At 59.4% G+C, this 44,148-nt stretch carries 44 protein-coding genes and 1 pseudogene (1 of these 45 only partly in view); 24 read left to right on the forward strand and 21 right to left on the reverse strand.

What is annotated here, in order from left to right; translation table 11 throughout:
* The 7 genes in view from trbC to R1W01_RS16620 are tightly spaced (at most 11 nt apart) and all read left to right on the forward strand, a layout consistent with a single transcriptional unit that may run on beyond the window.
* On the forward strand, positions 1-516 hold the 3' portion of the coding sequence (gene trbC / locus R1W01_RS16590) for a type-F conjugative transfer system pilin assembly protein TrbC (protein ID WP_317275338.1). The gene continues 243 nt to the left of window position 1, outside the view; the window shows 516 of its 759 coding nt (coding positions 244-759); the start codon falls outside the window, past its left edge; its stop codon occupies positions 514-516.
* A gap of 1 nt (position 517) precedes the next feature.
* Complete coding sequence (locus tag R1W01_RS16595; protein ID WP_317275339.1) at positions 518-2,125, forward strand: hypothetical protein; 1,608 nt, start codon at positions 518-520, stop codon at positions 2,123-2,125.
* On the forward strand, positions 2,116-3,441 hold the full coding sequence (gene traN / locus R1W01_RS16600) for a conjugal transfer protein TraN (RefSeq protein WP_317275340.1): 1,326 nt from the start codon (positions 2,116-2,118) through the stop codon (positions 3,439-3,441). The genes R1W01_RS16595 and traN overlap by 10 nt, the downstream gene beginning before the upstream one ends.
* The gene (locus R1W01_RS16605) at positions 3,441-3,845 is read left to right on the forward strand and encodes a TlpA family protein disulfide reductase (protein WP_317275341.1); all 405 of its coding nucleotides are present in this window, start codon (positions 3,441-3,443) and stop codon (positions 3,843-3,845) included. The genes traN and R1W01_RS16605 overlap by 1 nt, the downstream gene beginning before the upstream one ends.
* On the forward strand, positions 3,842-4,639 hold the full coding sequence (locus tag R1W01_RS16610; protein WP_317275342.1) for a conjugal transfer protein TraF: 798 nt from the start codon (positions 3,842-3,844) through the stop codon (positions 4,637-4,639). The genes R1W01_RS16605 and R1W01_RS16610 overlap by 4 nt, the downstream gene beginning before the upstream one ends.
* Positions 4,640-4,650: 11 nt before the next feature.
* Positions 4,651-6,036 carry a conjugal transfer protein TraH gene (locus R1W01_RS16615; protein WP_317275343.1) on the forward strand — a complete coding sequence of 462 codons (1,386 nt, stop codon included), beginning with the start codon at positions 4,651-4,653 and terminating at the stop codon, positions 6,034-6,036.
* Entirely contained in the window at positions 6,036-9,266 is a 3,231-nt protein-coding gene (locus tag R1W01_RS16620; protein ID WP_317275344.1) for a conjugal transfer protein TraG N-terminal domain-containing protein, read from the forward strand. The genes R1W01_RS16615 and R1W01_RS16620 overlap by 1 nt, the downstream gene beginning before the upstream one ends.
* Positions 9,267-9,292: 26 nt before the next feature.
* On the opposite strand, the gene R1W01_RS16625 is transcribed toward R1W01_RS16620, so the two are convergent.
* Positions 9,293-9,817: a hypothetical protein gene (locus R1W01_RS16625; RefSeq protein ID WP_317275345.1), complete on the reverse strand. Its 525-nt coding sequence runs from the start codon at positions 9,815-9,817 to the stop codon at positions 9,293-9,295.
* Positions 9,818-10,033: 216 nt separating this feature from the next.
* On the opposite strand from R1W01_RS16625, the gene R1W01_RS16630 reads away from it, so the two are divergent.
* From R1W01_RS16630 to R1W01_RS16655, 6 genes are all read left to right on the forward strand, one after another.
* Positions 10,034-10,162, forward strand: a complete 129-nt coding sequence (locus R1W01_RS16630) for a hypothetical protein (RefSeq protein WP_317275346.1) — start codon at positions 10,034-10,036, stop codon at positions 10,160-10,162.
* A gap of 128 nt (positions 10,163-10,290) precedes the next feature.
* Positions 10,291-12,570 carry a type IV secretion system DNA-binding domain-containing protein gene (locus R1W01_RS16635; RefSeq protein WP_317275347.1) on the forward strand — a complete coding sequence of 760 codons (2,280 nt, stop codon included), beginning with the start codon at positions 10,291-10,293 and terminating at the stop codon, positions 12,568-12,570.
* On the forward strand, positions 12,567-15,551 hold the full coding sequence (gene mobF / locus R1W01_RS16640) for a MobF family relaxase (protein WP_317275348.1): 2,985 nt from the start codon (positions 12,567-12,569) through the stop codon (positions 15,549-15,551). The genes R1W01_RS16635 and mobF overlap by 4 nt, the downstream gene beginning before the upstream one ends.
* The gene (locus R1W01_RS16645; RefSeq protein ID WP_317275349.1) at positions 15,548-16,042 is read left to right on the forward strand and encodes a hypothetical protein; all 495 of its coding nucleotides are present in this window, start codon (positions 15,548-15,550) and stop codon (positions 16,040-16,042) included. The genes mobF and R1W01_RS16645 overlap by 4 nt, the downstream gene beginning before the upstream one ends.
* A 317-nt stretch (positions 16,043-16,359) precedes the next feature.
* On the forward strand, positions 16,360-17,199 hold the full coding sequence (locus R1W01_RS16650) for a hypothetical protein (RefSeq protein ID WP_317275350.1): 840 nt from the start codon (positions 16,360-16,362) through the stop codon (positions 17,197-17,199).
* Entirely contained in the window at positions 17,196-17,495 is a 300-nt protein-coding gene (locus R1W01_RS16655; RefSeq protein WP_317275351.1) for a hypothetical protein, read from the forward strand. Before R1W01_RS16650 ends, R1W01_RS16655 begins: the two co-directional genes overlap by 4 nt.
* Positions 17,496-18,019: 524 nt before the next feature.
* Here R1W01_RS16655 and R1W01_RS16660 read toward each other — a convergent pair.
* The 3 genes from R1W01_RS16660 to R1W01_RS16670 all read right to left on the reverse strand — a co-directional run bounded on the left by R1W01_RS16660 (position 18,020) and on the right by R1W01_RS16670 (position 20,206).
* The gene (locus R1W01_RS16660) at positions 18,020-18,232 is read right to left on the reverse strand and encodes a hypothetical protein (RefSeq protein WP_317275352.1); all 213 of its coding nucleotides are present in this window, start codon (positions 18,230-18,232) and stop codon (positions 18,020-18,022) included.
* The gene (locus R1W01_RS16665) at positions 18,229-19,113 is read right to left on the reverse strand and encodes an ArdC family protein (RefSeq protein WP_317275353.1); all 885 of its coding nucleotides are present in this window, start codon (positions 19,111-19,113) and stop codon (positions 18,229-18,231) included. The genes R1W01_RS16660 and R1W01_RS16665 overlap by 4 nt, the downstream gene beginning before the upstream one ends.
* A gap of 895 nt (positions 19,114-20,008) precedes the next feature.
* Positions 20,009-20,206 carry a hypothetical protein gene (locus tag R1W01_RS16670; RefSeq protein WP_317275354.1) on the reverse strand — a complete coding sequence of 66 codons (198 nt, stop codon included), beginning with the start codon at positions 20,204-20,206 and terminating at the stop codon, positions 20,009-20,011.
* A gap of 441 nt (positions 20,207-20,647) precedes the next feature.
* On the opposite strand from R1W01_RS16670, the gene R1W01_RS16675 reads away from it, so the two are divergent.
* Positions 20,648-21,025, forward strand: coding sequence for a thermonuclease family protein (locus tag R1W01_RS16675; RefSeq protein WP_317275355.1), 378 nt, complete (start codon positions 20,648-20,650; stop codon positions 21,023-21,025).
* Between the two features lie 105 nt (positions 21,026-21,130).
* Here R1W01_RS16675 and R1W01_RS16680 read toward each other — a convergent pair whose 3' ends face one another.
* From R1W01_RS16680 to R1W01_RS16700, 5 genes are all read right to left on the reverse strand, one after another.
* On the reverse strand, positions 21,131-21,427 hold the full coding sequence (locus R1W01_RS16680) for an addiction module antidote protein (RefSeq protein ID WP_317275356.1): 297 nt from the start codon (positions 21,425-21,427) through the stop codon (positions 21,131-21,133).
* Positions 21,428-21,430: 3 nt separating this feature from the next.
* Positions 21,431-21,727, reverse strand: a complete 297-nt coding sequence (locus R1W01_RS16685; RefSeq protein ID WP_317275357.1) for a type II toxin-antitoxin system RelE/ParE family toxin — start codon at positions 21,725-21,727, stop codon at positions 21,431-21,433.
* Between the two features lie 137 nt (positions 21,728-21,864).
* Positions 21,865-22,182, reverse strand: coding sequence for a hypothetical protein (locus tag R1W01_RS16690; protein WP_317275358.1), 318 nt, complete (start codon positions 22,180-22,182; stop codon positions 21,865-21,867).
* A gap of 153 nt (positions 22,183-22,335) precedes the next feature.
* Positions 22,336-24,150: a ParB/RepB/Spo0J family partition protein gene (locus R1W01_RS16695; protein ID WP_317275359.1), complete on the reverse strand. Its 1,815-nt coding sequence runs from the start codon at positions 24,148-24,150 to the stop codon at positions 22,336-22,338.
* 254 nt (positions 24,151-24,404) lie between these two features.
* Complete coding sequence (locus tag R1W01_RS16700; protein ID WP_243613843.1) at positions 24,405-24,803, reverse strand: DUF3768 domain-containing protein; 399 nt, start codon at positions 24,801-24,803, stop codon at positions 24,405-24,407.
* 614 nt (positions 24,804-25,417) lie between these two features.
* On the opposite strand from R1W01_RS16700, the gene R1W01_RS16705 reads away from it, so the two are divergent.
* From R1W01_RS16705 to R1W01_RS16715, 3 genes are all read left to right on the forward strand, one after another.
* Positions 25,418-25,663 carry a type II toxin-antitoxin system ParD family antitoxin gene (locus tag R1W01_RS16705; RefSeq protein ID WP_243613844.1) on the forward strand — a complete coding sequence of 82 codons (246 nt, stop codon included), beginning with the start codon at positions 25,418-25,420 and terminating at the stop codon, positions 25,661-25,663.
* The gene (locus R1W01_RS16710; protein ID WP_317275360.1) at positions 25,650-25,970 is read left to right on the forward strand and encodes a type II toxin-antitoxin system RelE/ParE family toxin; all 321 of its coding nucleotides are present in this window, start codon (positions 25,650-25,652) and stop codon (positions 25,968-25,970) included. Before R1W01_RS16705 ends, R1W01_RS16710 begins: the two co-directional genes overlap by 14 nt.
* A gap of 434 nt (positions 25,971-26,404) precedes the next feature.
* The gene (locus R1W01_RS16715; protein WP_317275361.1) at positions 26,405-27,004 is read left to right on the forward strand and encodes a hypothetical protein; all 600 of its coding nucleotides are present in this window, start codon (positions 26,405-26,407) and stop codon (positions 27,002-27,004) included.
* 112 nt (positions 27,005-27,116) lie between these two features.
* Here R1W01_RS16715 and R1W01_RS16720 read toward each other — a convergent pair whose 3' ends face one another.
* From R1W01_RS16720 to R1W01_RS16735, 4 genes are all read right to left on the reverse strand, one after another.
* Positions 27,117-28,616, reverse strand: a complete 1,500-nt coding sequence (locus R1W01_RS16720; protein WP_317275362.1) for an anti-phage dCTP deaminase — start codon at positions 28,614-28,616, stop codon at positions 27,117-27,119.
* A 352-nt stretch (positions 28,617-28,968) separates the two neighbouring features.
* Positions 28,969-29,757 (reverse strand): ImmA/IrrE family metallo-endopeptidase, encoded by a 789-nt coding sequence (locus tag R1W01_RS16725; RefSeq protein WP_317275363.1) that lies wholly within the window; start codon positions 29,755-29,757, stop codon positions 28,969-28,971.
* Positions 29,754-30,167: a hypothetical protein gene (locus R1W01_RS16730; protein WP_317275364.1), complete on the reverse strand. Its 414-nt coding sequence runs from the start codon at positions 30,165-30,167 to the stop codon at positions 29,754-29,756. The genes R1W01_RS16725 and R1W01_RS16730 overlap by 4 nt, the downstream gene beginning before the upstream one ends.
* Positions 30,157-30,744 carry a hypothetical protein gene (locus R1W01_RS16735; RefSeq protein WP_317275365.1) on the reverse strand — a complete coding sequence of 196 codons (588 nt, stop codon included), beginning with the start codon at positions 30,742-30,744 and terminating at the stop codon, positions 30,157-30,159. Before R1W01_RS16735 ends, R1W01_RS16730 begins: the two co-directional genes overlap by 11 nt.
* Before the next feature lie 162 nt (positions 30,745-30,906).
* Here R1W01_RS16735 and R1W01_RS16740 point away from each other — a divergent pair, with 162 nt between their 5' ends.
* From R1W01_RS16740 to R1W01_RS16755, 4 genes are all read left to right on the forward strand, one after another.
* Positions 30,907-31,446 carry a multiubiquitin domain-containing protein gene (locus R1W01_RS16740; protein ID WP_317275366.1) on the forward strand — a complete coding sequence of 180 codons (540 nt, stop codon included), beginning with the start codon at positions 30,907-30,909 and terminating at the stop codon, positions 31,444-31,446.
* Positions 31,443-31,823 (forward strand): E2/UBC family protein, encoded by a 381-nt coding sequence (locus R1W01_RS16745; protein WP_317275367.1) that lies wholly within the window; start codon positions 31,443-31,445, stop codon positions 31,821-31,823. The genes R1W01_RS16740 and R1W01_RS16745 overlap by 4 nt, the downstream gene beginning before the upstream one ends.
* A complete protein-coding gene (locus tag R1W01_RS16750; protein ID WP_317275368.1) occupies positions 31,820-33,229 on the forward strand; it encodes a ThiF family adenylyltransferase in 1,410 nt (469 codons plus the stop codon). The genes R1W01_RS16745 and R1W01_RS16750 overlap by 4 nt, the downstream gene beginning before the upstream one ends.
* Before the next feature lie 122 nt (positions 33,230-33,351).
* Entirely contained in the window at positions 33,352-33,645 is a 294-nt protein-coding gene (locus tag R1W01_RS16755; RefSeq protein WP_317275374.1) for a DUF6527 family protein, read from the forward strand.
* Between the two features lie 81 nt (positions 33,646-33,726).
* On the opposite strand, the gene R1W01_RS16760 is transcribed toward R1W01_RS16755, so the two are convergent.
* From R1W01_RS16760 to R1W01_RS16775, 4 genes are all read right to left on the reverse strand, one after another.
* Positions 33,727-34,842: a Fic family protein gene (locus R1W01_RS16760; RefSeq protein ID WP_317275369.1), complete on the reverse strand. Its 1,116-nt coding sequence runs from the start codon at positions 34,840-34,842 to the stop codon at positions 33,727-33,729.
* Between the two features lie 69 nt (positions 34,843-34,911).
* On the reverse strand, positions 34,912-35,175 hold the full coding sequence (locus R1W01_RS16765) for a WGR domain-containing protein (protein WP_317275370.1): 264 nt from the start codon (positions 35,173-35,175) through the stop codon (positions 34,912-34,914).
* 49 nt (positions 35,176-35,224) lie between these two features.
* Positions 35,225-35,842, reverse strand: a complete 618-nt coding sequence (scpB, locus tag R1W01_RS16770) for an SMC-Scp complex subunit ScpB (RefSeq protein ID WP_317275371.1) — start codon at positions 35,840-35,842, stop codon at positions 35,225-35,227.
* Positions 35,843-35,844: 2 nt separating this feature from the next.
* Positions 35,845-36,729, reverse strand: coding sequence for a DUF1403 family protein (locus R1W01_RS16775; RefSeq protein WP_317275372.1), 885 nt, complete (start codon positions 36,727-36,729; stop codon positions 35,845-35,847).
* Positions 36,730-36,842: 113 nt separating this feature from the next.
* On the opposite strand from R1W01_RS16775, the gene R1W01_RS16780 reads away from it, so the two are divergent.
* Positions 36,843-38,006 (forward strand): tyrosine-type recombinase/integrase, encoded by a 1,164-nt coding sequence (locus tag R1W01_RS16780; protein ID WP_243614235.1) that lies wholly within the window; start codon positions 36,843-36,845, stop codon positions 38,004-38,006.
* A 72-nt stretch (positions 38,007-38,078) separates the two neighbouring features.
* Here R1W01_RS16780 and R1W01_RS16785 read toward each other — a convergent pair whose 3' ends face one another.
* Together R1W01_RS16785 and R1W01_RS16790 are read right to left on the reverse strand one after the other, a co-directional pair.
* Complete coding sequence (locus R1W01_RS16785) at positions 38,079-39,212, reverse strand: ParB/RepB/Spo0J family partition protein (protein WP_243614234.1); 1,134 nt, start codon at positions 39,210-39,212, stop codon at positions 38,079-38,081.
* A 10-nt stretch (positions 39,213-39,222) separates the two neighbouring features.
* A complete protein-coding gene (locus R1W01_RS16790) occupies positions 39,223-40,518 on the reverse strand; it encodes an AAA family ATPase (RefSeq protein ID WP_243614233.1) in 1,296 nt (431 codons plus the stop codon).
* A 564-nt stretch (positions 40,519-41,082) separates the two neighbouring features.
* On the opposite strand from R1W01_RS16790, the gene R1W01_RS16795 reads away from it, so the two are divergent.
* A complete protein-coding gene (locus R1W01_RS16795; RefSeq protein WP_243614232.1) occupies positions 41,083-41,769 on the forward strand; it encodes a DnaA N-terminal domain-containing protein in 687 nt (228 codons plus the stop codon).
* A gap of 431 nt (positions 41,770-42,200) precedes the next feature.
* Positions 42,201-42,614: a nucleotidyl transferase AbiEii/AbiGii toxin family protein gene (locus R1W01_RS16805; RefSeq protein ID WP_243614231.1), complete on the forward strand. Its 414-nt coding sequence runs from the start codon at positions 42,201-42,203 to the stop codon at positions 42,612-42,614.
* A gap of 67 nt (positions 42,615-42,681) precedes the next feature.
* On the opposite strand, the gene R1W01_RS16810 is transcribed toward R1W01_RS16805, so the two are convergent.
* Positions 42,682-43,278: a DUF6088 family protein gene (locus tag R1W01_RS16810; RefSeq protein WP_243614230.1), complete on the reverse strand. Its 597-nt coding sequence runs from the start codon at positions 43,276-43,278 to the stop codon at positions 42,682-42,684.
* 567 nt (positions 43,279-43,845) lie between these two features.
* Positions 43,846-44,022: pseudogene (locus R1W01_RS16815) on the reverse strand (DDE-type integrase/transposase/recombinase); the annotation flags it as partial.
* Positions 44,023-44,148: the final 126 nt, after the last annotated feature.

The raw sequence follows: 44,148 nt of genomic DNA on the forward strand, positions 1-44,148 counted from the left end.
ACGCTCCGAGACCGTGCCCTCACAGATCCCCGCGTGCGCGACCTGATGGGGATCGATCCGTCGCTTGACCCGAATGCGCATGGGCAATCCGAAGCGCGCTATGACGGCTCGACGATCTTCCTGCTCGCCTCCTTCTCGATGCCCAAACCTTCGCTTCGTCAGATCATGGAAGAGGCCGACCGCTACGGTGTCCCGGTGGTGTTTCGCGGCTTCGTGAACAATTCGGTCTATGACACGGAAGAAGCGCTACGGGAGACCTTCGGCTCGCTCGACGCGGCGATCGGCTTCAGCATCGATCCGACACTCTTCACGCGCTTCAAGGTCGAAGCCGTGCCTGTTCTGGTGGCAACCGTCGATGAGATTGATGTCTGCGAAACCCCCGGCTGCGAAGAGGACCCTGTGCCGCCGCATGATCGTGTCGGAGGCAACGTGCCGCTCGAGTTCGCACTGAAGCTCATCGCCGATGCGGGCGATGTCGCGGCAGCAAAGGCCGCTCGTCTTCTGGAGGTCGAGTGAGATGGGGTTCGCGACGCAAAAACACCGTCCCCTGGCGACCTGCGCGACCCTCGCTATCTGTCTCCTGATTGCCGAAAAGCCCGCGCTCGCAGAGGACTACCGAAGCCGGGCGGAGCAATCGATCTCGCAAGACAATGCCACATCGACCTTCACCGACGAGACGGTTCAGGAGATCGTATCCCCTTTCGAGACGGACGCCCCCCCTGAGACAGGCTACAGCCATACAGAGTTCGAAGACAAAATCGCAGAGATCCGCAACGCAGAGACCAATCAGGGGCGCGTTTTGCGGGCGACGGAAGACAGTGCGCTCGTGCGCCCCGATGTGGACATCGACGGGCAAGGGCCACTCTTTGATGATGCGAACTGGGCGCATGAGAATGCCGAGGCCGTTGCGGGCCAGTATTTCTCAGATGAACTTGGAAATTGCGAAGAGCCCCATATTCCTGTCTCGCAGACCATCGACATGTTCTGTGAATCGATGCCAGCAAGAGCGCCGCGATCTTGTGACCTGACCCGGGAAATCTGGGTGGACCGGACGGACACTTGGCGCTGCGACAAGCGTGCCGCCCAATTCACCAAAATCTGCACGAAGAACATCCAGCTTGAATGCGCAAATCCCGATGGCCCCATCTCCTGCCTCGCCAACCAGATCGAGGTTGAGGGAGAAGGGGTGACGTCCAGTTGGGCCGGAAACACCCTGACAATCACCTTTGCAGCGCCCGAACATCCCGTTGGGCCTCCTGCGGCACCGGGATTTGGCGCGGGCCCGACCGATGGGTGGGCTGCTCTGGTAAAGCATGAATTCAAGATCAGAATCTCTGATCGCGTAAAGCCAAGCTCGGTTCTGCTTCAGGATGTGACAGCAAAAGGCGTCGCCCAACTTCTCGTCAAGGACGGGGCGGGCCGAGATGTGCTTGATACCTATGTTGATACCTTGGAGACCGACTATCGTGCGGCGACACCACAGAGGCTTGATCAGCCAAAGGCACAAGCCTGTTTCGGGGATCCCGATGAGGCGTTGATCGTACCGTCGAACTCGATTTCCGGCACCACACCTGTCCCGATGGTGCGCGCCGTCGAGTTTGAGCGCGTCATGGTCGATGGCCAAATGCGCTTCACGGGAGGCGGCGCGACACAAGGCGAGGTCCCCGCGAGCTGGTTCACCCCAGTGATCCCCGCAGCACCACGCATCCTCGATGGGCAATTCGATTTCGCGAACGGCTCCTTCGGTGATCTCGATCTGAGCTTCGTGAGCTACCACCCGACCGCCTCGGGTTGGCGACGGCGTTTCATGAATGTGACCGCGCGCATCCAGTACGATTCCGATTACTATCACGAGTATTACGAGTTCTTCTGGAATTGCGACGATCTCGCCACCCTCTCAGGCGGCAATCTCGACACCGTGAAGGACACGTTCCGGTTTCTCGATGTGGAACGCTTCGAGACCACGGTGCCGGATGCGCCTGCACGATGGATCGAGACCGAGTTTGAGCTGCGTGTCGTCTATCTGACCGGTAGCGCCGAGGGTGGCGCCGCCTCTGTCGCGATCGATTTCGAGGGCCCCTGCTGTGACACGTTCGAGAATGTTGGAGACGAGATATGCGACTGATCGGGCGCGTTCTAGTGTGTGTTTTTCTCACAAGCCCTGTGGTCGCTGCCGCAGAGATCAGCTGCGATACACCGGTCTATGATCTGTGCACTGAGCAAGGCACGGGCACCACTGAGACAGGCGGTCTGACGCTTGACCCTTACTGCGTGCAAGAAGTTGGAACGCAGGCCTGCGAGGACGATGCGCCGCTCAACGAATGCTCGGCGGTCGAGGTGAGCCTCAACTGCACCGAGATCTCTGAGGAATGCATCGAGTACAAGCACGGCGAATGCCGCCAGACCAGGAAACGCTATTCCTGCTTCAACGCCCCGGCAGACATGGCACCAGCGACGCTTTTGGAGCGCGTCTACTGCGAAGTGCAGGAAGAGATCGTCTCCACCTGCGACGGCCTCGAGGCCGATCCAAAATGTGAGCTTGCCAATACCGAGACGGTCGAAGGTGCAGAGACCCGCAAGATCAACGCGCGCGACTTCTTCCGCGACTGGTGGAAACGTGAGCGCACCTTCATGTGTATTGTGCCCGGCGAGGGCGACAACAATTGCGGCCCCCTCGAGAGCGATCCGAGCTGTGTCTTAAAGGGCGACACCTGCCTTGTGGAAGACGAGAACGGCGTCTGCTCCAATCGTGAGTATCACTATATTTGCGGCGGCGAGACCGCCGATCTGCAAACAAGCTGTGAACCGATCAATGTCTGCGTCGGAGATACCTGCCTCGATATCGAACAAGAGACGTCGGATGATTTTGGGAACTCGGCCGCGTGGTTGAACATTCTGGCCGAGATGCAGCGCGACTTCCGCGATCAGAATACCGAAGATCCCAATGAGGTGACCTTCTTCAACGGCAACTATCTGACCTGTTCGAAAGCGCCCGGCCGCAACTGCTGCTCGCTCAGCGGCGTCTTCGTCGGCTCCCTTGGCATGTGCCCTGATTCCGCCGTTGAGCTGGCCGACAGACGCAACGCAGGCGCAACGCATTTCCTGGGGTCAACCTGTCAGGAGAAAGTCTTCGGTGCCTGTGTGAAGCGGCGCTACCACTACTGCGCCTTCAACTCCAAGTTCGGCCGTGTCTTCATCGAGGAATTCCGTGACCAACAAGACATGGGGTGGGGCCAAGCCCCGAACGTTCCCGACTGTGACGGGGTCACGATCGAAGACATCGGGACCGTCGATGTCGATGAGATGGATTTCTCACCCGTCTTTGGCGACATCATGAACAGCATCACACTGCCCGTTGCCGAGGGCATCGAGGACTTCTTCGACGATCGCTTTCCCAATGTCGAAGAGGATGCGGAAACCGTCTATGAGGGAGAGAACTGATGCGGCGCAGATCCTTCATACTTGCCGCCATCGCGAGCCTCAGCCCCTGCCCGTCCTTCGCCGCCAACAATCCCTATGGAAGCGTTGGCGTCATTCTGATCGGAGCATCCTGGTGCCCAGTCTGTAAGTCCGCCGCGCCCGTTCTGGCCGCGCTTACGGAGCCTGCTGGCATTCCGGTGCTGGTCGCCTCGCATGACGGCCGCCCGATCGCGCCTTTCCCGACGATGGTCGATGCCGCAAACCACCCTCTTTCTGCCGGGGTCGATGCTTTGCCGACAACGCTGATCTATTCAAAGAAGCGCGACACGATCATTGCGCAGATCGTGGGCTACAAGAACGCGCGCCACTATGCGCAATCGGTCTCTGTCGCAATCAAGGCGGCCGCCTTGGAGGGTCGCTCATGAGACGCGCGATGGCTCTGGCAATAGCGTGTACGCTTCTCGCCTCCGAGACAGGGGCGCGCACGCTCGAATGTGGTGACGAGGCGGTAGAAGGCTGGCACTTCTACTGCGACCCGGAAGCGGTTGAGGAGCCCCTGCCCGCGCCTCAGCCCGAGCAGGCCCCTCAAGCCCCGCCGCCAACGGCAACAGAAGAGATCGAAGCCTATCGCAAACGGGCCGAAGAGCTGAAGAACCGAGCGATCCTCGATCCCACCCCGGAAAACCTCGAAGCCTATATGCAGGTGAACAAGGAAATGGCCCAGATGGCGAGCCGGTTTGCGGCGGTGTGGCAGCGCGTTCTATTCGCAACGCCGGACCTCGATGCAAACGTCAAGCGGCCGCGCACCCAGATGGGTATCAACATCTACCAGGACCAGAAGAACGAAGCCGAGCGCGCCGCCCTGAAACGCGCCGCAGCGGAGGCCGGGTTTCTATTCGTCTACGACAATCCCGTCGATTGCCGAATTTGCCTCGCACAAGCCCAGGTCCTCGAGGGTGTGCGTAAGAAATTTGGCATCAGCATTCTTGCCGTTTCGACAGACGGCAGCGCGATCGAAGGGTTCCCGGACGCCGTGGCCGATGACGGACAGTTGAGCGCGCTCGGCATCGCCGATCTGCCACGCCCCTTCATCGCAATTGTCGATACCCAAACCGGCGCAGTGGAACTGATCGGTGGCGGTCTGCTGACCGAAGATCAAATCCTCGATCGCGTCTACGTGGTCCGCGAGATCCCCATGGGAGAAAGGTTTTCAAATTGAAACTTGCAGCAATGAACCGTTTTATCCTGACCGTCATCTTCGCGGGCCTGTTCATTCAACCGCTTAAGGCGGATGTCGGCTCGGATCTACGCGACTTCTGGGAGCGCTCCGGCGGTGGGGTCAATGTCACCAAGCCAACGGCATATCAGGGCCAGCAAGCAGGCTATGCAACGCTTGGCTCTCTCTATCTGCGCACCCGTCCCCGAAACAGCCAACTCGCCTCGATCCAGCTCCCGTCTGTCCGTGCCGGTTGTGGCGGCATCGACATCTTCGGAGGCGCGTTCTCCTTTATCACCGAGGAAGAGCTGATCGCCCTGATGGAGGGCATCATGCAGAACGCGGCCGGGTTTGCCTTTGAACTGGCGCTGCAGAGCCTTTCGCCGAGCACTCAAGAACTGGTCGCGAAGCTTCGCGACCTGATTCAGCAGGTGAACTCGATGAACATCAACTCCTGCGAGACCGGCCAGCTCCTCGTCGGGGCGCTCTGGCCAAAGATGGATGGTGCCAGCCAGCATGTCTGCCAATCGATCGGCAGCTACACGGGCGGGTTTGCCGACAGGGTTGCGGCCAAACACGGCTGCGGCACAGGCGGCCAGAACAACTCCACGATGGCCGGAGCTGAAGGCGCACTCAAAGATCAGGTGCCCACGGACGTGAACTACGCCTGGAGAGCCATCAAGAAGAACAACTTCCTCTCCTCCAACCCGGTGATCGCAGAATTCTTCATGACCCTTTCGGGCACGATCATCACGCTTGCGCCGGAAGATGACGATGCCTCCATGACGCACCGCACCATTCCGCCGCGTGCGCTCTCGCCGGACTCCGCCAAAGCGCTTGTGGAAGGTGGCAGCTTCAAGAGCCTGCAATGCGACGAGTCGGGGGAGTGTCTGAACCCCACTCTGGAAGACCGGACAATCTCCGCCTCAGACGCGCTCTTTGCCGTGACCGCACAGGCCATCGAGGATCTCTCCGACGCGATCTCCGACGACACACCGCCGCCCGAGGAGGCGATCGCGCTGATCAACCTGACGTCGATCCCGATCTATGACCACCTGGTGACGGCGAAGGGCTACAAATACCGCTTCGTGCAGGATGACATCAACTCGATGGCCGAATTGGTCTCAGTGGATCTCGCCATGGCCTATATCGATGAGGCTGTCAGCGAGATCCTGAACTCCGCCGCCAATGTCGATATCTCCGGCGACATCAACCGGGAATTCCAGGAAACAGCCCGCCAGACCCGCGACACGCTTCAAACCTTCAGAGCCTCAGCGCAACGCAAATACGCCGAAGCCCTGCGCAACCTTGAGCGTCTCGCGATCGCCAAGGGCGCCCTCGCGGCCTCCTCCAACGCGATCTTTTCCAACATTGTCTCCAACTTCGGAGGTCAGCGCTGATGCCAGAATTGGAAATCCACACGACCGGGGGCGGCTACTACCTCTACGATATCTTCAACTACCTCGCCGCCTTCACCGGATCGGGCAACTTCGAGACGCTGATCTATACCGCGATCACTGCGGGCTTGATGATTGCCTCCCTTCAGATGGTGATCTTCGGCTCGGTGCGGCAGGCGTTCACGTATTTCATCGGGGCGCTGATCGTCGTCGCGATCGGCATCGGCCCAAAGGCCAAGGTGATCGTGATGGATTCAACCGAACCCACGGGCATCTACGGCATCGTGGACAATGTGCCCTGGTCAGTCGCCTTCGTCGGATCGCTCTCTTCGCGTGCAGGCTTCAGCATCACAAAGCAGATGGAAACCCTTCTCGCCGCTCCGGACGATCTCACCTACCAGCGCTCAGGCATGATGTTCGGCTCCACGATCATGAGCCAGGCGGCGCGCTGGCGCGCGGTGACGCCGATCATTCAGGAGAACCTCGTCAACTTCATGGAAAACTGCATGGTCGATGGCTCCAATATCGGGATCGTCGATACCAAAGGTATGGGCTACACGGGCGATCTTGAATCCTTCATCTCCTCCAACGTGCCCAACTCGCTCGCCTATTATGATCCAGTGCTCGAGGAGACCAAGACCTGTGTCGAAGGCTGGCCGCTGATCCAGGATCGGATGACGGCCGAGGTTCAAACCGTCCTGAATCAGAAAGCGGCCGCGCAGTTCGCAAATTCCGGCACGGCCACGCTCACCAATTCCGTCAACAAGATGACCGGCACACTCGGGGAGTTTCAGAACTTTGTCGGCATGGCCTCGTCCTCGGCAACGGAAACAATCCGTCAAACCATGCTCATCATCTCGATGGACGATGCGATCCAGCGGCTCATCGCCTCTTCTGGCAACAATGCAGCGATGACCGCCTATCAGGCGGCGCGCACCGAAGCGCAGACCTCGGCAAGCTATAGCGCCGTCGGGATTTCTGCCCTCAAATGGGTGCCCCTCCTGAAAATCGTCTTTGAATCGCTCTACTACGCCGCCTTCCCGCTCGCGATGCTGATGATGCTGACGCCGATGGTTTGGGGTGTGATGAAGGGCTACTTCGGGGGGTTTGTCTGGCTCGCCGCATGGGATCCGCTCTCGGCCATTCTCCATTCAATCGTCATGAAAGCCTCGAGCGGATATTACCGCGAGGCCATGGGGTCCTATTCGGACGGGGCCATGAGCTATAGCATGAGCTTCGCCAATCATCTCGGCGTGCGCGCCGTCGAGCAGGATGTCGGCACGATCGCGGGCTACCTCATGATGTCTGTGCCCTTCGTGGCAACAGTGATCCTCTTTGGGGCCGGCCGGGTCGCGGGCCTTGCCACGTCTATGCTGAACGTGAGCCAGGGTGCCGCCGTGGAATCCGGGCGTGAAGCAGCGACAGGCAATCTCTCGCTCGCAAACGCCAGCATGAACAACTTCACCGCCAACAAAACAAACACCTCTTCCCTGCGCGACATCGGGGCGGCGACGGAGCGCATGGTCAATGGCGCGATGCGCACGGTCAATGCCGATGGCTCGTCAACCTTCGCGACGGGTACGGCGCAAACCACCGGGGGCATGAGTGCGCGGGTCGGTCAGACCATTCGCGAGGAAATCTCAGACCGCAAGGATGCGGCCATTCGGACGGCCAAATCCTCGCGCGATGAATGGGCCAGTTCGGTCAGCGATGTCGCGTCGAACTATGCGAACTTCGGGCAAAGCCTCAGCTCCGGCACAAGCACGGCGATCGACAACTCCACCGCGGCCGGATCGCGCAAGGCTCAAGAGGCCCGTGCTGCGCATCAGAAGGTTGAGACCTTCGCGAAGGAGCATAACATTTCCACGGATGCGGCCTATGCTCTGGCGATTGCCGGCAAGGCTGAGTCCAGCAAAGGGATTGGCAAACTGTCACCGCTCAGTGCCAGTGCCGGTGCGGATATTGGTCTGAAGGGCGTGGATAGCGATCGCTTTGGCGAACTCGTCACTGCGGCGCGTGAATCGGGCCTGACGGAGACCGTATCGAGCTATGGCGAAGCGGTACGCTCCATCCGGTCATCATCGCAAACGAGCCAGGGCGCGTCGCAGGATTCCGGAGAGCGGTGGAGCACCGATGAGGTGCAGCGCAAGGCAGAGACCTATGCTGAGGCGGTTGAAGAGGCCGAGACCCTGTCCCAGGCAGAATCCAAGCTTTATTCTCAAGGTCTCAGCTATGACGGGCAGCTGACCGATGCGATTGTCAATGAATGGCGCGAAGCTGGATACGATGACTCACAGATCTCGGGCTTCCTGAACCCGAAAACAACGGCCGGAGTGCGCGCGCAGGAACGCGCCGTCGAAAGCGTCTTGCCGGCGCTGCTCTCGGAACTAGACCTCAATCGCCCGGCGCATGAGATGGCCGACGCTTACCAGCTTAAGAAGCCAGAGCAACCGATCATAGAACAACGCCTGCCCGATACCGGCGCGGATCACCAGAAGCGTCACGAGGTGTTCAGCCGCACCAGCGGCGAACAACACAAGGAGATGAAGGCGGAGACCAGCCAACGGCAAGGCGAGATCCGACAGGAGGCAGACAAGACACAGGCAGCGATCGGGTTGCGTCAGACTGCGGGTGTCGCAGGGAACATGGTAAGCAAACTCGTGCCCTTCGGGGATAATCTGGCAGATGCCGCCGCCGATATGATCGCTGGATGGACGACCTCCGGATCCGGATCGAGAGGGACTCAATCCAGCCAGACCCCAAGCGCACAGCCGCTGACGACCTATGACCGGGACATGATGATCCGGACCATCTATGGCGAGGCGGCGCGGGAGAGCGAGGCCGGTCAGGCTGCCGTGGCGCATGTGATCATGAACCGGGTTGCCGATCCGCGTTGGGGCGACAACCCGGCAGAGGTTAGCCTTCAGCTCAAGCAGTTCTCAGCTTGGAACTCCGGTGTTGGTCGCAATTCTCTTCCCACGGACCTCAAGGAGGGCAGCGCGGACTACAAGCGGATCGGCGCCATCGTGGATCAGGTGCATTCCGGGCAGATCACTGACCCGACAGGGGGCGCAACGCATTACTACTCCCCTGCCGGCATGGATGCGCATGTGGCCCGCGGTGAGCAAAGCCACAGCGTGCCGACATGGCTTGCAACCCAGTCCAATGCACGAGGTGGTGAGAATGTGCAGATCGGCGGACATATCTTCACCGGTCGTCGGAGAGACGAGTGATGCGGGGTGTCGATCAAAACGAGGCTTTAGTGGCTAGAGAACGGGTAATTCCGCTCATAAGTCGTGTAGCCATAGAAGGGATTACCGACCGGTCGCGTATCAGTCTCAATATCAGACAGGCTGGTGTCCCCCTGCCCCGCCACACCATATCGTGCGAAGTGCAGGATCGCTGCGGCGATCACGCTGGAAGTGATGGCTTCGCCAGCGAGGCCAATCAGCTCGAGATTGCCAGTATAGATCGCAGCCGCGCCCAGAGCGATCATGAAAACGGCAAGGATCGCAAAGAGTCCAAGGATCTTCAGCGCCAAAGCGCTCATCGAAGCCTCGAGACCGAAAGCCTCCTCATAGGTAGCACCGTTGCGAACGGCGCGGCGGGAGCGATTTCCGTCGCGCAACGCGCGAGCGAGGGCACCCAAGAACAGGATCACAAGCCAAAGCGCAAGCAAAGCCTTGGTCGGGAGATCGAACTCTCGCCCAAGCAAGCCCGCAGCGCTCCAAACGGCTGCGGCACTAGCAAGAAAGACAGCAAGAGTTTTCCAAAACAGGCGCATTGTCTGGATCCTTTCATGGGCGGCCATTTTATCACGGGTCGAATTCAATCACAAATTGAACGCGGGTGGTACATGAACAGAACATTCCTGCGCCGATTTCGCCAGATGACAGGAGCCGCACATGACCATTGAGCCGGCCCGTGACCTCTGGGCCATCGTCCTGACCATAGCCATGCGTGAGCGAGGGTCACGGCGAAGAACCGCTACGGCACATACATGCCCCCACGCAACGTGCTCTACACCATGCGCGTCTATGACCAAGCCGAAGGGTGGCGCCTCTCGCTCCTCAAGAACCCCGGCGATGGGGCCTATGACCAATACTGCATCAGCCAACCTCACGGGTGATCGACCCGCATAGACGAGAGGCGAGGCAGGCCCCCATCGATGCAACGCATGGGGTCTCGTCTGCAATCATTCCCTGCTCGTGAGAGGCCCCTTGCGGGGTTTCCACGATACCCCACGGAGAGCCGACCATGCGCAATAAAGGGCCCACACAGATCGTCAGAGGTGGGCAGACCACTCAACACTGGACCCGGATGGCCGCTCAGGTCATCAAATACTCGATCTCCGTCGCCGCCGGGGTCTTTGCGATCGTCTATATATGGCTCGTCGCCCAGTACTATGAACCTGACAAGGTCAAGCTGACCGGCACCTACTGGATCGCCGAATTCAACGTCATGCGGCGCGGTACAGAAGACCGACAGCTGACCTATGTCGACCCGGCCACCCAACGGCGCGTGACGCGCAGCGCTGGCGACATCTACGCCGATCCCGAGATCCGCGAGCTCTACGCGCTCTATTCCGCCAACGCCCGCCGCTTCATCTGGTATGCGGGCATTCCTGCTACAGGTGCTTTCGCGGTCGTCTTCTTGCTCTTTGTCCTGGTCGGGCGCTCCCTGAAGGATGAGGAACACATTCGCGGTGCGCGCCTGGTCACACCACGCGAGCTGCAGGCTTGGTCGCGTCGCAAATGGAAAGCCTATGAGAAGGCCGTCGGCAAAGGCGTGAAGAAGGGTCCGCGCTACACGCTCGCCGGAATCGAGTTCCCACCCAACGCCGTCGAGGCGCAGATCGGCATCACAGGCACGGTGGGCGTCGGCAAGACAAATGCCATGCAGGAACTGCTGAGCACCATCCGAGACGCCGACGGCCGCGCGGTGATCTATGATCGCATGGGCGGCCTGCTGCGCGATCACTTCGACCCTGATCACGACGTGATCCTGAACCCATTTGATCAACGCTCGGTCGGCTGGTCTCCCTTCAATGAGGTCAACTCGCCTGAGGGCTTCGCACAGATTGCCGAAGTCATGATCCCCGATCGTCCGAGCGGTGGGGACCAGTTCTGGACCCAATCCGCTCGTCTCGTCTTCCAGTATGCGGCGCGCGAACTTGCAAAATCTGGCAAGACCACGAATGCCGATCTGCGCAATGCCATCATGACGATCCCTGCAGAAGATCTGGCCCGGATCATCGAGGCCACGCCGGGGCGGCACTTCTTCGGGGAGGACGTGGCCCGCACCTCCGCCTCGATCCGCGCCAATATGATCACCGAGCTGCGCTTTCTGGAATACTTGCGCGACGATGCACCGGCCTTCTCGATCCGAGACTGGATCGTCAACGATCGGCCGGGCTTCGTGTTCCTGACCGGCAATGCGGAGCAATCGGCCGCCACCCGCAACGTCATCTCGACCTTGTTCGAGGTTGCGGCGAACGCGCTCATGACCACGGAAGAAAGCCGTGACCCAAAGGTCTGGTTCTTCCTCGATGAGGTGCCCACCCTCAACAAGATGCCCTTCTTGCCCAAGAGCCTCGCGGAGATCCGCCAGTTCGGCGGTGCTTTCGTCGTCGGCTACCAGGTCTTCTCACAGCTCGAAGACATCTATGGCGACAAGGCGGCGGAAACCATCTCGGGCGTGCTCAACAACCGGATCGTCTTCAACACGCCTGACTTCAACACCGCACAGCGCTCCTCTCGCTCCTTGGGCGAGGAAGACGTGGTCGAGGTTAATGAAAACCTCACCCTCGGCGCCCATGACACACGCGACGGCGTCGGCATCATGGGCCGACGCACTCAACGCCCGATCGTCACCCCTGCGGAGATCCAGTCTCTCCCCCAGTTCACCGCATTCTTCCGTCCGGCCTATGATGCGCCGACGGCCAAGGTCGAATTCAAACCAGTCAAGACAGAGCAAAAGACCAATAAGATGGTGCCCTACCACGGCGGTGGCTTCGATCATGGCGGGATGCGCCTCGATGCGCTGAAGACCGATCTCTCCGAGGGCGAAGCCCCCACCGAAGGCTTTGCGGCCGAAGATCCCGACGCGCAGCGGCGTGCCTTCATGCGATGGGTCAAGCGGGTGCGCCCTGACGCGCTGGAAGGCTTTGAGAGCGAGGGGAACCTCTGGGAACGTCTTTCCTACTGGAAGCACTATGCGTCCGAGCGTGTACGTGGTCTTTCCGACGATGAGATCTTCCAGCCCGACCCTTACGAGAGCATGATGCTCGCACGACCAGGACAGCGCAAGAAAGAGCGCGAGAGGATCGAACTGCCCTACCCTTCCGAGGACGCGATGGGGGTGGCTTCCATCGATTCCACCCCCGCATCTCCTCCCGGAGCAGCTCAGTCACCTGACAATGGTTGCCGCACAGGAGGCAAAGGTAGGGGCAGCGCATACACGCAGGCTGTTCCAGATTCCGCGAACCACAAGCTGTTGCGCCTACAAACTGGCCTCTCCGGAGGGCACAAACGATGATGTCGATCTCCAACGTCTCCGCCGGAGCGGCGGCGAGCGGTTATTACAAGGAAGAGGGGTACTACAAGTCCGACAGCCCCGAGGCCGAAGGCTCGACACAATGGTTTGGCAAGGCAGCAGAAGAGATCGGGCTGACGGGCCCGGTCGCAGATCAGCAGTTCGCCGCCTTCCTTGAGGGCCAGGCCCCCGATGGCAAGCTCATGGGTCGCTGGGTCGATGGCGAACGCCAGCACCGTCCGGGCCTCGATCTGACCTTCTCCGCCTCCAAATCCGCCTCGATCGCCGCCTTGGTGATCGGAGACGACCGGATCACCAAGGCCCATGATGAGGCCGTGAAGGCCACGATGACCGTGGTCGAGGAACGTTTTGCTAAGACGCGCTACCAGGTAGATGGCAAGATCGTCACCGGCGAGGCCAAGGGGCTGATTGCAGGCATATACCGCCACGACACGTCCCGCGCCCTCGATCCGAACCTGCACAGCCACGCTGTCATCGCCAACATGGTCAAGAATGACAATGGCACTTACACCGCCCTGACCAACGAGGCGATGTTCAAGAACCGGACACTCATCACGGAAATCTACCGCTCCGAGTTCGAATCCCGCCTCTCCGCGCTCGGGATCGCGACGGACCGGGGGCAGTATGGCGAGGTCAATGTGCGGGGCATCTCCCGCGAGGTCGTCGAGGCCTTCTCCAAGCGACGTCAGGAAATCGTCTCAGCGCTCGATCAAAAGGGGATGGAGCTCAGCCCCGAGAACGCCGCCAAGGCCACGCTGGCAACCCGCGCGGCCAAGCACAAGGACGTTGACCGCGCAGAGCTGCATGCCGACTGGCGCAAAGAAGCGCTTGCGGCCGGACTCGACAAGAACCTGTTGGAAACCCGCTCCCTTGGGCAACGCATCCCCGCCCCCGAAATCCCCAAGGATCAACAGCGGCCGCTCGAAACACCCCGCGCGGGGCTCCTCGACAAGGCCCGCGCCTTGATGGGGGGGACGACACTTCAGGAGCAGAAGCCCCAATCCCCCTCGCACAGCGACCCGGCCGTGCACGCCGTCTCACAGGCCGTTGCCCATGTCAGTGAGCGCAGCGCCGTCTATGAGAGGGCCGAGCTCACCACCCAGGCCTTGCGCCTTGGTCTCGGTGCCAGCTTTGCCGCCGTCGATCGGGAAATCGAACGCCGGATCGACAAGGGCCAACTCATCGCCGACAAGGAAGATCCCGACAGGTTGACCGACAAGGCCGCAGTGGCGCTCGATCGCAGCCTCATCACAACCCTGCGCGCCAGTGCGAAGACGGAGGGGATCACGCTTGCGTCGGACGACCGACGTTCCCCAGAGGGCACTCTCTCAAAGAAGCTGAACGATGCCAACTCTCTCACCGAAGGCCAAAAAGGCGCCGTCATGACCTCCCTGACGGGTCCGGGCCGCTATGTCGGGGTGCAAGGCTATGCCGGTACCGGCAAGACATTCATGATGGAGCGTGTGGCTCATTACGCCGCTCAGAGCGGCTATGAGATCAAGGGCTTCGCCCCCAGCCACCAAGCCGTGCAGGAGATGACAGCGGTGCTTGGCGCGGCCGAGACCGTTGCCAAGGTGGTCACCGCAGAGCGCAACCACCCGCAAGACGTCGATAACAGCAAGGCCATCCTTATGGTCGATGAGGCCGCCATGCTTGGCGCGAAAGATCTCAGGAGCTTCATGGATTATGCCGAACGCACCGGTGCGGCCCGCGTCGTCCTGGTCGGTGATACGCAACAGCTCGATGCCGTCAGAGCGGGCCAGCCCTTCGCTCAGTTACAGAAAGCCGGCATGCCCACCGCCATCATGGACGAGATCCGCAGACAGCGGGACACGGACCTGAAGCAGGCCGTGTTGCACACCATCAAGGGCGAGATCGGCGACGCCTTCTCTCGCCTCGAGGGTCACGTACAGCAAAGCGAAGAGCCAAACCGAGAGGCCGCCTCAGCTTTCCTCGCCCTCTCCCCCAGCGAGCGGAGCGAAACCCGCGTCCTGACCCTGACCAACGCGGCACGCGCAGAGATCAATGACGCCATTCGCCAGGGGCTGCGCAGCGAAGGGCAGATCGGTGCCGATGCGCTTTCCGTTTCCGGCCTGCGCAGCCGTCAGCTGAGCGAAGCCGAGCGCGTCGATGCGCGCAGCTTTCAACCCGGCGATGTGGTGCAATCTCTGGTCTCGAGCCGGTCGCAAGATCTGCAAAAGCAACAGACCTATCGCGTCCACGATGTGAGCGAGACCCGCAACAGCATCACTCTTCAATACGAAGGTGACGGCACGCTGCGGGAAGTGGCGCTTTCCGAGACCCACAACCGTAAGGAGATTGGCAAGGCTCTCATCGTTTACCAGACCGAGGACCGTCCTCTCGCTCTTGGCGATCAACTGCGATTCAGGATCGCCGATAAGGAGGTCGGAATCACCAATGGCATGCGCGCGCAGATCACCGCGCTCGGGACGGATCACGTCGAGGTCGAAACACGCGAAGGCACGCGGATCAGCTTTGCGGCCGACACACTCGCGGCCCGCGGTGCTGAGCACGACTACGCGGCCACCACCCATGCCGTACAGGGTGAGACAGTGGACCGCGTGATCGTCGCCATGTCCGCCACGGAACGGCTGGTCAACCAGAAGAGCTTCTATGTGGAGATCAGTCGCGCGCGCGATGAAGCCCGGCTCATCACCAACGACCCTTCGACCCTTGCCGATCGGGTCGAAAAGGAAACCGGCACCCGACCGGCCGCACTCGATCTCTGGACGGAAGGACGCCTTTCTCGTCTCGAACGACAGGACGAGAAGGCACAGGATACAGACAAGACCGAAGCCACCATGACCAAGCAAGAGATGCGGGAGAAACAGACGACGCTTGGCGACACCCGCCTCTCCGATCCTGAGCTTCAGCAACGCGCCGAGGAGCTCGAAAATCTCGCCAAAGACCTCTCCCGCAAGAACAAGGAACTCACACTATGACAGACACCCAATCAACCCTTCGAGTCCGCCTTGGACCCGTCGCCCGCACCCTGATCCAGGGCGCAGAGGCGAACCGTCAACAAGCGCTCGATGATGCTATCGCCGACCTCATCGACCAGCGCGACGAAGCCCGCGAGGAGATCCGGGCGGCGCCCGCCTCCGGGTCCGATGATCTCGCAACCGTCCTGACTTCACTCGAGGCGCAACGCGCCGCGTTCAAGGGTCTTCAGGAAATTGTCCTCTCCGAGATGCTGGCGACGCGCATGTTCATCCAATCCTTCATGTCGGACGCAGATGTTGGTGTCGGCATGCTGCGCGAAATGACGGACCTCATGCTCGAGACTTTGCAGAAGCGCACCTCGCATTTGAAAGAGCTCGACTTCGATCACCTGCGCGAGAAAGAGCGCGAGTTCGCCATGCTCCTTCAGGACCAAATGGGGCGAGAGCCAGAGGAACTCCTCTCGCGTGAAGGGGGGGATTTGGAACTGTGATCGGGCGCGGAATGCTGGACCAGAGCCGGGCCGCAGCTGGGCCAGAGGTGGACCGGAGCGGGCCCGCTGCCGGGCCACAGCTGGGCGAGACCAATAAAATCAAGGACTTACAAGTCTCCGACACTGAAATTCCGTGCCACGGGCATTTCGGCCTTAAAAACAAGGGCTTTGCCCGCGTTTGCAGCTTGCTGCGTTATGTGTGGAGAAAATATGAGGCTGGCACAGCCGAATGGGCGCTTGTGGCCCGCTCCCCCCAAAGGAGCGGTCACAAGAAGCCCGCAAACCTGGTGGCGCAGTGCGCCTCAACCCCTCTCAAAGTGAAAACACACAAGGCACTTCTCGCCCTCGTGCTCGCTGCTTTGAGCCTGCCCTGCCCCGCCGCCTCGGAGGGCTGGGCAACCTCCGGCAGCTTCGATGCCGGGGAAGCTGACGAGATGCGCAAGGCGCACGCCGAGTGCGCTCCTCGCAAGGGCTGGTCGATCACCACCGACAGCTCGGCCCGCCTCTCAGACTGGGTTGCCCTTGATGCCTTCGAACGTTCCCTGCCCGGCAAGGCCCGCCCGAGGGAACACGCGTTCCGCCTGCCCTCGGGACCTGCGAGAGACAAGCTCCTCGCGCTCATTGCCTTCGCCGAGTCTCCCGGTGCGGGCTACGATGCGGTCCATCACGCGGCAAAGATCGAGCCACCCAAAGCGCCCTCCGATCTCTCCCTTGAGGAGATCGTCGACTGGATCGCCGCCACCCCCGGTCAGCACCACGCCATTGGTCGCTACCAGGTCATCCCCTCCACCCTCGCCCGGCTTCAGGACCGCCTCTCCCTGCCGGGCTCCACGCGTTTCACAGCCACGACCCAGGACCGCATGGCCGACGTGCTTCTGACCGACGCTGGTTATGGGGCGTTCCGGGCCGGGCGCATCACTCAAGCCGCCTTCATGGATCGCCTTGCCAAGGTCTGGGCCGGGCTTCCTCTCGCCTCCGGCCTCTCCGCCTATCACGATCATGCCGGAAACCGCGCCACGATCTCGCGCGCCTTCTTCGAAGCTCAAATGGCTCGCATCTTTGCGAACACCGCGGCCTCTGCCTCTCGCACGGACTTCGCTTCGCACCCCCTGCCCCGCACCCGGACATTCAGCGCCCGATCTGGAGGTTTCGAATGACCGCCCGTTTCGTTCAACTCTTCTGCGGCCTTCTCAAGAACCGCGATGGATCGAAGAAAGACAAAGCGCGGCTGTTTCTCCCCAGGGAGGGGCGCCTCTCTGTTCCCAATACGAACTCTTTGCACGGACGCCCAATGATCTGCGTTCTGGATCATGAAAGCGCAACCATGCTCGAAATCTCTGTCTGGAGTGAGGGTATCGGTTTCCGGATGCATGAGGATACCGAGACCTTCCTGCGGTTCGAAGAGCTCGAACAAATTCTTAGCGTGATGACTCGACCTGAACGGTCAGTGTGACAAGCCTATAAGCGAGCGAGATCATCATGAGCATGTGGCCAGCCTCGAGCGCGGACCAGAATAGGGGATTCAGCACCGCCAAACCCTCTGCCTCAAAATAAGCGATGCCGTAGCCGGTCAAGACAAAGCAGAACAGAAGAAAGCAGGTTTTTATCATGGGAGTGGCACCGAAAACGAATGAACCTTTGGGAACTGGCAGCGAGGGCCAGGAAGAAGAACGCTTGATCTAAGGCTTCGCACGCTCCGTCAGTAGACCTCCAATTCAGCGCTAAAACGCATCGGTGTCGAGAGGGCTGCTCCGAATTCTGGACTAGGGGCTATACACGCAAAGACCCCACCTTTTGCTTCACGGACCAAGGTGGGGCTTTCTCGATCTAGGTCGTCCGGAGGGACATACACTCTTCAGTGCTGAGAAAAGGTAATTTGGGCGCAAGAGAGCTCCGGCGGTCCGTCGCGGGATTCCAGTTGGCGGTGTGGCGCGCGCGACCGGCCTTCAGAAGGGCCGACGCGCACGCCGCTGTTTCCTATCTCCCCTTCTTCTCCTCGAGATAGGTGCGATACCCCTTCTGGTCGATGCTCCCGAAACAGATTTCTTGTTGGTCGGCCAAGTGGCGCAGATCGCAAAGCGCATACTCCATCAGATCAGCCACATGGCCGGCGGCGTCAGGATAGAGCGTATTGAGTGCCTCAAGGATGCGCTCGGCCTGAATGGCGGGGGAGTGTGCCGCCGCGCTCATGCTGCGGCCGCCTTGGTGCCGTCGCCTGCGGCCTCCAACAAGAAATCCGCCGCCCTTTGGGCATGGGAAGCCGCGCGGAAGATTGCTTTCTTGTCTTCCTTCAGCGCTTTGAGCCAGCTTTCGATATATGCCGCGCTCTGTCCAAAATCCGGCTCGAGGCCGAGTTGGGTACAGATCATGGCGTTTCCAATCTCCGCAATCAATTCCTCGTTCGCGTAATCCTCGCTTGTGGTAAAGGTCTTGATCCGAGCCAACCGCTTTTCAGAGCCAGTCCAGTGAATTGCTTCATGGGCAAGGGTCGAAAAATAATCTCGCGTGCTGTGAAAAGTGCTGACCGGGGGCATATGGATGTGATCTTTTGCCGGGCTGTAGTAGGCTTGCGGCTCGTCGCTGGTGATAATCTCAGCCCCGGTGCGGGCAAAGAACGCCTCCAGTTCGGGATCGCTCTCGGTGCCAAGGTCGCGCGGGGCCTTGGGACGGATATAGAGGTTCTCTGGCAACCCCTCGATCTGGTCTGCATTGAAAACCCGATAGGCGCGTGCATAGGGGACGTCTTCCTCTTCGCCATCGTCGTTCTTACGGGTGAAGGTGCCATATTTGACCACGGTAGAGGACTTCTCGCCCTTCTTGACCTGCCCACCAAGCTCTTGGGCTTGTTTGTAGGTCATCCAGCGGCTCGACACGAAACCCTGTTTTGCCGCCACAATCCAAAGCATCAACACATTGATACCGCGATATGCCTCGCCATTGTGACGCTCCGGCAAGGCGATACCGCTCGCACTTCCGGTCCAAGGCTTGCGCCAAGGCGGGGTGCCCGCCTCGATCTCCGCAATGATCATGTCCGTGACGTGGCTATATACATCAAACTTTGCTTTCGCCATTTGTGGTCTCCTATGCGTTGCCCTCTCGGTCTTGGTGCCGAAAATCGGGGCGGGGTTTCTGGCGAGGAAGCGCGAAGCGTGCCCCTCTCCTGAAAGCCTGCCTCCCGGCGAGGGCAGGAGGGGGACCCGTGCAATGCCGCAAACCAAGCCCAAAGCGGAGGGGGATCACCCGGCCACGCAGTTCGGCAAAGCCGAGACCGTGGTTGGGGAGACCGCTTTGGGCGCAGTGTTTCGGGGTTGCGTGGGGGAACCGGCGGTTCCCTACTTGGACGCGCTAGCAGCGCGGCCCAAAGGTGTCAGGGGCGTTCGGCTTGTCCGAATCCCCCTGAGCAAGAGATTGACGCACTCGTTCGGAGATCTTCCTCTACCCTCTCGACAGGTCTTTCCAGCCCGTCAGGGCCTTGCAGGCGACGAGCGGAACGGCCCCCATTTAGCGAAGAGACGTGAGGAGACTTGTGGGAAGACCTGGTGAGCGCGCCCGCGAGCGTCACCCGCATGGGCCGAGACAGGCGGTGCAGGGGGACCAGGACCGAACCGGGAAAGGGCTGGCTCGTGAGAGACAGGCCGCCCCGGTCGCAGCCGGGACCATCGCGCCGATCGGCTTGGGGGCCGCCTTGGCGGGCCTAGCGCGCAATCCTCGTGAAGCGAGGAGGTGCCCTGAAAAGACGCTCACCCATTCTCCAAATGCTCTTCTACTTCTTGGAAGAGGCCCATCTGGCCTTCCCAATCAAACACACCAGGTCGAACACCTGCCCCCGATGAATTCAAATCGCAGCTGACCCATCGAGAGACACACGAAACCCGGTCCTCTATTCCGATCAATCCGTCTCGGGAAGGCTTCCTTTGGATCAGCCCACGGCGGTAGGGGCGGCGCAAAGCCGCCCCTTGTCCCTGTTTATTCGGTGACGGGATCATCGTCGCGTTTGGGGAAGGCGACCATCTCGACATTGGGGAACATGTTGTGACGGACCTGGATCGAGGTGATCTCGCCGGCATCGTTCTGGTTGATGAAGACGACCCCGCAGGTGTCCCAGAAGTTCTTGCCATCCTTCTCACCGGTTTTGACGCGGAGTTTCATGTTTTGAGCGGCCATTGGTTTATCCTTTCATGCTGGCGTTTCGATGAACCCGCCAAACAGGGTGCAAGTCGGGGCAGTCAAAGGCTCATTTGACTTCGCGAGGAATGGCCCGCAGGGCCAGGGGAAATGAGCCATTGAAGGCCGTAGGCCGGCTGCCGCGCGACCCTGTAGGTTTCATCTCTCCGAAACGCCGAATGCAAAGGAGACCAGAGGGGCCGCAACAGGAGCTCCGCCAGGATCGAAGCGATAGGATGGCAAGACCGGGTTGACGCCTGCGGCTGATCGGTCGGATCATCAACCAGAACGATGGCGCATCCCTCGCGCGCCTGGAACAAGGGAACTGTTTCTATGTCGAGTTGGTTTGTTCGTAGACGCGTTGAAGAGAAACTGAACCGAATAAACAGGGACAAGAGACAGCGGGAGACACCCCGCCTTTCCGCCCATCTGCTGATCCTCATGTTGGGAAGCCTTCTTGGGTTGGCTCCGACCCAAAGCCCTGCAGAGATGATCCGCGCGTCTACGCTCTACATGATCGATGGCGACACCGTGGCGATCGGTGAGTTGCGATATCGCCTTGTCGGCTATGACACGCCAGAAACCTATCGGCCGCGCTGCTCCTATGAGAAAGCGCTCGGAGAGGCCACCACGAAGCGTGCACGCGAGCTGGTCTACAATGCCGGGATGGTGGAGTTCATCGTGCTGCCGGGACGCGATAAATATGGTCGGGGCCTTGCGCGGATCTTGATCCGAGGCAAAGATCTTGGGCGGCATCTGATCGGGGAGCGCCTCGCGCGACCCTACAACGGCGGCCGTCGGCAGAGCTGGTGCCGATAACAGGCCCACAGCCCGCGCAGCGGTTCCGGGCGAATAGCCCAAGTCCGGGCGGCGCGGGGCTGATGCCCTGAGCCGCCCGGACAGAAACCAGTCAGGACCGGCGGATCATGCGGCCGGCTGAAACGATACTTTGAGCCCAAGAGCTTTGGCGACTTTCAAAACCGTTGAGAGAGTAGGATTGCCTTCTCCTGACAGCGCCTTGTTTAAACCAACGCGGCTCATTCCGACTTCATTGGCCAGCGCGGTCATGTTCCGCGCACGCGCAACGGTCCCAAGCGCGCGGGCAATATAGGCCGGATCATCGCCACCTTCCTCCATAACCGCTGCAAGATAGGCCGCAATCTCTTCCTCGGACTTGAGGTAGTCAGCGGTATCATAGCGGGCAAATGTCACTTCTTTCATTACTCAGTCCTTCCATTCTCCAGCTAGTGCCTTGGCCTGCTTTATGTCCCGGCGTTGCGAGGACTTGTCTCCTCCACAAAGTAAGACGACAACATACTGACCTCGACGCATGTAATAGACTCGATACCCTGGCCCGTAGTTGATCCGCAGTTCAGAAACGCCATTGCCGACAGGTTCGGCATCGCCTGAATTTCCGACGGCAAGACGATCAAGTCGCGCAGTGATCCGGGCAATGGCTCGGTGGTCCTTCAAGCCGGACAACCACTCATCAAAGATATTGCTTCGGATCAACTCAACCATGTGACAACTATAGTTTTCGCCCCCAAAACTGTCAACTATAGTTGACAAAAATGGCCCCGCGCTGGTGCTTAGCGACGGGGCCAGTTGTCATTGGTTAAGAGGTGAGGAAAACTGTTCTCAACAGGGATAGCTTGGATTCAATGCCTGTTGCTGTCAATCCAGCGGCTCAAAAGTTCGCGGCTGCGAAAACACTCATCGGGAACGGCTGAACGTTTCATACGGGCGATGCGCTCGGCGAAGGCCACCTGTTTCGAGGTGGGTCTCAGATTGGCATCGCTGGCTCTGGCCCGAACAAGTTGGGCATCGATCCATTGGCTGAGATTCTGACGCGATGTGGTGGCCTCCCATGGCAGGACGCTCTCGTTCTGCTGAGCCAATGCGCGAGCATAGGCCATCTGCTTGGGGGTGGGCAGCGTCGCCGGTGAGGCAAATGTCTTTTGTCGTACGTGGGACATCGGGCAGCTCCTGTCGTTGATCCACTGCGACACCACAATAGAACAATACAGGAACAAAAGCAAGGTTTGGAATGCAGAACCCAGCTTCGATCCCCATGCTTTATTGGGCTTTCAACTCATGAAGCGGGGCGCTTTCGCGCCCCGCCGTTGGCTTCACTCCATGCCTTCGGGGAGCCATGCATCGATCTTTGCGGCCTGTGCCTCGGTGATCCCATGGGCCTGGCGCAGGTCCGTATCTCCGGCCAACAGAGCTTCCAGCTTTGCCACCTTCTCAGCCTTTTTCAGCTTGGCAAATGTCGTGGCTGTGGGGTGGCCCTCGGACAGGTCCAGAAGATCGCGCCACAGTTCGTTGAGGTAGGATCCGGCCACGCGGGAAAAGAAGTTCGCCGCGTTTGGGGTCCACACCTCGCGGATACGGGGCTGCGTCTCCTTGTCGATCATCGCAACCAGCGGCTCACAGCCCCCGCCATACTGTGCCGCAAGGAACCGGGCCAATTCACCACGTACATGTTCGGGGCCTTTCTTGCGGAACGCGCGGAACGACGCACCAAGGTCTTTCGCTTCCCACATGTTGCGCGGCGGATTGGCGGTCAGGCGCTCGTCAAGCGCATAGCCCTCTGCCTCGGTCGAGGGCCAGTTCGGGACTTCGGTTGTGGCGATGCCAAGCGGGTTGTTCCAACGCAAGGCATGGCTCAACTGATAGGCCAGAAGGTCGATCAGAAGATCGGGATCGCGCAGCGCTGCATGTTGGCGCGCGCCACGCGCGATGCGGCCCAAATCGTCACGCAGTTTCTGGCTGATGGGCGACTTCGGCGCACCCGTGCTTGCGTGGTCTGATTTGCTCAGAACACCCGCATCAATGGCGGCGGCTTTGTCTTCTTTGAGGACAAGACCCTCATAGGTCTTCAACACACCGCTCTGACCCACATAGATCAAGACACCTGCGACGGATTTCTGTTTGTCGGACCATTGTCCGGCGAGAGTGGCCTCCAACGCGGCGAGTTCCTCAGCTCCTGCATCGTCCAGAACCTCGCTCGCTGCCAGTTCGTCATAGCGCGCGCTGTCTTCCTCAGACAGTTCCCCTTCCTCTCGGTAGATGCGGCTGACCTTGCGTTCTTCCAACTCGTAGTATCCGACATAGGTTTCGCTCAGAGCCTCAGCCCATTTCCAGCCTTCGGCCTTCATGGCGTCTGCGTCGGCCTCCAGCTTCTTGGCGAATAGCTCATTCAAGAGCGACACATCATCAAGGTAGGTCTGCTCGGCAAAAAGATCGCCAGTCACCCGCCCACCTTCTGCCTGATATGCCTCCAGCCCGACATAGACGGCGCGTCGGTCCGTCTGCCCGACAGAGTCAGGCTTGAGCATCTGCTTGATCCGATGATCGCTATAGCCTTCGCCGCGCACATGCTCGAGAACGCTCAGAGTGTTGGCCTCGTCCTCGCTGATCGTGAACGCCGCGGCATTGGACAGGGTGATGTCTCCGGCCTTCAACGCATCCAGCACCGATACAGGCAAGCTTGCCAGCTTGAGGCGGCGATAGACATGCTGTTCATTGACGCCAAAGGCGAGTGCGATGGAAGGGGCTGGAACACCGCGCTCCGCCATAGCGCCATATTCGCGGATTTCGTCTGCGGGGTGGGGTTGTTCGCGTTGGTGGTTCTCGCTCGAAGCCCAAACCGCGGCTGTCGCTTGATCCGGTGCGATCTTCACGGAAACCGTTGCAAAGCGCGGATCATCTTGCAGCGTCTCGAGGGCGCGAAGCCGACGCCCTCCGGCCACGATGCCAACCTTGCCTGTTTCGTCGCGCAGCCCTGCGAGGTTTTGAATCAGGCCAAGCTGGCGAATGTTCTCGGCCAGCGCCTTGATGCCCTCGGGGCTGAACACGGTGCGCGGGTTCAGATCGGACACATAGAGATCGCCAAAGGGGATCTGTTCGGTCGGGGCGGTAATCGTCTCTTGCATGGTCATGGGTCTTTTCCTTGTCGTCTTGTTTGCGTTTGTGGTATTGCTGCCCCAGCCCTTCGGGGCTGGAGCGAGGGGGCCTAGATGGCCCCGTGTTGTTTCAGGAAGGCGGTTCCGATCTTGGCTGAAAGGCCGCCTTTCCCAACCAGCGCCCATGCTTCTGCGATACGCGCCAGTTTCCAATCATTGCTCATGCACTCACCTCCTTTCCGGCGCGGGTCGCGCCTGTCGAGCACCGCCCCTTTCAGGGCGGGCCGAGTTCAATAGTCTTCGGGCAGGAGGATGGTCAGGACGCGGCGGGTCTTGTTCAGGTCCGCGCAATCGTCGGAACCGAACTCATAGCGCGTGTCGTAGAGGTCCAGTTTCCAGTAGAGCCGCACCTCGCGCTCGCCTTCGGTCACGGTGAAAATGCCAAAGTCATGCGTCCCGTGCGGGTCGTTGTCTTCGGTGAATTCGCTGAACTGCATCACCGCAACCATGATCGCCACCTGTGCCTCATGCGACAGGGCCGCAACGCCGCGCGTCATGACGATCCGGCCGGGAACTGTGAAATCAGCGCCCCATGTGGTGCGAAACTGGTCGTTCTGCTTGGCGATCAGCGCAATCCGCGCCGCCGCGACCTCGTCGTCTACGGTGATCTGAATAGGTTCTTTCGCCATTTGTGGCCTCCTATGAGTTGCCCTCTCGGTCTTGATGCCGAAAATCAGGGCGGGGTTTCTGGCGAGGAAGCGCGAAGCGCGCCCCTCTCCTGAAACCCTGCCTCCCGGCGAGGGCAGGAGGGGGACCCGCGCAATGCCGCAAACCCAGCCCAAAGCGGAGGGGGATCACCCGGCCACGCAGCTCAGGCGAAGCAGAGACCGTGGTTGGGGAGACCGCTTTGGGTGCAGTGTTTCGGGGTTGCGTGGGGGAACCGGCGGTTCCCTAATTGGACGCGCTAGAAGCGCGGCCCAAAGGTGTCAGGGGCGTTCGGCTCGTCCGAATCCCCCTGCGCAGGGGATCGACGCACTCGAGCGGAGATCTTCCCCGACCCAATCGCCAGGTCTTTCCAGCCCGTCAGGGCCTTGCAGGCGACGAGCGGAACGGCACCCATAAAGCGAAGAGACGTGAGGAGACTTGTGGGAAGACCTGGCGAGAACAACGGGCCTCGTGAGCTCGCGAAGTATCAATCGCGCTTTCCTGCCAGGACTTGGAAAAAAGAATGGCAAACTTTGCCACACATCTTGTCATAGTTATGTTGTATTGGTTACTATCGCTAAACGAAGGAGTATCTCCAATGGCAACGATGAATGTTTCCCTTCCTGGCCCCATGAAAACTTGGGTTGAAGGTCGGCTGGAAGACGGCAGCTTTAGCAACACCAGCGATTACGTTCGCCATCTTATTCGGCAAGATCAAGAAAGAACACAAGCTATCAGCGCTCTGCAGAGCGCCATTGATGAAGGCGTCAATAGCGGCGAACCCGAGCCATTCGACTTCAAGTCTTTCAAGGCACGGATGCGCGAGCGGCATGTCCGGACGTAACCTCTCAGCCTACCGATTGACACCTGCCGCCCAAGCAGACTTGGAAGATATCTGGCTCTACTCGTCTCAACAGTGGTCGGTCACTCAGGCCGACCGATACGTTGACATACTGGAAGATATTTTTGAGCGCTTGCTCTTCATGCCGGAGATGGCGCGGGAACGTCCAGAGTTCGATCCTCCCATCCGCATCCATCCGAGTGCTGAACACCTTGTCATTTATCGAATTGAGCAAGATCTTCTGGTGATCCTGCGTGTTCTCGGCGCGGCGCAAGACTGGCAAGCAATGTTGAGAGCGCTGGATCATTGAGAGAAACGCGCTTCGGGACAAATTCCCATCAACATAGGCGAGTTGGAAGCGGTCTTGCTCAAATAGATTGAGAAGTATGGGCCGAGCGAGAAAGCAAAGCGCGCTATCAATCGCGCGACGACTATGAAAGCAGATCTTGGGAACGACTTTGCGGAGTTAGGGCAAACCCGGCCGCGGACATCCGGTCGATGGCCACGATGCTGCAGTGCGGCCCTTCAGAGGAGACATTCTCTGCGACTGCAAATAGGACGACTTCAAAACCAAAAGCTGAACGCCGAAACGAGTGGTTGTCGCGACGGCCGAAGTATGGCGAGTCTTCTAAACGCGGCTATCAAGACCACCCTCCATTTTGGCACACAGTGAAATTAGTGGCCTGTTTATTCTTTGTTCTCTCCAGTAGTATGCGACTGTTCCCATGAGGTAGTGAGGAAAGAATGAGGATCAGAGGCAGTCAATTCATTGAATTCGCTTACGGGGATAAGCGAAAGGACAAGTCAAAAGCGAAGAGCATAATTGATGATCTCGAGCTACCTTATGATCCTGCGAAAGATCGGTACAAACAGTTTCGCGAAGCAATGGCTTCTTATGAGGATAAGGCCATTTCGGATCAGCAGTTCCTAGCACTTCATACGAAGGTAGCTCCCAATAAGTCCTCCGGTTATAGAGTTCTCAGCCAAAACTACCTCGATCTAAAGGAGGATCATGCACTTATATGGCAAGGTCGAAGCCCCATTGAAGCGAATATCGCGGGCCTGCGGGTTACAACTGCATGGTACCTACGTACCGAGGCCAACAACCAAAGAAGGATAATTTTCCTCCACTTTGGTAAAGAGCAACTACCCAGAAAGAAAGAACGAGGCTTGCTCACCGTGCTCCGAATGGCTCAACCAGATTCGGCAGGAGTTGGTATCCTCAATATACAGCCAGGAACGCTAATCACGGCGACCCGGTTGAACCAAGAAGAGGCTGATTACCTACACGAACGGGCTGAAAAATTCTTGTTAATTGCACAGGACCTTAGATCGGCTGAATAGAGATCAGGTAACTCCGCGTTGCCTGTCGCTCGGCGCAGCTATGCCAAGATCAAAAGGTCGTACATTGAAGCGGTTGGGCAAGCCGAATCCGTATTCGGCACTTATCACGACGTTAACTGTACAGGTTCTCAATTATTGCAAACAGTTCTCGTGGTGTGCCCCCAACTTCTATGTTGCCAAGGCGAGGCGCCGCGCGCCCCTTGTACCACTTTTGAACCTCTCCTTGGTCAGTCTGTCGGCTCCCTTTTTCAAAAATATCGCGGTATCGCTGCGGAGAGATTCCGTAAAAATGTTCTATCGAAACTGTGGCGGCATCGGGTGTGTCCGGTACGATAATATCCTCAAACAGGCTCTCAGTTTTGCTCTTTGGGTACGGCTCGATGAAAACAATTCGTTCGACACCTGATGCCACGAGATGCTTTGCACAGTTATGGCATGGGTATGTCGTCACAAAGATGGTCGAACCTTTGACAGACCTACCAAGACGCGCAGCGTCCGCAAGTGCATTCATTTCAGCATGAACCATACGCCCGTACTCAGTGACACCTGAAACAAGCGACTTCTTGATAGCCTTTCGATGATCCGGGTCGTTCAAGATCTCTTCAACTGTACGGTCTTCGGGTATTAGCCCTTGCTTCTTCAGGATGCCCAGGAAATCAAATATCATGCGGTTGATCTCATTCTTGTTGGCTTCACCCCCAAGATCAATGTCGCGTCGCTTATTTCCCTCTTCGTCCCAGTAGTTGCCTCCGCCGTACTTTGGAACTTCATTGCATCCAATAGAAATAAGATCGCCCGACGGGGTGCAAATAGCCGCACCGACTTGTCTCGACAAATCGACTGACCTCAGCGAAGCAGCCTTGGCCATGTAGCTACCGAACTCATCTGAAGTTGGAGCCACATTATTTCTTCCGAAGAATGCTTTAATGAATCGTTGGCTGGAGTGCTCAATTGATGCTTCAGAGGTTCCATCGAAGAAAACATCTCCAAGATGGAAGATTTTTGAAATCCGCTGACCTCGGTCTTCGGCTTTTTCGTTTTGATCGATGGCGATCAACTGATCCGCATGCTGCTCACATCTTTCATTGTCCCAACCATGTTGTTCAGTCCGAATTCTTCCAGTCAACGAACGTCTTCGTTGTTCCAAAGGGGTGACAACTGAGACCTGCACAAAGCGTTTTCCGAACGCCTTTGTGAGAAGCTCAATCTCTTCGGGCAACTTAAGTTGGTCGATGATGAATGCATGCTCATCAAGCGGTATAACGGCTTGCTCATCCAGTTTTGCCTCATCCGTTTCGCCGCTTGCCGCAGCGGCGGAGCGCCTAAAATCGACAATTTGCCTGATAGCCTCGGATGCAAGAACGGCATTATTACCAAACGCCTCCCGAACGGCATTGCCCTTCTTGATCTTGTTGTGGAGTACGGATGTGGGAGCTTCCACAAAGCCTGTGCCCTTGGCAGTCAGTAGTCGATCCATCTCCTTGCTAAGAGAAATCGTTGTCGGGGTGTAGTCCATCTTCTTCAGCGTTGCTGCAAGGCTTTCACTCGCTTCGTGGATCGGGCATCCGATTGGACCAACCAAACCAAAAACTAGCTCGACACGGCTTCGCATGAAGAAATCTTTCCATAGTTATCAACACAATATTTTGCCTATTATCACGTTCCGTCAAGGCAAGTCTTGATCTGAACGGGCCATTGCATCAAAGTGGTCATGCTTGGTGGGGAGGCAACAATGGACCATAAAATGGATCAAAATGTGATGCAGAGCAACCAACCGCAGGCCCAAGCGCAAGACGATCAGACGCGTGATCTAGAACAGGAGCGCCGTGTCTACGAACGTATGCTTGAGCGGCAATCCGAGGCATCACGTCAGTATAGTATGGGAAAATTTAGATCTGCGTGAGGCTGGTCTAAATACACGCTGAATCCTACTCAAGCGACTAATCCATTGAGTTCTATATCTTTTAGCGCGCCATCATATACTCACTCTTGAGAACCAACAGCGTCATGATCTCGTCATCTCCTACGCGGAATGACTGCTCACAAAGCTCATGTCGGTCGGCCCCCTCGGTATCGAACCAAGTATCCGCGTCCATAAGTGAAAGCGAGATGTCGTCTCGGGCACCCTTATGCAGAATATCGTAGGCATTGCTTTGCGGATCGAGGGTCCGCCGCAGAAACCACCGCTCCCCGACACTCTTTGACCGCTTGAACCAGTTTAAGCCGTTGCGGCTATAGGAAGCCAAAAGGCTCGGTTCGAAGTCAAGATCTACCAATCTGTACGCCATGGCCGTCTTGCTGACAGAAAAGGCGTCTGAAAGAAGACGCACGGTGCGCATGTCGAGTTTCTTGAAGTCGCTCAGCGCGCTCTTGAGCATGAACTCTGGCATCAACAGCTCTGAGGCGAACCGGTTCGCACCCTTCTCCCGGGACAATCCTCGTTCCCGCCCCCTACTGCCCCCGATATCCTCTTTGGCACAAAACAGATGCTCTCCCCTGTGCCATTCCCAGTGCCCCAGTTCGTGTGCGAGGGAGAACCTCTGGCGCCGTAGATTTCCATGCGCGTTATTCACGGCGACTATCGCGCGGCCGACGTCAGCTCGACCATGGATGCAAGCCTCACATCCGTCCATTTCCCGGTAGTCGACCTTGGCACCTTGAAGCCAGGCAATGGCTTCAAGGTCGATGTCTTCCGGTCGCTTCAGGCGCAAAGCCTGTAGGACCTCCTCAGCACGACGCGGAGAATGGGTCATTCATCATCGCCCTTTTTGTCGGGCCAAGCGTCATCGTCGAACAGGTCCTCCAGGTCCTTCTCGATCCCTTTTCTGTCTCTCTCGGAGAGCTTCTTTCCATGGCGCGCGGCGACCGTGTCCGGCATGAAGCTGTCGGGTCGGCTCCCTAGCCTACGCTGGGACATAGAGACAACATTCTGGTTGTGCGCCGCACGATCCTTCTCAGCCGCGGCCTTGGCTTCCTTCATTGCCATTTTGGCGACCTCGTCTTTCGCGGTCTCCAGCCAAGCCCTCATGCGATCACCGAAAGTAGCAATGTCCTCCCCGGCCTCCTCAGCCTCTTTCCGAACATCCTCGACTGAGGCATTCGTGATAGCTTCGTCGATTTCCTCCGCCAGGCGATCTTGAAAAGTCTTCTTATCATTCGCCATCGAGCATCTCTTTCATTTCAGGGTGGGCGTTGCGTGTCCTTTTGACCCGCTGCACCACCGTGTTGTATTCCCTTTCATTCCAGTCGAGGCCCGTCATGATCTCGGACTTCGATTGCCCTTCCTCCAGAGCCAGGAGGTATAGCTGTGCATCGTCATCACCCTCGAACAGCGCCATAAAGCGGGCCATGAACTCTTTCTCGAAGAGCTGCCCTTCCTGGTTGCACGACGAGGCGATGTCCTTCGCGGCCTCCATGTCCTTGTCGGTGTTCTTGCGAAACCCGATCCTGGGGCGCTCTGATGCAATGCTCCTCATCACACCGGAGAGAAAGTCGATAAGAGCAACACCTTTGGGCCATTGGCGCGTCCCGGTGATCTCGCTCTTCATCACCCTCATGACGGCCTCTTGAAGGACCTCCTCCTCGTCACCGGCCCGGTTGTTTCGAATGCACCAGTTCCGCGCCTTCTGAAGGAGCATCCTGAGTGCGACATCATCGCGGAAGAGAAGGTCCAGTTCGTCGGTGAATTCCTTGAGGGTATGGAACTCCTGGGGTGTGTCTTTCGCCATGCCAATCGCCATATTCGCTGCTCTTCAAATGTATATGCAAACGCAGCGACCTTCCGCGGTCAAGAAAATCCAAAAAAAATCTGAAAGCTGCGAACGCCAACCCTCTTGTGCCGCGCATACACCTTTGAAGGCGCCTGCTGCGGGCGTCGAGCAGGCAATAAGAGGATCACTGCCATGACTACCGAACAGATGGAAATCGAAGATCTCCAGTCCGCCGTGAAGGCCGGCCGCAAGCCCCGCGACCACGGACCCTACAAGGTTCAGGTCGGCGACCACGATCTCAAGTTCACCGACGCCGTCATCTACGATCCGACGCCCACCGGCCGCCAGATCATCGAGGGGGCCGGCTTCCGCAAGGCCGAGGAACACCTCGTGTTCCAGGTGCTGCGCAACGGTGAACTTGAAGAACTGCGCCTTGAGGAAACCACGGACCTGCGCCCCGGTCAGGTCGAGCGCTTCCTAGTATTCCCGAGCGCGCAGTCGTTCCGCTTCGACATCGATGGCAAGCGCCTCGAGTGGGGCCACAAGGTCATCAGCGGGCGCGTGCTCAAGAAGCTGGCCGGGGTCGAGCCCTCCAAGTTCGCCGTCTGGCAGGTGATCCCGGGCAAGGATGACATCCTGGTTGGCGACACCGATCTGATCTGCCTCGCGGATGCGGGCCTGGAGCACTTTTTCACCGGCGTGCCGCAGACCACGGAAGGGGGTGCGGCGTGAGACTCCTCCCCCGTCAGGATCGCCGCTACCTCGAGGGGCGCGGGATCCCCGCTCGCGAGGTCACCGAAGGCGGGAAGAAGGGCGTGATCCTCACCGGGATCACGCTGCCGGAAGGCAAGTATCAGGTCGCCCAGGCGGATATCCTGATCCTGTTGCCTCCTGCGTATCCCGATGTTGCGCCTGACATGTTCTACGCAGTTCCGCACCTCACTCTTGTTACCAGTCAGTGTGAACCGCGCTGCACTCAGGTGCGGGAAACCCACGCGGGCCAAACCTGGCAGCGCTGGTCTCGCCACAACAACCAGTGGCGCCCCGGCACCGACGGCATCTGGACCATGCTGAAGCGGGTCGAAGAGGCCCTGGAGGTGGCGGCATGAAGCGCAGCGACATCACCCTCCACGCCCGTCATCGCGACAAGCTGCAGGCGCTGCTCGCGCACCCCCGTGGGCACGAGGGCGCCGCCTACATGCTACTTGGCAAAAGTGAGATCGCGCAGGACCTTTGGGACCTCGAGCCGCGGACCCGTTACACCTCCTACGAGGTAATCGCGATCCCGCAGGAGGACCGCCTCGATGCCAGCGACAAGCACGTCACCTGGAATACCAACTCCTTCGCTCAGCTCTGCCGCCGGGCCAAGGAGGAAGGCCTGGTGCCGGCAATCGTTCATAGTCACCCGGGAGGCTTCGACGGTTTCTCGGACCAAGACGACCGCAACGAACGCGACCTCTTCACTATGGCCCGGAACCGTAACGGCGAGGGGACACGCCTGGTGAGCGTCGTGCAGGTCGGTGACGGCTTCTACCGGACGCGGGTCTGGGAAGACGACATGACACCCCTGCCCTGTCATCGCGTGACCGTCATCGGCACTCGGCTCGAGATCCAGTCGACCGACGTGCCGACTCCGTCGGAAGCTTTGGCCCGGCAGGCACTGGCCTTCGGGCCGGAGGTCAACGGGCTCCTCAATCAGCTCTCCGTTGCCGTAGTAGGCTGCGGCGGCACCGGAAGCCCGGTGGTCCAGCTCCTCGCTCGCCTCGGCGTGGGGCGCATCGTGGTCATCGACAATGACGTGGTCGAGCACTCCAACCTGAACCGCCTGTATGGCGCGACCCGGAAGGATGCTCACAACGCGGTGCCCAAGGTCGACGTCATGGCGCGGGAGGTGACGATGATGGGCCTCGACGTCGACATCCGGTCGATGAACGGCTGGGTGGATGCGCCGCATATCCGTGACGCGCTAAAATCCTGCGACGTCATCTTCGGATGCACGGACGATCACGCCGGGCGCCTCTACCTGAACCGCGTGGCGCACTTCTACCTGATCCCGGTCATCGATGTCGGGCTGGTCCTTATGCCACATGACGATGGTGAGCCCGGCCTCCTCGAGATGGCCACGCGGGTCAGCGTGCTGTTTCCCACGTCGGCGTGCCATGGCTGCCGCGGCACAGTCGATCGCGTCAGAGCTCGCGAGGAGGACCTCCAGCGATCCGATCCCGCCGAATACGAACGGCTAAAAACCGAGGCTTATGTTCGAGGCGGGGGTAATCCAGCGCCAGCAGTTGTGACCTTCACCTCCGAGGCGGCCACCATGGCGGTGAACGAACTCCTTGCTGGTCTCATCGACTTCCGCGGCGGCGGTGGGTGGACATGGCAACGCTATCGCAAGCTCGACAAGGGCATCGAGCGTTCACAGGCGGCGCAGCCCCGGCCGGACTGCCCGGTCTGCGGCAGTGAGGAATACTGGGGCCTCGGCGACGTCGACCCATTCCTGGATCGTATCGGGTGAGTGGAATGATGATCGACATTGTGCGGAAGAGCCTTGAGCTCTTCCGCGTCATTCCACGAAGTGACCTGCTTGCCAGAGTAACACCCACACACCCGACGCCGGATCAGATCGTGCCGGGGGAGATGATCATCGTGCGCGATGGCGTCGACAAATGGGCCTGCTTCCACTGCCCCAGTGGGTGCGGCGAGACCATCAAGCTGTCCCTCAGCAAGAACCGGATGCCCAGATGGACGGCCATGTCAGACTGGCTGAGGCGCCCGACCATCTCGCCGTCAGTCCGCCAGACGAACGAATGCCGGTGTCACTTCTGGATCCGGTGTGGGCGGATTGATTGGTGCAGGGATAGTCCTCGCCATGAACTTCACAGCACTGACAGAGCGAAACTGGATTTCGTAAGAAATGGAAGATGGTTCTGAATGGCTGCTTTGCTGAATTGCCAGAGTCTGTTGCGCGCATGCAACGAATGACAGCTTCCCGCCCTTACCGCCGACGTTGTACTACCCGTCTGGCTCTTCAAGCTTCAGCCAGTAGCGGGTGTATCGGCGTTCGCCTGTGCGCGTGAGGGCCTCAATCTCAACAAGTTCCTGCAGATCCCTCGTCGCGGTTGCGCGTGATGTCCCCGTGATCGAGATATAGTTTTCGGCGCTCAGACCACCCTTAAATCCGTCCGGCCCTTCGCGGAACATCCGCAGGGTCGCCTTGGCCTGCCGTTCGTTCAGCTTGTCGCGATGCCGATCGTAGAAATGCGCCTTGGCAATGAAGAAGCCTACACGATCTAGGGTGACTTGCTGCGCGTCCAGTACGGCCTCTGCAAACCATACGAGCCACGGTGTGACATCCAGCGTCTTCTGGTGTTGTTCAAGTTGATCGTAATAGTCCTTCCTCTTTCGCTCGATGGTGAAGGCCAGCGCGATCAGGCTGGGCTGCCCAATGTTCTGAGCTAGGGATTTTTCGGCCAAGGCCCGACCCAAACGGCCATTCCCATCCTCAAACGGGTGGATGCTTTCGAAGTAGAGATGACTCAGGCCCGCACGCGTCAAGGCTGGCAAGGGTGCTTCGGCACCCGGCCCAGTCCGGTTGAACCAGTCGACATACCGGTCCATCTCATCCGGAACCTGTGCTGATGGTGGGGCCTCAAAATGCACGACCGGACGATCGAGACGGCCCGAAACGATCTGCATGGCATCCTCGTGCCGCCGATATGACCCAATGACCTCCAGATGTTTATCGAAGGCCAGAAGCATCTCATGCCACCGAAACAGCGTGCGATGCTCTAACGGCTCCGCATAGGTCGAGTAGACGTCGACTGTCATCTCAGCCACACCCTGCTCGCGAGGTTTGTTCGGATAGCTGCCTGGTTCCAATCCAAGGTGCCGGCGGAGTGAGGACTGCACGCTGCGTCGGTCCAGCATCTCGCCCTCGATGGCACTGGTCTTCATGGCTTCATCGCTCAGCAGATCGATGCGGAGTTGATCACGCTCGGACAGGTTCACATGGTGGACAGCCCCCAGAACCTCGCCCGACGACATTAGAAAGCGCTGTTCAAGCGGTGCCAGCGCTGCTTCGTCATACTGGAATTCCGGCCAGCCAGATATCTGCCAATTCCATGCCATGAGTTATAGGGCCCTCTTCTATAACTCATAGATAGACCATTTTTGAGGTATAGCTGTCAAATCTATACCTCACAGTTCCTCGGCGGCGCTCAGGCAAAGATACCCCTTTGCCACTTTGCTGCGTACAAGTTTCTCGCAGGCTCTGACAGCGTCGCCTTCCGTTGCAAACGTGACCGCCATGCTGCGGCCTCGTGTGCCGATGCGTCCCCAAGATCGGATGACAGATTGTTCTCCAAACAAAGTGGGCTGCACAGTCAATTGATAGAACCGCGCCATGTTCTGGGCCGGATCAATGCGTTCGAGATCGACAGGGTCATGTGCGCCGCTTTGCATGGCCAGAGTCTCGCCTGTCGGGCCTCATCCGTCCAACGACAAATCTGAATCAATCCACCCTGGCCGATTCAGCTTTGTGATGACCCAGCCCCGCATCCTCCAGTCCCTCCTGTTCGGGCAGGTCCTGTAGGCTCTCCATCCCAAACAGCGTCAAGAACCGCTCTGTCGTCACAAAGGTATAAGGTGCTCCACGCCGCGGCGACCTGGGCCCAGTGCCAATCAAATCCCGCGCATGCAGCCGCCCGATCAAGTCGCGGCTGATGTCCTTGCCGAAGATGTCCTTGAGCCCGCCGCGCGTGATCGGCTGGTGATAGGCGATGGCGGCAAGAACGGCGACGTCGAGTTCGCTCAGATCAAGTAGCTGGTCCCCGACATCCGCTGCAGCCCGGATCGTGGGCGCGTAAGCGGGTAGGGTCCGGAACATCCAGCCGCCAGCGACCTGGGCGATCTCGAAGGCCCGCCCTTCCAGATCGGCGGCGAGGTCCTCGACCAGAAGGTCGACCGAAGCCCCCTGCCCCACCACGCGTGCCAGGTCGTCGCGCGGCACCGGCGAAGCTGAGGCAAAGAGCACCGCCTCGATCCGGCGCATCCACTCCCGCCAGCGCAGCTCCGGCGGCAGGTCGGGCAACTCGCGATCCAATTCAGGGTCAGAGCGATCCTTCGCCATCCCTATACCCCGTAAAGCCGGAACGTGTCGCGGCCGGTCAGTTCGCGCACCGCACCGAGGTCCACCAACCGGTCGCAGAGCCGCCGCGCGGCACGATCCGGCAAGGGCAAAGCCGACGGCGCCGCGGCATCGCGGGTCAGGAACATTCCGACCGCGTTGCTGGCCCCCTTAGCGCGAAGCTTCGGCGCGGCCGCTTTCAAACGCGCGGTCCGGCGCGCCAGATCTTCCGCCAGACGCGTCCCCTCGATTACGGATGTCGTCACAGCGCGATGACAGGCGAAGCGAAGATCATCGCCTTGCTTGCGCAGGTCAGCCCGGTTCAGGCCGGTCGCCAGCAGCGGCACAAGATGCTCCCAACTGAGTGCTTGGACGAGGGCCGCATCCGCGAGGATCAACGCGGGCACATCGGACCGAGGCGCTTCGGTCAGCACCGCCTCCAGCACCATCGCGGCCCGGGTGACCGGGGAGCCCTGCCCCGCATCCAGCCAACTCGCGATCCGATCAGGGTCGAAAGCCGGCAAGGCTCGGCCCAGAGCCTTGATCGACACCGGCCGGTCCACCGCGCGCCGCCAGGCCAGGTAGGTTTCACCGGCAGGTCCGGGCAGATCGCCGGGGCGCAAAAGGTGTATCGCATCGCGCAGCTCCGCCTCCCGCTCCGGCCGCCCAGAGAACGCGACACAAGCAGCAGCCGCGCGCAGCGCGAGCCTGTCCCGCAACAAGGCGTGGGGGTGGTCAACTCGGCTCAACACAAGATGCAGGTGGTTTAGCGCCGCGCCCGATAAAAACGCAACATCTTCAAGGGTTTCAGGACGTGCCGAGGTGACCCAGGCGGGCATCCGGGGTAATGTGTCGAAGTCGCGGATGGGGTCCGGTCGGGCAAAGGTCATGCCTGAAGCCTACATCAGCGCGGCGCTTTTGTCCACAAAATGATGTATAAACCGCCCCACCTTGTCGCTCCTAGCTATGTCCAATAAGTTTGCATTATCGGACATCAAGTAATATGCTCAACGACATGTCGGAAAACCACGAGAAATCGAGCTCAGAGCCACCAAACGGGTCTTCCATCGACGAGGACAACGAGCGAGATCGCCCAGACAGAGAGGAGATCACCCTTCCCTCTCATGTGCCCGGTTCCGGGACCTTGGATCGGCTGGTTGATACAGCTCGCGACTATGCGAGAGCTTCGACGGCCGAGAACACCAACAAGGCCTATGCCGCCGATTGGAAACACTTCACCCGCTGGTGCCGCCTGAAAGGAACAGAGCCCCTCCCCCCGTCACCTGAGTTGATCGGGCTATATCTCGCGGACCTGGCCTCAGGATCGGGCCCTTTCCCTTCGAAGTCCGCGTTCGGACCCCAGTCGGCGTCCCGGCCCCTGTCGGTCAGCACCATAGATCGCCGCCTGTCCGGTCTCGCCTGGAACTACGCACAACGTGGGTTCGCACTCGACCGCAAAGATCGTCACATCGCCACCGTGCTGGCCGGAATCAAGCGCAAGCATGGGCGTCCGCCGGTGCAGAAACACGCCATCCTGCCCGAGGATATCCTCGCCATGGTCGGCACCCTGGGGTTCGACCTGCGTGGGCTACGCGACAGAGCGATTCTACTTCTGGGATATGCCGGTGGTCTCAGGCGCTCGGAAATCGTCAGCCTTGATGTCGGTAAGGATGATATCGAACACGGCGTCCGTGCGCCAGACAGCGGTGGTTGGATCGAGATCTTCGACGATGGCGCGGTGCTGACGCTGAACGCAAAGACCGGTTGGCGAGAGGTCGAAATCGGGCGTGGGTCCACTGACCAGACCTGCCCTGTCCATGCCCTCGAACAATGGCTGCGCTTTGCCAAAATCGACTTTGGTCCGGTCTTTGTGCGCACCTCGCGAGATGGCAATCGCGCGCTTGAAAACCGGCTGTGCGACAAACATGTCGCCCGCCTGGTCAAGCGTACCGTCCTGGATGCGGGCATCCGATCCGACCTGCCCAAGAAGGCCCGCCTGGCGCTGTTCTCGGGCCATTCCTTGCGTGCCGGACTGGCCAGCGCGGCCCAGGTGGACGAGCGTTTCGTACAAAAGCATCTGGGCCACGCCAGCGCCGAAATGACCCGCCGCTACCAGCGTCGCCGCGACAGGTTCCGCGTGAACCTGACCAGGGCCGCAGGGTTGTAGATATCTAAACCAGCAAAATGCAAAAGACCTTCCCCGCGGGGAAGGTCTGTTCAGTTCAGGCAGAGGGCGGGTTTAGTCAAGATTGTCCAGCATCTGCTGCACCGCCTGTTCCAGCTTACGCCGGTCGATGGTGGTGAAATCGCGATTCAGGCGGATTTCCAACCGACCCGAGGCCGCGGTGCATTTCGCCCTGCCCTCGCGTCGCTCCAGCTGAAAACTGGTCTTGGCCTTGCCTGCGGCGGGGGCTTTGGGCTTGGGCGCGGCGGTCTGCACCCCCTGCCCGTCCTGGACCGCGCCCAGCCCCGCCGCACGACGCAGCACGCCCAGCTCATCCATAACCGAGCGGTTCTCCCAGCCCTCGAGATCACTGCGAATATGACCAGCCAGCGCGGGGTCCTGATCAAGTTGTTGGGCCAGCGCTAACCCGAGGGCACGGGGGATCTCGTGCGGGTAGATCAGCGCCCCACCGATCCGCCCGATCACCTTGATGAAGGTGCGGATATACGAGCGTTTCTGATAACCCGCCGACTTGAACAGAACGGCCACAGCCTTGTCCGGGTCGGTTTCCTGTGTGCCAGGTTCGGCGGCATAGTCCACGGCCAGCTTGGCCATCTCGGCAAAGGAGATGTCCTTGCGGACCATGTTTTCGTCGACCATGCGGCGATAGAGCGATTCCAGGCTATCCCCGCGCGGCGTGATCGCCGCCGGGATGCGGGCCCAGAGATCATCGTCTGTTTCCTCGTACAGCGCGCGATAGGCCGAGAGCCGCCGAAAGCCCTGGATCAGCTCGAACTTGCCATCCTCGCGCGGTTCGACCCGGATAGGGTTGGACAGACCGATGTCCTGAATCGACTGCTTCAGCTCGTCCAGTTCGGGGTCGGGGCCGGGGGCCCGGTCGCGCGTCAGCTTGTAGGTTTCCACGGCGTCCAGCGGCAGCACCTCGAGCACGAGGCCCAGCTTTTTCAACCGGACATGCTCGTGCGCAAGGGCGTCGTTCTCGGCGCGGATCTGCGCCTCCACCTGTTGACGCTCACGCGCAGCGCCAGCGGTTTCGCTGATCGCGGTGGCCATCGGGCCGCGCCGGGCAGGGCGGTCCTCCTTCCCCGCGGGGAAGGTTTCGGTGGCTGGCTCGGCGCTGGGATCGGGCAAGTCGTCGGGCAGGTCATCGGGCATCGAGATATCGAACATGCGGCGTTTGCGGCTCATGAATGTCTCCTTAAATCTTGTCCCAGGCCTGCACGACCGAGGCTTTGAATTCGTCGTACCCCCGATCAAAGGTCGCACGTGCACGGCGCCAGGTTTCGCGGGTCATGTCGCGATAGTCGATCTCATACACCGACGAAAGGAAGCGGCCGGACTGTTCGACCGCGCGAGTCATCTCGATCGGGTGCTCTGTTACATGATCGCCAAAGACCTTACGAAACGCCTCGAGCATCGCGCGGTGCAATTCGTTGCCCGGCTCGAACCGGGTCATGACAAACCGAATGTCGGCAAAGGCCTTAGGCAGGCCAATCTTCCCCGCGGGGAAGGTCGCGTCGAACCCGTGGCTCAGATCCTCCAGCGCTTCGGACAGCTGACCGATAAAGCTGGTGGTCGAGTCATACTCCCAATAACCAGGGCCCGACGGCACATACAGCATGTCCGCAGCAAAGACCGCATTCATCGACTGATACCCAATCGCCGGCGGGCAGTCGAACAGGATCAGATCATAGTCGTCATCGTTCAGCGTATCGAGATAGCGCGACACCGCTGCAAAGAACGACCATTCCGGGTTCAGGTGGCGGTACTGGGCGCTGGCAAACTCGACAAAGGCGGCGTTGGCACAGCTGGGAATGATGTCGATCGTGGACCAGGCGGTCGGCTTGATGAAGTCCGGCGTGCGCAGGTTCTCTAGCCCCATGTCCCGGATCGAGGTGGGGATGCGGCGCTGGGGCAGGGCGGCCCCGCTGGCGGCCCCGGTTACGGCGGCGTTCATGCGGTCGGTTTCCCGGATCAGGTCACGCGCCATGATGCCCCAGACGGTATAGTCTTCGGCCACGTCGGATAGCCCCATCGAGTGGGACAGCGTCGCTTGCGGATCAAAGTCAACCACCAGCACACGATAGCCATCCAGCGCGGCGGCATGTGCCAGGTGCAAGGCGACGGTGGACTTGCCAGAGCCGCCCTTGAAGTTGGCAACGGCCGCACGAAAGGCGCGCTTGCCAGCGGGGCGCGGCGGCATCAGCGACTTGCGGTTGACCTTCATCCGGCGGCGCAACTCGTTGATCTCCTCCAGGCTGAACCAACGCTGGCGACCATCGGGTTCGACTTCCCCGCCAGGAAGGTTCGGCTCGGCCGCCAGTCGCCCACGAAAGGTGGACTGGTTGATGCCTAGGATCAGCTCGGACACCTCCCAGCTGGAGAACCGCCGCAGCCGCTTGGTGTTCTCTGGGCTGAAGGTCTGCTGCCTTATCCAGCTTTGCATCTTGAGCGACTGCGCCTGCAACCGCGCGAGGTCTTCGTGGGTGTACATGAGTGCCTCCTTAGAACTGAACGTAAAAACTGCCTCATTCCGCAAATACGACGGATTTGCCGAAATGGCAAAGAAAAGATTTAATGTCCTTAACCTTCCCCGCGGGGAAGCTGTATCCCTGGGAACAAGGGATTTGGGCGCGAATCGGCTGCGCAGCGTCGACAGAGGGGCAGGGGGCCTGAAACGTCGGTGAGGNGCTGCGCAGCGTCGACAGAGGGGCAGGGGGCCTGAAACGTCGGTGAGGCCGCAAAGTTTAGGGGACATGCCAAAGCGCCCTACAGTATTTAGAGTGACATTCTTGACCAAATGGGGGACACCCTGTATGTCCCCCATAACCATAGAACCTCTTCTTTCTTTCGAAATAAGGATTAGAGAAACACCCCGCCCCGGAACCGCCCTTGACAGAATCGAAGTTCTGGACGCAAATTGGCGAAGATTGGTAAAGAGCGTTGGAAGCGCGCGCCGTTTACTGATTTTGAGGCAGATACACCGTCGGTAACATCCACGGATATACGGACCCGGAACGCATCACCAAGATGCGACGGGCAGGCAAAGGAGAATGCGATGCAGATCGCAAAGCCAGTGGGACGCGAGGCGGCCAGTCGCAAATACGACATCTTGTCTGCGCTAATGGCCTTTGCGCTGTCTGAGGACCGGACGATTCAGCGGCAGGTCATGCGAATGATGGCCCTGATCACGACCCGCTACAACTGGCAACGAGACGAGCTGTCCATGGGTCAAGAGGACATCGCCCGTCTATGGTCCGTCGACACCCGTACCGTCAAACGCGAAATGGCCAAGCTGCGCGCCAAAGGCTGGCTGGTTCTGAAGCGCCAGGGCGCGCGGGGCAGGGTCAGTGTCTATGGACTGGACCTGGAACTGATGCTTGAGGATACGCGGCACGTCTGGAGCCATATCGGCCCGGATTTCATTGACCGGTTGACGCCTGACCAGCCGTCTCAGAACCCGACCCCTGACAACGTGGTGCCGCTGCATACACCTGCGCGCAGCCCTGTGGCCGATGGCTCGCTTTGGTCCGAGGTGCAAAAGGAGCTGCATCAGATCGACCCGGCGGTTTATGGCGCCTGGTTCCATGGGCTGAGCGAGGCTGGCGTTGGGGCAGGGCGGCTGCATCTGATGGCGCCGTCACGGTTCCACGCGTCATATGTGAAAACCCACCTGATGAGCCGCGTGTTGGCCGTGGTGCGCCGGATCGATCCGAGCATTCATGACGTGGTGATCGAATGCTAGACTCAACTGCTCTGTCGCAAATACTGTTTGGACGCACTCCGCCTTGAGGACTTGATGGCGCTGCTAGAGCATTCTGTCCGTCTTTCAGCAAGACATACGCCGGAGAGCCGTTTTTCAAGTTTGTGCTGCGTCGGCTTGTCTAACGTCAGCGCCAATGGGACAGTTTAGGGTGATTTGATAAGAGAGGGTTTCTGGCACATCGTAACCACCGAGGAGTGAAGATGAGACAGAAACCCGGAACCCGCAAAAGCCACGGCGAGAAGGTCAGCAGGTCACGGACGTCGCGGCACGACAGCGGGTAGCGACAGTACCAGCGCACCGCCAGAAGGATGATCTTACACGGGAACCGATGACGTTTGAACGGGTTCTTGCGTTGCGCCATTGGCTACTCCACCATCATAGACACAAAGCCTGCTGCGACAGGCGCGGTAATGCAACTGACCCGATTCAGGGACCAGATCTATACGTTTCAGGAACTTAACTTGACTGGGGCAGGGGTGGCGGTACGGGCCTTCACATTGCACGAGATCATTGCTGAGAAGCTCCGGGCTTTGCTTCGGCAGCCCATAAGAAACCGAAACCGTCGTCAGGACGTGTATGACATTGCCTATTTGATCGAAGAAAACGAGCTGAGCGGTGAAGACCGACGGGTCATCCTACAAACGCTGATCGAGAGTTGCCGTACCCGCGGCATTGAAGCTAGCGCGGATTCCATCGGCAACCCCAGAGTTCGCCAGAGAGCCGAGGCTGATTGGAACACACTTGCTCTTGAAATCGGTGATCTCCCACCTTTCGAGGAACGATTTGCGACGATGCAGGCGTTGTATGTGTCCCTACCTTGGTAGGTGGCACACCTATGAAACCGGTCACTAGCCAGCACATTTCGGAGTCCGCCAACAACCTAACCAACGGTCAATCACATGAAATGATCTGCTGCACGATAGGATGCATCCAGGCTGGCACATGTCTGCTTTGCTTAGCAAGTAGCATTCGGTCTATGTCATCCAGAGCACGGGCTAGTTCTTCGATCACCTGATCATCGACCCGGTCCTTGCCGACATAACGCAGTGCCTGAAACACGACACCGGTTTTCTGGCCCGCGCCAACAAGCGTCTTGGAAGACGCATTTCTGAAACGGACCACCTGCCGACCGAATGTCTTGGTCTGTGTCGGGCCATCGGTCATGTAAGTGGGCTTGGATGGAACCTGTGACGAAAGCCCAAGTTGGTTGGCCGCCATTGCAGGAGAGGGCTGCAAAACCTGGTTGTTCTTGCGGGTTACCGCTAGCGCAATATCGTGGACTGACAGTGGCAGATAGCCAAAGCGCGGGCTTTTCTTGGGATAGTCGTAGAGACCGCGCGTTAAGCGACGGATCGTCCCCTGATCGGCCAGACGGGACAACGCCTTGTCCACACTTGTTCGAGACCCAATGTCCAAAAAGTCCGATGGTACAAAGATTGCGCCACGTCCCCTCCCAATGATGCGTTTTTTGATCTTCAATGTGATCATGATTCACCTCCTCGCCAGAAGTTATGGTGTGTTCTTCTGAAACCCAATGTTGAATGGTGCACATACAATGCTGTCTTGCGGCGGGAAGGTGACCTTTGGCAATTTCTGCACTGAGATCCGCTATGCGGGACAAAATCGCCATCCGATTTCTGCAAACGAATGGCAGCTTTGTCGCTTTTCGCCTTCGGGACGCTATGTGCGCGACCCTTGATATGCGCTCAGGGGTTCAGGCGGTTGCCTCCCTTTCGTCGGGCTGGTGCATTCCGGCAACAGCCAGAACAGTCAATCCAAGGACCATGTAGTACCAGACTCCGAGGCCGGAGAAGCCAAGGGCAATTGGGGCGACAACAAAGGCGATGCCGACCAGACCATCAACGGCTAAGTGAAATCTGTACGGAACACGCGGATCGAACCCAGATGGTGGTCGGTCAGGATGGTGAGCGCCAATGCCGCCGCGCCAGTAGTGATGGAGAGCCAGAGCGCCAGGTTGTTTTTGCACCCAAACCTATCAGGAACGGTATTGCGAGAAGACCGAGCGCAACCGGATAGTCGAGGTAGGCATGCAACACCATCCTGATCGACGGCACGCCAGAGCCAGAATGACCGGCCCGCGATCTTCACCACGACTTCATCCAGATGCCAGACATCGCCAGGGCGCGCCTGCCGGCGGCGCAGGTTCCTCGCGATCTGCGGCCTGAATTTGGTTGTCCAGCGCCGAACGGTTTCATAGGACACGTCGATACCAGGGGTCTGATGCCGGAGAGTGCAGAATCCTACGCTAAGGCTATTTGGTCATCTTTTGGGCCACCTGTATTCGCCGGTGAGAAGGATGTGCGCCCACCCGAGGGGTGAGATATGCGCTAGCAGGTC

The sequence above is a fragment of the Shimia sp. FJ5 genome (assembly GCF_032918335.1).
GTDB lineage: Bacteria > Pseudomonadota > Alphaproteobacteria > Rhodobacterales > Rhodobacteraceae > Shimia > Shimia aestuarii_A.

Coding starts and splice junctions, on each gene's coding strand:
- R1W01_RS16710 (WP_317275360.1), top strand. CDS start 25,650: ATGTCCGGACGTAACCTCTCAGCCTACCGATTGACACCTGCCGCCCAA.
- R1W01_RS16740 (WP_317275366.1), top strand. CDS start 30,907: ATGACTACCGAACAGATGGAAATCGAAGATCTCCAGTCCGCCGTGAAG.
- R1W01_RS16665 (WP_317275353.1), bottom strand. CDS start 19,113: ATGGCGAAAGCAAAGTTTGATGTATATAGCCACGTCACGGACATGATC.
- R1W01_RS16775 (WP_317275372.1), bottom strand. CDS start 36,729: ATGACCTTTGCCCGACCGGACCCCATCCGCGACTTCGACACATTACCC.
- R1W01_RS16655 (WP_317275351.1), top strand. CDS start 17,196: ATGACCGCCCGTTTCGTTCAACTCTTCTGCGGCCTTCTCAAGAACCGC.
- R1W01_RS16620 (WP_317275344.1), top strand. CDS start 6,036: ATGCCAGAATTGGAAATCCACACGACCGGGGGCGGCTACTACCTCTAC.
- R1W01_RS16705 (WP_243613844.1), top strand. CDS start 25,418: ATGGCAACGATGAATGTTTCCCTTCCTGGCCCCATGAAAACTTGGGTT.
- R1W01_RS16610 (WP_317275342.1), top strand. CDS start 3,842: ATGAGACGCGCGATGGCTCTGGCAATAGCGTGTACGCTTCTCGCCTCC.
- R1W01_RS16795 (WP_243614232.1), top strand. CDS start 41,083: ATGCAGATCGCAAAGCCAGTGGGACGCGAGGCGGCCAGTCGCAAATAC.
- R1W01_RS16680 (WP_317275356.1), bottom strand. CDS start 21,427: ATGAAAGAAGTGACATTTGCCCGCTATGATACCGCTGACTACCTCAAG.
- R1W01_RS16630 (WP_317275346.1), top strand. CDS start 10,034: ATGCCCCCACGCAACGTGCTCTACACCATGCGCGTCTATGACCAAGCC.
- R1W01_RS16685 (WP_317275357.1), bottom strand. CDS start 21,727: ATGGTTGAGTTGATCCGAAGCAATATCTTTGATGAGTGGTTGTCCGGC.
- R1W01_RS16645 (WP_317275349.1), top strand. CDS start 15,548: ATGACAGACACCCAATCAACCCTTCGAGTCCGCCTTGGACCCGTCGCC.
- R1W01_RS16790 (WP_243614233.1), bottom strand. CDS start 40,518: ATGTACACCCACGAAGACCTCGCGCGGTTGCAGGCGCAGTCGCTCAAG.
- R1W01_RS16695 (WP_317275359.1), bottom strand. CDS start 24,150: ATGACCATGCAAGAGACGATTACCGCCCCGACCGAACAGATCCCCTTT.
- R1W01_RS16595 (WP_317275339.1), top strand. CDS start 518: ATGGGGTTCGCGACGCAAAAACACCGTCCCCTGGCGACCTGCGCGACC.
- R1W01_RS16805 (WP_243614231.1), top strand. CDS start 42,201: ATGCAACTGACCCGATTCAGGGACCAGATCTATACGTTTCAGGAACTT.
- R1W01_RS16715 (WP_317275361.1), top strand. CDS start 26,405: ATGAGGATCAGAGGCAGTCAATTCATTGAATTCGCTTACGGGGATAAG.
- R1W01_RS16730 (WP_317275364.1), bottom strand. CDS start 30,167: ATGGCGAATGATAAGAAGACTTTTCAAGATCGCCTGGCGGAGGAAATC.
- R1W01_RS16755 (WP_317275374.1), top strand. CDS start 33,352: ATGATCATCGTGCGCGATGGCGTCGACAAATGGGCCTGCTTCCACTGC.
- mobF (WP_317275348.1), top strand. CDS start 12,567: ATGATGTCGATCTCCAACGTCTCCGCCGGAGCGGCGGCGAGCGGTTAT.
- traN (WP_317275340.1), top strand. CDS start 2,116: ATGCGACTGATCGGGCGCGTTCTAGTGTGTGTTTTTCTCACAAGCCCT.
- R1W01_RS16765 (WP_317275370.1), bottom strand. CDS start 35,175: ATGCAAAGCGGCGCACATGACCCTGTCGATCTCGAACGCATTGATCCG.
- R1W01_RS16635 (WP_317275347.1), top strand. CDS start 10,291: ATGCGCAATAAAGGGCCCACACAGATCGTCAGAGGTGGGCAGACCACT.
- R1W01_RS16700 (WP_243613843.1), bottom strand. CDS start 24,803: ATGGCGAAAGAACCTATTCAGATCACCGTAGACGACGAGGTCGCGGCG.
- R1W01_RS16675 (WP_317275355.1), top strand. CDS start 20,648: ATGTTGGGAAGCCTTCTTGGGTTGGCTCCGACCCAAAGCCCTGCAGAG.
- R1W01_RS16735 (WP_317275365.1), bottom strand. CDS start 30,744: ATGGCGATTGGCATGGCGAAAGACACACCCCAGGAGTTCCATACCCTC.
- R1W01_RS16760 (WP_317275369.1), bottom strand. CDS start 34,842: ATGGCATGGAATTGGCAGATATCTGGCTGGCCGGAATTCCAGTATGAC.
- R1W01_RS16780 (WP_243614235.1), top strand. CDS start 36,843: ATGCTCAACGACATGTCGGAAAACCACGAGAAATCGAGCTCAGAGCCA.
- R1W01_RS16605 (WP_317275341.1), top strand. CDS start 3,441: ATGCGGCGCAGATCCTTCATACTTGCCGCCATCGCGAGCCTCAGCCCC.
- R1W01_RS16720 (WP_317275362.1), bottom strand. CDS start 28,616: ATGCGAAGCCGTGTCGAGCTAGTTTTTGGTTTGGTTGGTCCAATCGGA.
- R1W01_RS16625 (WP_317275345.1), bottom strand. CDS start 9,817: ATGCGCCTGTTTTGGAAAACTCTTGCTGTCTTTCTTGCTAGTGCCGCA.
- R1W01_RS16670 (WP_317275354.1), bottom strand. CDS start 20,206: ATGGCCGCTCAAAACATGAAACTCCGCGTCAAAACCGGTGAGAAGGAT.
- R1W01_RS16615 (WP_317275343.1), top strand. CDS start 4,651: ATGAACCGTTTTATCCTGACCGTCATCTTCGCGGGCCTGTTCATTCAA.
- R1W01_RS16750 (WP_317275368.1), top strand. CDS start 31,820: ATGAAGCGCAGCGACATCACCCTCCACGCCCGTCATCGCGACAAGCTG.
- scpB (WP_317275371.1), bottom strand. CDS start 35,842: ATGGCGAAGGATCGCTCTGACCCTGAATTGGATCGCGAGTTGCCCGAC.
- R1W01_RS16810 (WP_243614230.1), bottom strand. CDS start 43,278: ATGATCACATTGAAGATCAAAAAACGCATCATTGGGAGGGGACGTGGC.
- R1W01_RS16690 (WP_317275358.1), bottom strand. CDS start 22,182: ATGTCCCACGTACGACAAAAGACATTTGCCTCACCGGCGACGCTGCCC.
- R1W01_RS16660 (WP_317275352.1), bottom strand. CDS start 18,232: ATGAGCGCGGCGGCACACTCCCCCGCCATTCAGGCCGAGCGCATCCTT.
- R1W01_RS16785 (WP_243614234.1), bottom strand. CDS start 39,212: ATGAGCCGCAAACGCCGCATGTTCGATATCTCGATGCCCGATGACCTG.
- R1W01_RS16725 (WP_317275363.1), bottom strand. CDS start 29,757: ATGACCCATTCTCCGCGTCGTGCTGAGGAGGTCCTACAGGCTTTGCGC.